The organism is Staphylococcus sp. 191, assembly GCF_011174885.1.
Taxonomy (GTDB): domain Bacteria; phylum Bacillota; class Bacilli; order Staphylococcales; family Staphylococcaceae; genus Staphylococcus; species Staphylococcus coagulans.
Window position 1 is genome coordinate 1 of record NZ_PNRJ01000023.1, and the last position, 41,044, is coordinate 41,044.

36 protein-coding genes, 11 tRNA genes and 1 rRNA gene are annotated in these 41,044 nt (G+C 34.1%); 39 read left to right on the forward strand and 9 right to left on the reverse strand.

Going from position 1 to position 41,044, the window contains the following annotated elements:
* Window positions 1-41 precede the first annotated feature (41 nt).
* From rrf to C1H58_RS11400, 22 genes are all read left to right on the forward strand, one after another.
* Window positions 42-156 (forward strand): 5S ribosomal RNA (gene rrf / locus C1H58_RS11295).
* 9 nt (window positions 157-165) lie between these two features.
* A tRNA-Val gene (locus C1H58_RS11300) sits at window positions 166-241 on the forward strand.
* 20 nt (window positions 242-261) lie between these two features.
* Window positions 262-345 (forward strand) — tRNA-Tyr (locus C1H58_RS11305).
* A gap of 7 nt (window positions 346-352) precedes the next feature.
* A tRNA-Trp gene (locus tag C1H58_RS11310) sits at window positions 353-426 on the forward strand.
* Window positions 427-428: 2 nt separating this feature from the next.
* Window positions 429-501: transfer RNA gene (locus tag C1H58_RS11315), tRNA-His, on the forward strand.
* Window positions 502-517: 16 nt separating this feature from the next.
* Window positions 518-589: transfer RNA gene (locus C1H58_RS11320), tRNA-Gln, on the forward strand.
* A gap of 8 nt (window positions 590-597) precedes the next feature.
* Window positions 598-672, forward strand: a tRNA-Cys gene (locus C1H58_RS11325).
* Window positions 673-686: 14 nt separating this feature from the next.
* Window positions 687-761 (forward strand) — tRNA-Gly (locus C1H58_RS11330).
* Window positions 762-788: 27 nt separating this feature from the next.
* Window positions 789-862, forward strand: a tRNA-Gly gene (locus tag C1H58_RS11335).
* A 27-nt stretch (window positions 863-889) separates the two neighbouring features.
* A tRNA-Gly gene (locus C1H58_RS11340) sits at window positions 890-963 on the forward strand.
* A 35-nt stretch (window positions 964-998) separates the two neighbouring features.
* Window positions 999-1,082: transfer RNA gene (locus C1H58_RS11345), tRNA-Leu, on the forward strand.
* 774 nt (window positions 1,083-1,856) lie between these two features.
* Window positions 1,857-2,918, forward strand: coding sequence for a PTS sugar transporter subunit IIC (locus C1H58_RS11350; protein WP_165546228.1), 1,062 nt, complete (start codon window positions 1,857-1,859; stop codon window positions 2,916-2,918).
* A gap of 325 nt (window positions 2,919-3,243) precedes the next feature.
* On the forward strand, window positions 3,244-4,704 hold the full coding sequence (locus C1H58_RS11355) for an ABC transporter substrate-binding protein/permease (protein WP_165546229.1): 1,461 nt from the start codon (window positions 3,244-3,246) through the stop codon (window positions 4,702-4,704).
* A complete protein-coding gene (locus tag C1H58_RS11360) occupies window positions 4,697-5,425 on the forward strand; it encodes an ATP-binding cassette domain-containing protein (RefSeq protein WP_165546230.1) in 729 nt (242 codons plus the stop codon). Before C1H58_RS11355 ends, C1H58_RS11360 begins: the two co-directional genes overlap by 8 nt.
* A 175-nt stretch (window positions 5,426-5,600) precedes the next feature.
* Entirely contained in the window at window positions 5,601-6,731 is a 1,131-nt protein-coding gene (gene queG, locus C1H58_RS11365) for a tRNA epoxyqueuosine(34) reductase QueG (protein ID WP_165546231.1), read from the forward strand.
* Complete coding sequence (gene trmL, locus C1H58_RS11370; RefSeq protein WP_165546232.1) at window positions 6,731-7,201, forward strand: tRNA (uridine(34)/cytosine(34)/5-carboxymethylaminomethyluridine(34)-2'-O)-methyltransferase TrmL; 471 nt, start codon at window positions 6,731-6,733, stop codon at window positions 7,199-7,201. The genes queG and trmL overlap by 1 nt, the downstream gene beginning before the upstream one ends.
* Window positions 7,202-7,380: 179 nt before the next feature.
* The gene (locus C1H58_RS11375) at window positions 7,381-7,980 is read left to right on the forward strand and encodes a 6-phosphogluconolactonase (protein ID WP_165546233.1); all 600 of its coding nucleotides are present in this window, start codon (window positions 7,381-7,383) and stop codon (window positions 7,978-7,980) included.
* A gap of 18 nt (window positions 7,981-7,998) precedes the next feature.
* The gene (locus tag C1H58_RS11380; protein ID WP_165546234.1) at window positions 7,999-8,151 is read left to right on the forward strand and encodes an SAS053 family DNA gyrase inhibitor; all 153 of its coding nucleotides are present in this window, start codon (window positions 7,999-8,001) and stop codon (window positions 8,149-8,151) included.
* 148 nt (window positions 8,152-8,299) lie between these two features.
* A complete protein-coding gene (locus tag C1H58_RS11385) occupies window positions 8,300-8,725 on the forward strand; it encodes a hypothetical protein (protein ID WP_165546235.1) in 426 nt (141 codons plus the stop codon).
* Between the two features lie 172 nt (window positions 8,726-8,897).
* On the forward strand, window positions 8,898-10,283 hold the full coding sequence (gene fumC, locus C1H58_RS11390; RefSeq protein WP_165546236.1) for a class II fumarate hydratase: 1,386 nt from the start codon (window positions 8,898-8,900) through the stop codon (window positions 10,281-10,283).
* 20 nt (window positions 10,284-10,303) lie between these two features.
* Window positions 10,304-11,830, forward strand: coding sequence for an exopolyphosphatase (ppx, locus tag C1H58_RS11395; protein ID WP_165546237.1), 1,527 nt, complete (start codon window positions 10,304-10,306; stop codon window positions 11,828-11,830).
* 83 nt (window positions 11,831-11,913) lie between these two features.
* Complete coding sequence (locus tag C1H58_RS11400) at window positions 11,914-14,076, forward strand: RNA degradosome polyphosphate kinase (protein WP_165546238.1); 2,163 nt, start codon at window positions 11,914-11,916, stop codon at window positions 14,074-14,076.
* A gap of 380 nt (window positions 14,077-14,456) precedes the next feature.
* Here the strand turns inward: C1H58_RS11400 and C1H58_RS11405 are convergent, their stop codons facing one another.
* Window positions 14,457-15,284: an RluA family pseudouridine synthase gene (locus C1H58_RS11405; protein ID WP_165546239.1), complete on the reverse strand. Its 828-nt coding sequence runs from the start codon at window positions 15,282-15,284 to the stop codon at window positions 14,457-14,459.
* A 151-nt stretch (window positions 15,285-15,435) separates the two neighbouring features.
* On the opposite strand from C1H58_RS11405, the gene C1H58_RS11410 reads away from it, so the two are divergent.
* Together C1H58_RS11410 and C1H58_RS11415 are read left to right on the forward strand one after the other, a co-directional pair.
* A complete protein-coding gene (locus C1H58_RS11410; RefSeq protein WP_050345449.1) occupies window positions 15,436-16,539 on the forward strand; it encodes a GAF domain-containing sensor histidine kinase in 1,104 nt (367 codons plus the stop codon).
* 20 nt (window positions 16,540-16,559) lie between these two features.
* Window positions 16,560-17,186: a response regulator transcription factor gene (locus C1H58_RS11415; RefSeq protein WP_050330584.1), complete on the forward strand. Its 627-nt coding sequence runs from the start codon at window positions 16,560-16,562 to the stop codon at window positions 17,184-17,186.
* Between the two features lie 165 nt (window positions 17,187-17,351).
* Here C1H58_RS11415 and C1H58_RS11420 read toward each other — a convergent pair whose 3' ends face one another.
* Window positions 17,352-18,221: a cation diffusion facilitator family transporter gene (locus C1H58_RS11420; protein ID WP_165546240.1), complete on the reverse strand. Its 870-nt coding sequence runs from the start codon at window positions 18,219-18,221 to the stop codon at window positions 17,352-17,354.
* Between the two features lie 180 nt (window positions 18,222-18,401).
* Between C1H58_RS11420 and C1H58_RS11425 the strand changes: the two genes are divergently transcribed.
* Window positions 18,402-19,688: a cation:dicarboxylate symporter family transporter gene (locus C1H58_RS11425; protein WP_165546253.1), complete on the forward strand. Its 1,287-nt coding sequence runs from the start codon at window positions 18,402-18,404 to the stop codon at window positions 19,686-19,688.
* Between the two features lie 233 nt (window positions 19,689-19,921).
* Here the strand turns inward: C1H58_RS11425 and C1H58_RS11430 are convergent, their stop codons facing one another.
* Window positions 19,922-20,359, reverse strand: a complete 438-nt coding sequence (locus tag C1H58_RS11430) for a hypothetical protein (RefSeq protein ID WP_165546241.1) — start codon at window positions 20,357-20,359, stop codon at window positions 19,922-19,924.
* A gap of 493 nt (window positions 20,360-20,852) precedes the next feature.
* On the opposite strand from C1H58_RS11430, the gene C1H58_RS12415 reads away from it, so the two are divergent.
* From C1H58_RS12415 to yhaM, 7 genes are all read left to right on the forward strand, one after another.
* Window positions 20,853-21,059, forward strand: coding sequence for a DUF6007 family protein (locus C1H58_RS12415; RefSeq protein WP_220468310.1), 207 nt, complete (start codon window positions 20,853-20,855; stop codon window positions 21,057-21,059).
* Between the two features lie 556 nt (window positions 21,060-21,615).
* Window positions 21,616-22,080, forward strand: a complete 465-nt coding sequence (gene xdrA, locus C1H58_RS11435; RefSeq protein ID WP_016425454.1) for an XRE family transcriptional regulator XdrA — start codon at window positions 21,616-21,618, stop codon at window positions 22,078-22,080.
* A gap of 285 nt (window positions 22,081-22,365) precedes the next feature.
* Complete coding sequence (locus C1H58_RS11440) at window positions 22,366-23,496, forward strand: DUF445 domain-containing protein (RefSeq protein WP_165546242.1); 1,131 nt, start codon at window positions 22,366-22,368, stop codon at window positions 23,494-23,496.
* Window positions 23,497-23,585: 89 nt separating this feature from the next.
* Window positions 23,586-23,930 (forward strand): YlbF/YmcA family competence regulator, encoded by a 345-nt coding sequence (locus C1H58_RS11445; protein WP_016425452.1) that lies wholly within the window; start codon window positions 23,586-23,588, stop codon window positions 23,928-23,930.
* Between the two features lie 291 nt (window positions 23,931-24,221).
* Window positions 24,222-25,409, forward strand: a complete 1,188-nt coding sequence (locus tag C1H58_RS11450) for a metallophosphoesterase family protein (protein WP_165546243.1) — start codon at window positions 24,222-24,224, stop codon at window positions 25,407-25,409.
* A 3-nt stretch (window positions 25,410-25,412) separates the two neighbouring features.
* The gene (locus C1H58_RS11455) at window positions 25,413-28,337 is read left to right on the forward strand and encodes an ATP-binding protein (RefSeq protein ID WP_165546244.1); all 2,925 of its coding nucleotides are present in this window, start codon (window positions 25,413-25,415) and stop codon (window positions 28,335-28,337) included.
* Between the two features lie 18 nt (window positions 28,338-28,355).
* A complete protein-coding gene (yhaM, locus tag C1H58_RS11460) occupies window positions 28,356-29,297 on the forward strand; it encodes a 3'-5' exoribonuclease YhaM (RefSeq protein ID WP_165546245.1) in 942 nt (313 codons plus the stop codon).
* A 168-nt stretch (window positions 29,298-29,465) separates the two neighbouring features.
* Here yhaM and prsA read toward each other — a convergent pair whose 3' ends face one another.
* The 5 genes from prsA to C1H58_RS11485 form a co-directional block, all read right to left on the reverse strand.
* Window positions 29,466-30,443, reverse strand: coding sequence for a peptidylprolyl isomerase PrsA (gene prsA / locus C1H58_RS11465; RefSeq protein ID WP_165546246.1), 978 nt, complete (start codon window positions 30,441-30,443; stop codon window positions 29,466-29,468).
* Between the two features lie 308 nt (window positions 30,444-30,751).
* Complete coding sequence (locus C1H58_RS11470) at window positions 30,752-31,300, reverse strand: DUF3267 domain-containing protein (protein WP_165546247.1); 549 nt, start codon at window positions 31,298-31,300, stop codon at window positions 30,752-30,754.
* 47 nt (window positions 31,301-31,347) lie between these two features.
* Window positions 31,348-31,878 (reverse strand): HTH-type transcriptional regulator Hpr, encoded by a 531-nt coding sequence (locus C1H58_RS11475; RefSeq protein WP_165546248.1) that lies wholly within the window; start codon window positions 31,876-31,878, stop codon window positions 31,348-31,350.
* A gap of 100 nt (window positions 31,879-31,978) precedes the next feature.
* The gene (locus C1H58_RS11480; RefSeq protein WP_016425444.1) at window positions 31,979-32,335 is read right to left on the reverse strand and encodes a YtxH domain-containing protein; all 357 of its coding nucleotides are present in this window, start codon (window positions 32,333-32,335) and stop codon (window positions 31,979-31,981) included.
* Between the two features lie 79 nt (window positions 32,336-32,414).
* Window positions 32,415-32,837, reverse strand: a complete 423-nt coding sequence (locus tag C1H58_RS11485; RefSeq protein ID WP_050345458.1) for an HIT family protein — start codon at window positions 32,835-32,837, stop codon at window positions 32,415-32,417.
* A gap of 137 nt (window positions 32,838-32,974) precedes the next feature.
* Between C1H58_RS11485 and ecsA the strand changes: the two genes are divergently transcribed.
* Both ecsA and ecsB read left to right on the forward strand, forming a co-directional pair.
* Window positions 32,975-33,709, forward strand: a complete 735-nt coding sequence (ecsA, locus tag C1H58_RS11490; protein ID WP_165546249.1) for an ABC transporter ATP-binding protein EcsA — start codon at window positions 32,975-32,977, stop codon at window positions 33,707-33,709.
* Complete coding sequence (gene ecsB / locus C1H58_RS11495) at window positions 33,706-34,923, forward strand: ABC transporter permease EcsB (RefSeq protein WP_481864912.1); 1,218 nt, start codon at window positions 33,706-33,708, stop codon at window positions 34,921-34,923. Before ecsA ends, ecsB begins: the two co-directional genes overlap by 4 nt.
* Before the next feature lie 55 nt (window positions 34,924-34,978).
* On the opposite strand, the gene C1H58_RS11500 is transcribed toward ecsB, so the two are convergent.
* Complete coding sequence (locus tag C1H58_RS11500) at window positions 34,979-35,500, reverse strand: antibiotic biosynthesis monooxygenase family protein (RefSeq protein WP_165546250.1); 522 nt, start codon at window positions 35,498-35,500, stop codon at window positions 34,979-34,981.
* A gap of 497 nt (window positions 35,501-35,997) precedes the next feature.
* On the opposite strand from C1H58_RS11500, the gene hemE reads away from it, so the two are divergent.
* The 5 genes from hemE (at window position 35,998) to C1H58_RS11525 (ending at window position 40,866) form a co-directional block, all read left to right on the forward strand.
* A complete protein-coding gene (hemE, locus tag C1H58_RS11505; protein ID WP_050330600.1) occupies window positions 35,998-37,035 on the forward strand; it encodes a uroporphyrinogen decarboxylase in 1,038 nt (345 codons plus the stop codon).
* A 30-nt stretch (window positions 37,036-37,065) separates the two neighbouring features.
* Window positions 37,066-37,998 carry a ferrochelatase gene (hemH, locus tag C1H58_RS11510; protein WP_050330601.1) on the forward strand — a complete coding sequence of 311 codons (933 nt, stop codon included), beginning with the start codon at window positions 37,066-37,068 and terminating at the stop codon, window positions 37,996-37,998.
* A 6-nt stretch (window positions 37,999-38,004) separates the two neighbouring features.
* Complete coding sequence (gene hemY / locus C1H58_RS11515) at window positions 38,005-39,411, forward strand: protoporphyrinogen oxidase (RefSeq protein ID WP_165546251.1); 1,407 nt, start codon at window positions 38,005-38,007, stop codon at window positions 39,409-39,411.
* Between the two features lie 318 nt (window positions 39,412-39,729).
* Complete coding sequence (locus C1H58_RS11520) at window positions 39,730-40,284, forward strand: RBBP9/YdeN family alpha/beta hydrolase (RefSeq protein ID WP_165546252.1); 555 nt, start codon at window positions 39,730-39,732, stop codon at window positions 40,282-40,284.
* A 510-nt stretch (window positions 40,285-40,794) separates the two neighbouring features.
* Window positions 40,795-40,866 (forward strand) — tRNA-Glu (locus C1H58_RS11525).
* Window positions 40,867-41,044: the final 178 nt, after the last annotated feature.

Consider the following 41,044-nt stretch of genomic DNA (forward strand, 5'->3'; position numbering starts at 1 on the left):
ATACTTACTATCTAGTTTTGAATGTATAACATTCAATTTAATCTGGTGCCAATGGCAAAGAGGTCACACCTGTTTCCATGCCGAACACAGAAGTTAAGCTCTTTAGCGCCGATGGTAGTCGGACTGACGTTCCGCGAGAGTAGGACGTTGCCAGGCAATGATAACGGAGAATTAGCTCAGCTGGGAGAGCATCTGCCTTACAAGCAGAGGGTCGGCGGTTCGAACCCGTCATTCTCCACCATTTTTTTCTTCATTACATATGGAGGGGTAGCGAAGTGGCTAAACGCGGCGGACTGTAAATCCGCTCCTTCGGGTTCGGCAGTTCGAATCTGCCCCCCTCCACCATATCAATAGGGGCATAGTTCAACGGTAGAATAGAGGTCTCCAAAACCTTTGATGTGGGTTCGATTCCTACTGCCCCTGCCATGGCGGTTGTGGCGAAGTGGTTAACGCATCGGATTGTGGTTCCGACACTCGTGGGTTCGATTCCCATCAACCGCCCTTTATTTAAAATTAATGGGCTATAGCCAAGCGGTAAGGCAACGGACTTTGACTCCGTCACGCGCTGGTTCGAATCCAGCTAGCCCAGTTACTTTTGGCGGCATAGCCAAGTGGTAAGGCCGAGGTCTGCAAAACCTCTATTCACCGGTTCAAATCCGGTTGCCGCCTCCATTGATATGACATATGCGGGAGTAGTTCAATTTTTAGAACACTTTCCTTCCCGGAAAGAGGTATAGGTGTAAGTCCTATCTTCCGCTCCATTATTTAAAATAACAATTGCATATCATGCGGGAGTAGTTCAATTCTAGAACACTTTCCTTCCCGGAAAGAGGTATAGGTGTAAGTCCTATCTTCCGCTCCATTATTTAAAATAACAATTGCATATCATGCGGGAGTAGTTCAATTCTAGAACACTTTCCTTCCCGGAAAGAGGTATAGGTGCAAGTCCTATCTTCCGCTCCATTTTCCAATAGTAGTATTGGATTTTTTTAGATTATGCCGGTGTGGCGGAATTGGCAGACGCGCGGGACTCAAAATCCCGTGTCTTCACAGACGTGTCGGTTCGACCCCGACCACCGGTATAGATTAAAGCCCTTAAACGTTGTATTTAGGGGCTTTTTATATTGCCTGTTTTTAACTGAGAATCCAGTTTAATATCAAACTGATGAAGCTCCTTTATTTGGCTCTCTTAAATAGGATTGATTATCGCAATATAGAGGTTAAGCAGCATCATGTTGCTTAATCTCTTTTTTGGGATGACTTACAGAAAGTTTCATACATAAAATGATGCGTCTGTGAATATATTAAAAGTTTGGTTCTACATTAAAGAAAAAGTTAAGTAAATGGATTTGCTTAACTTCTTTTTGATAACTCTAGTGTGTATCAATACAAAAGCACAGCTCTAAAATAAATCGAATTGAAGTTGAATTAGCTTCCTATTCTTTTTTCTTGTTTTTTATACGCTTATTGTAATCACGCTCAGACGATAAAATTAAATTGAATTTGTTTTAGTCTCATTCTCTACATATCTATTGTTAAAGGGAATAAAATAGAATTATACTAGAATTGTAATGATCATTTGAAAATCATTGAGGATAGTTAAATTCATAATGAAATGATTCAAACTATAAAGTTATTTTGAAAGGGCACAAATGTGCACTTCATTATGGGTACCGGGTTTATATAATGATAAATTTTAGTAGAGTATTAAACTTTATGAGCTTTATAGTTGATGATGAAATGACTTTTAGAAAATTTATAATACAAAAAATGATTTAAATTCTATGTTTACATATTGTTTCATTTTTTATCTTATATTATGATAAAGCTATTCTTAATAGAGGAGGACACAACAAGTGACTTCAAAAGAAAAAACAAGTAACAAGTCTTTCTTCAGTGTGATTTTAAATGCTGTTGCAGCAGGTGTGGTTATAGCATTATTACCAAATGCATTTTTAGGTGAATTGCTTAATTTTTTTAAAGAAGGTCAGCCCCTCCTTGAGCAACTCCATCAAATTGTGACCGTGATTCAGTCGTTTATGCCATTTATTATTGGTGCACTGGCTGCGCATGCGTTTAAATATTCTGGATCAGGTGTTGTATTTACTGGTACTTCAGCAATGATTGGCTCGGGTGTCATTCAATTTAAAGGGAGTCATTTTATTTTACAAGGTGTTGGGGACATTATTAATGTCATGTTGATCGTAATGCTCACTTGTTTCTTATTTAAAGTGTTAGACGGCAAATTTGGCTCACTCGATATGATTATTTTACCTATTATGATTCCTGTATTTTCAGGTATTGTCGGTCTATTAACACTGCCTTATATAAGCCGTATTACAGGTGCTTTAGGTAAAATGATTCAAACTTTTACGGAGCTAAACCCGCTTATAATGAGTATTCTTATTGCAGTAACCTTTGCGTTATTAATGGTGACGCCCATTTCTCTTGTTGCTATAGCGACGGCGGTATCGTTGAGTGGCTTAGCGAGTGGGGCAGGCAATATGGGCATTGTTGCTGCGAGTATGACATTTTTGGTTGGTTCATTGCGTGTGAATAAAGCAGGTGTTCTCGTTGTTCTTATTATTGGTGCTACAAAAATGATGATTCCTGTTTATTTCAAACATCCAATTATTATGATTCCTCTAACAATAAACGGCATCGTTTCAGGACTAATTACCTACCTTATTGGTATTAAAGGAACACCTATGTCTGCGGGATTTGGTTACTCTGGATTTGTAGGTCCGATTAATGCATTTAACCGTATGGATGGAGATCCAACAATGAATATGATTTTACTCCTATTTGGTTATTTTATTGTTCCATTTACGGTCGCGTGGTTTGTTCATCAAGTGTGTAAAAATTTTTTACCAGGTTATCGTGATGATATTTATCGTTTTGAGATTCCGAAACAATAAACACTATTCTTTATGGAATACATAAACAAATACATATAGTGCAATATAATTAGAGAGACTGAGTTGTCGTCATATAGGACGTAATCTCAGTCTTTTTTACTTTCTATTTTTCTTTACTTTCTTACTGCAATACGATAGTTTTTTTCATTTTTTATGAATTTCCCACAATTATCACCCAATTGACTTTTAATAATAAGACGGGAATGTATACAAAAATCACATAAGCTAGTGACCTCACTATAAACTGTGCGTTCTTAAAATTTGTTATTGCATAAATTTACGTAAATATGTATAATAATGAATAAATTTAAAAGGAGGTCCTGAGATGAAGTATTTGGGGAAGCTGATTACAGCACTATTTATAGTTGTGTTACTTATATGTCAATCGCCTCTTGTGCACGTATCAAAAGCTGCAAGCGAGGATCAATGGCAAGTCATTAAAAAAAGAGGTGTTTTGAAGGTTGGACTTTCAGCAGATTATGCACCAATGGAATTTGAAAGAACAGTTCATGGTGAGAGGGAATATGCAGGTATCGATATTGAACTTGCGAAAAAAATTGCCAAGGATAATGGTGTTAAATTGAAAATTGTGAATATGCAATTTGATAGTTTATTAGGGGCTATAAAAACAGGAAAAATCGACATGATTATTTCGGGTATGACGCCGACGGATGAGCGTAAAAAAGAAGTTGATTTTTCAGATAACTACATGACTGTTCAGCAAAAAGTAGTTATTCGTAAAAAAGATAAAGCACATTATCAAACTTTGGATGATTTAAAAGGGAAGAGAATTGGAGTCCAAAAACAAACGACGCAAGAAGAGTTAGCAAAAAATGAAATTGAAGATGCCGATATTCAATCTTTAACACGATTACCAGAAGTTATTTTATCATTAAAGAGTAATAAAGTAGATGCAATTGTTATGGACAGTGCTGTCAGCAAAGCTTATTTAACACAAAATGATGACCTTACTTTTTCTAACGCATCATTTGCGGATTCTGACAAACCTACAGCTATTGCGATACCTAAACATTCTCCGGAGTTAATGGATAAGGTTAATCAAACAATTGCAGATGTAAAAGATCAACATCTAATGCCAAAATACGAGAAAATAGCTGCGGATGCGATGCAAAATGATGGTAACTTTTTTTCTAAATACGGTACATTTTTTGTAACTGGTTTAAAAAGTACAATTTTGATTTCAATCATCGGTGTAATCTTAGGGGCAGTTTTAGGCGCAATCATTGCATTAATGAAAATTAGTTCAATCAAGCCATTAAAATGGATTGCTTCTTTTTACATTGAGTTTTTACGGGGAACCCCTTTACTTGTACAAGTATTTTTAGTGTTTTTCGGTACGACTGCAGTTTTGGGTCTCGATATTTCCGCTTTTATATGTGGTGCCGTAGCTTTAGTCATTAATTGTTCTGCTTATATTGCAGAAATTATACGTGCTGGTATTAATGCTGTTGATAAAGGTCAAACGGAGGCGGCGAGAAGTTTAGGTTTGAGTTACGCTCAAACGATGAAAACAGTGATTATGCCACAAGCGATTAAAAATATTCTACCTGCTTTAGGGAATGAATTTGTAACTGTAATCAAAGAATCATCAATCGTATCCGTTATTGGTGTTAGTGAAATTATGTTCAATGCACAAGTGGTACAAGGTGCCTCATTTGATCCTTTTACACCGTTACTCATTGCAGCTGTATTATATTTTGTATTAACGTTCACACTTTCACGTTTGATATATTTTGTTGAAGGGAGAATGAGAGTCAGTGATTAAAATTAAACAATTAAATAAAACGTTTGGAAACAATGAAGTTTTAGCACAGATCGATATGGAAGTTCAAAAGGGGGAAGTCGTTGCTATTATCGGGCCCTCTGGTAGTGGTAAAAGTACTTTATTACGCTGTATGAATTTATTAGAAGTTCCTACAAAAGGAAGTGTCATTTTTGAAGGAAGAGATTTAACGGAAAAAGGGACGAAAGTTGATGAACTACGTCAAAAAATGGGAATGGTTTTCCAAAATTTTAATTTATTCCCGCATAAGAAAGTAATTGATAATATTATTTTAGCCCCAAGTTTATTGAAAAAAAGCGACAAAGCATTTTTAAAGGCCCATGCGCTCGATTTATTAGACAAAGTTGGTCTTAAAGATAAAGCTGAGGCCTATCCGAATCAATTGTCTGGCGGACAGAAGCAAAGGGTTGCGATTGCGCGTGCACTTGCTATGAATCCTGATGTTTTATTGTTTGATGAACCTACATCAGCGCTTGATCCCGAAGTTGTCGGGGAAGTGTTGGCTGTAATGAAATCTTTAGCAAAAGAAGGGATGACTATGGTGGTTGTAACACACGAAATGGACTTTGCCAAAAACGTGAGTGATCGTGTGATATTCATGGCGGATGGCCATATTGTTGAAGATGGACCTTCTCATGAAGTTTTTGAAAATCCGCAACATCAACGGACGCAAAACTTTTTAAAACGTGTATTAGTTAAATAATGATGTATAAATAATTTGAATGGCGTAAGCAATGACAATAACCTAACAATGGGTGAGTATGCACGCCATTCTTTATTATTTTGTGCTTATTCGAATAAAAAGAACTTGAATGAATTACAACGCAGGTCTAGAAAGATATGTTAAAATAGTGCGGTGACTTTTAAGGGGTGAGTTTATGGATGTCTTACAATTAAAAGAAGAAATAATAGAATATGCCTACAGTATAGGTATTAATCGTATCGGTTTTACGACAGCTGATCCGTTTGATGAGTTGAAGCAAAAATTAGTGGATTACCATGCGAAAGGGTATGCATCTGGATTTGAAGAATCAGATATTGCTTTAAGAACAGAGCCTAAGTTATCATTACCCACAGCAAAATCTATTATTGCTATCTCAGTAGGATATCCAAACAAACTAAAAAATGCGCCTAAAAGTATTCGCGGAGACCGACGTGGTATGTTTGCGCGGGCCTCTTGGGGACAAGATTATCATACCATTATGCGAAAGCGTTTAGATAAGTTAGCCACATTTATCCAAGCTAAAGTGCCCGATGCAGAAATGATGTCTATGGTAGATACGGGTGTTTTATCTGATAGAGCTGTTGCTGAACGTGCAGGATTAGGATTTGTAGGTAGAAATGGTTTTGTGATTCATCCTGATTTAGGAACGTGGACCTATTTAGGTGAAATGTTAGTGAATATCCCATTTCCTCCTGATGATCCAATCATGGAGAGTTGTGGCGATTGTACAATATGTGTCGATCGTTGTCCAACTGGCGCACTTGTTGGTGATGGTCAATTAAACAGTCAAAAATGTATTAGTTTTTTAACACAAACGAAAGGCTATTTGCCCGATGAATATCGTTATAAAATTGGAAATCGTTTATACGGCTGTGACACTTGTCAGCAGGTTTGCCCTAAAAATAGAGGGATTAATATTGAGCAAGATGATATTATATTAGAACCAGAAATTTTAAAACCAAGATTAGTACCGTTATTGAAAATGAATAATAAAACATTTAAAAATACGTTTGGTCATCTTGCTGGTGCTTGGCGTGGCAAAAAACCTATCCAACGTAATGCCATTATAGCATTAGCACATTTTAAAGAAGAGGATGCGATTCCAGATTTAAAAGAGGTCGCAGAAAATGATCCGAGACCGCTTATTCGAGCAACTGCTTTTTGGGCGATTGGTCAAATTCAAGGCGATTTAGCCAAATCTTACATTATGGCACACTATGAAAATGAAGATGAAGAAGTACAAGTTGAAATGTTAAAAGGCTTAGAAATGAGGAGAGATGAATAATGTCAATTCATGTCGTATTATACCAACCAGAAATACCTGCAAATACAGGAAATATTGCACGTACATGTGCAGCAACAGATACAAAATTACACTTAATTCGACCATTAGGTTTTAGCACAGAGGACAAAATGTTAAAACGTGCAGGTTTAGATTATTGGAAATATGTTTCAATTACATATTATGATAATATTGAATCATTTTTCGAACAAACAGCGGGGCAGTATTTCTTACTCACTAAATTTGGTTCGAAAAATCATACCTCACAAGATTTTTCAGATCCTAATGAGGATTATTATTTCATATTTGGAAAAGAAACAACGGGCTTACCGGATTGGGTCAAAGAAAAATATGAAAGTACAGCTTTACGTATTCCGATGAATGAAAATGTCCGTGCACTGAATCTATCGAATACAGCTGCTATTTTAGTATATGAGGCATTGAGACAACAAAATTATCCGAATTTACAATAGTTCTGTCAATCAACATGATAAGACAGCTAGCACAAGAATTTAATTACTAAAAAGGTTATAATTGAAAGTGAACATGAGTCAGCATAATGCCTAATGAATGATGTTTTAATATATTGATAAAATGGGTATGTAGGTATTAATGTTATAGACTAGTAAGGACAATAGAGGAGTGTAAGATAATGGCAATGAATTTTAAAGTATTTAAAGATGCAGAAACAGTGGCAACATATACAGCAGATATCTTAAGAAAACAGCTTAATAATAATCCTACCTCAATTGTAGGTGTCCATTTAAATGAAGACCAAGCGCCAGTTTTAGATTATTTAAAACAAGATGTTGATCGTAATAGTGTCGACTTTAGTCAAATTCATATCTTGGACTATGATAAGCAAGCGTCATTTTTTAAATCATTAGGCGTACCAGAGAAACAAGTGCACGAAGTTCCAGATGATGACAATGTAGAATCATTTATTGCGCATCATGCTAAAACGAAAGATAATAAAGGGAAATTAACGTTACAAATATTAACTATTGATGAAAACGGACAAATTGGGTTACCAATGAATGATGCCGTAATGCCAGCGCGTGAAATCATTGTTGTAGTCACAGGCTCAAATAAAGCGGCACAAGTTCAAAAATTATATGAAGAAAATGGTAATACGAGCTTTATACCGTCAACATTAAAAACACATCGTATGGTGACTATTGTCCTTGATGAAGCGGCTGCACAAGGTTTACCAGATGATGTTAGAGCCTATTTTAATTCATTATATGCATAAATTAGAGGTGGCAATTTAATGAAAGAAGATCAAAAACAATATGAAAATGAAATGGTAGAAGGTTTTGATGATGTCGTTGAATTGGGCAAAGAGATGGAACAAATCTCAGAAAATAATGATCAAGATAAATTAAATCAAGATCATGATGCTGATATTCGATCAGATAAGTAATCTTTTAATCAAATTTACACATATTGTCTTTATAAGATGGAAAACAGGGCGAAAGTTGATTGTAAACTTTCGCCTTGTTTTGTCGTTGAGCTGTAATAAAATATGATAAAATAAGGGCGTCTATAGAAAAATTTGAAAGGTGACATACATGAAATTATATCGTAAATGGGGATTGCTACTCATATTATCAACAATCATTAATCTATTGTCTATTAAAGCATTTCCACTTGCTTTAGGAACTTTATATTTACCTGTGTTGTTCAAAGTTGTTCAACTCCAACTCAATCTATCCGATGGTCTTATTGATGACCGCGCTGCCAGTGCGCAAACTTTTGTAAGAGCAAATCAAAAAGGTATTGTTATTAGTGTGATTTGCTGTATTGCGATTACTGTGGCATTGACGCTATATCTTGCTGACTTTTATCAACAATTACAAGGTTTTTGGGGGCTATTAATCGACCTTAGTCCAATAACAATGGTGGTTGGATTGATTTTATATTTATTATCTGCAATTGCTATTGTTCAAGCTGTAAAAATTAAATTTCTTAATCATAATAAAGAAGACAAGGCATAAGCCTTACTTATTTCGTCATCCTTAAAAAAAGTAGTCTGTTACGCGTTAATTCTATTAAACGCTGCGCAAACTACTTTTTTGTTTTATCTCAGAAACAGAATTGAATGGGCATTTCAATTAATGCTATAATTTAATTGAAGAATAACATTCTAATTAAAGGGGAGCGAGATCAATGTCAGTAAGAATTGAACACGATACATTTGGTGAAATTGAAGTGCCAGCAGATAAATATTGGGGTGCGCAAACACAACGTAGTAAGCAAAATTTTCCAGTAGGTAAAGAGAAGATGCCTATCGAAGTGATATATGGTTTTGCACAATTAAAACGTGCAGCGGCACTTGCAAACCATGAATTAGGAAAACTCAGTGATGCTAAAAAAGATGCCATTATTTATGCTTGTGAACGTATATTAAAGGGTGAGTTAGATGAACATTTCCCATTAGTAGTATGGCAGACAGGAAGCGGCACGCAAAGCAATATGAATGTTAACGAAGTCGTAAGCCACGTTGCAAATGAATATTTAGCGTCTAAAGGCATCGATGAAAAAATACATCCTAATGATGATGTGAACAAATCTCAAAGTTCTAACGATACTTTTCCAACTGCCATGCATGTTGCTTTATATCATCAAGTAGAGACGCAATTAGAACCAGCAATAAAGCGCTTAAGAGATACTTTCTATCAAAAAGAACAAGCATATAAAGATATTATTAAAATCGGACGTACCCACTTACAAGATGCTACACCTATTACACTCGGTCAAGAAGTGAGTGGATGGCGCTATATGTTAGAGGTATGTGACAATTTATTAGCAGAATCTAAAAAACATATTCTCAATTTAGCGATTGGTGGTACTGCAGTCGGTACAGGTATTAATGCACATCCAGAATTCGGTAATAAAGTAGCCGCTTATATTTCAGAAAATACAGGCTATTCGTTTGTTTCTTCTGAAAATAAATTCCATGCTTTAACAGCACACGATGAAGTTGTTCAATTGCACGGTACACTTAAAGCCTTAGCTGCTGATTTAATGAAAATTGCCAACGACATTAGATGGTTAGCTTCAGGCCCACGTGCAGGATTAGCAGAGATTTCTATTCCTGAAAATGAACCAGGGTCTTCCATTATGCCGGGTAAAGTTAATCCAACACAATGTGAAATGTTGACTATGGTGGCTGTTCAAGTCATGGGTAATGATACTGTAGTAGGTATTTCAAGTTCACAAGGTAACTTTGAACTAAACGTTTTCAAACCTGTGATTTTGCATAATACATTACAATCTATTTATTTATTAGCAGATGGAATGAACACGTTTAATGATAATTGTGCAGTAGGAATTGAACCGATTGAATCACATATTGATGATTATCTTAACCGTTCATTAATGCTTGTAACTGCTTTAAATCCTCATATCGGTTATGAGAATGCAGCAGCCATTGCTAAGAAAGCACATAAAGAAGGTTTGACATTAAAAGAAGCAGCAATTCAATCCGGACATTTAACAGAAGCGCAATTTGATGAATGGATTAAACCCGAAAACATGGTTCATCCTAAATAGCTTGGAGGCATTTTTAAAGCATGGAACGAAACGGTTTAATAGATATTGGTTCGAATACGATTCGCTTGGTTATTTTTCAATATGATGAACGTACAGGGTTAAATGAAATTCAAAACATTAAAACACCTGCAAGGTTAAGTCAATATTTGGACGATAATCAGAATATGACACAAGAAGGTATTGATGTATTGACGACCGCACTGCGCAGTTTTAAAACAGTTGCAGATAAATTTAAAGTTAAACATTTATATCCTATCGCAACTGCAGCAATACGACAATCTAAAAATCAACCTCAAATTTTAAAATCAATTCAAAAAGAGCTGGGTATTAAAGTCATTGTCATTCCTGAAGAGGATGAGGCGTTTTATGGTGCATATGCTGTGACCCATACGACAAGTATTCTAAATGGGATCACAGTTGATATCGGTGGTGGATCTACTGAATTGACATTGTTCGAAGATAAAAATATTAAACAAGCCATCAGTTTTCCGTTTGGGGTTGTTACTTTAATCAGAATGTTTTTTGAAGGCAAGGAGCATAATGATAAAGATGCAATTAAAAAAATGGAGAAGTTTCTGAAAGGTGAATTTGAAAAAGTAGATTGGATTCAAAATAAAGAGGTTAAATTAATCGGTATTGGAGGATCGGCACGTAACTGTGCGCGTGTACATCAAGCAGGACATAATTATCCTATTGCTGGTGTTCATGGTTACACGATGGCACATGAAGATCTGAAAGAAGTTTATCAAAAACTGAAGAAATATACACGTGATGAATTATTAAATTTAGATGGGCTGAGCCGAGATCGTGTCGATATAATATTGCCGGCAGTTGCTGTATTTAACGTGCTTTTTGATATGATTCATGCAAAAGCATTTACTTTCTCTAGAAAAGGTATTCGTGAAGGCTTTATTATGAATCAAATTGCTAAAAAGCATAAAAATGAATTTAATAAAGCTAATGTGCTAAGTGATGCTTTGAGACACCTTGCGAACGAATACAAAATTGAAGAAACAGGTGCACAACAACGCGTTAAACTTGCACAATCATTACTTGATCAACTCTCAGAAGCCAAAAAATTGAACTTTGAGGTATCATCAAAACAAGCTTTTCTTGAAGCGGCATATATTTATTATCTCGGTAAATTTATTGATGCAGATTCAAGCTCACAACATACGTACTATATCATTGCCAATTCAAGTATTAATGGTTTATCTCACAAGGAGCGTGTACGTCTTGCGCTATTAGCAAGCTATAAAAATAAAACGTTGTTAAAAATATATAGTGATGAGACGAAATGGTTTAGTGATGATGAACTTTCTGAGATTCAAACATTGGGTGGTGTGATTAAGTTTACAAATGCTCTTAATATTTCGAATACAAATAGTGTGAGTCGCGTTGAGTTAAAACATAATAAAGACGCTTATGATTTAAATGTTTATTATAAAGGCGAACCCATCGCCGAGTCATACCAAGCCAATCGTCAGAAAAAGCATATTGAAAAAGTGCTTAAAACTAAAATTAATATTGTGTTTACAAAATCTTGAAAAATGACTTTAGATTTTTATGTTACGCTAAGAACATAAACGAAGTGATGTTTCGTAGAAGATTAATGGGGTGAACAAATAAAGTGACTATTGAAAAGGGAAGTTTTGATATTAATCATCCGGAGTATTATAACAATCGTGAAGTGAGCTGGTTAGACTTTAATTATAGAGTATTGCAAGAAGCCTGCGATCATCAGAACCCATTGATAGAGCAACTCAAATTTATTGCCATAGCAAGTTCTAACTTAGATGAATTTTTTATGGTTCGTGTTGCAGGTTTAAAAGATCAAGTTAAAATGGGCTTCGATAAACCTGAAAATAAAACACAGCTCACACCACAAGAGCAACTTAAGGAAATTGAAAAGAAAAATCGTCAGAATGTAAAATTCCAATATGAACGTTTTAATACGCTCGTAGAACAATTAAAAACACACAATATCTATTTTAGTAAACCTGAATCTTTGAGCGAATCGCTTAAAGAAAAATTAGAAAGCATCTTTTTATCAAACATATTGCCAACACTGACACCGTTGGGAATTGATGCTTATCGGCCGTTTCCAAAATTAAATAATAAAACACTCAATATATTTGTAGATATTGACACAGGTAATGAAATCAATGCAGCGATCGTTCAAATACCGACGCTTCTTAAACGATTTATTACAGTTAATGAAGGCAGCAAACAATATATTGTTTTAGTTGAAGATTTGATTTCTTTTTTCATGGGTCACCTCTTTAAAGGGTATGAAATACTGAATACCTATACTTTTAGAATTACAAGAAATGCGGATTTAACCATTCATGAAGATGGCGCAGAAGATTTACTTATAGAAATCGAGCGCTTTCTAAAAGAACGAAAAAGTGGTGCTGCGGTGAGATTGGAAATAGACAACCGTGAACCGTGTGATATGAATATGGACTGGTTAATCGATACGTTAGAGCTAGAACAGCAAGATGTCTATTACACAGACGGGCCACTCGATTTGACGTTTGTTTTTGAGTTGGTAGATCACTTATCACATAAATTAAAATCATTAACTTATCCGGCTTATACACCACAAATCCCGCAATCACTCGGACGTCATAATATTTATGAATTAGCAATGAAAAGAGATATTTTCTTCCATCATCCATATGAATCATTTGATCCAATTGTTGACTTTATTAAGGAAGCTTCAGAGGACCCTAACACGTTAGCGATTAAACAAACTTTGTATCGTGTAAGTAGTGATTCGCCTATTATCAAAGCGCTTAAACACGCTGCAGAAAATGGAAAGCAAGTGACCGTTCTGGTCGAGCTCAAGGCACGCTTTGATGAAGAAAACAATGTTCATTGGGCAAAAATGTTGGAAGAGGCAGGGTGTCACGTCATGTACGGGATGACGCACCTTAAAACGCATAGTAAAATCACACTTGTTGTCAAAAGAATTAATCATCAGTTAGTTCCGTTTGTTCATCTAGGAACAGGAAACTACAACGATAAAACCGCAGAATTATATACCGATATGGGTATCATTACAACTGATCCTGAAATTGGTGAGGATGCAATGAATTTCTTTAATTATTTAAGTGGTTATTCGGTGAAACCGGACTATCATAAGTTGATTGTGGCGCCTTATGAAATTAGAGATTCTTTTATTGAGCGTATCGATCAAGAAATAGAAAGTCATCGCCAATTTGGCAATGGTAAAATGATGATGAAAATGAACTCTCTAACTGATAAAGCGTTAATTAAAAAATTATTTGAAGCGTCTCAAGCAGGTGTAGAAGTCAAATTAATCATTCGTGGAATTTGTTGCTTGAAACCAGGGATACCTGGCGTTAGTGACAACATAGAAGTTGTCAGCATTGTTGGACGTCTTTTAGAACATTCTCGAATCTATTACTTCTATAATAATGGAGATGAAAAAATTTATCTGTCTTCAGCTGATATGATGACGCGCAATATGATTAAACGGGTTGAAATTTTATTCCCTATATTGAACAAACAAATTGCGAAGCGGTTAGTTGAATTTTTAAATCTTCAATTATCGGATAATCAAAAAGGACGTTATCAAGATGCGCAGGGTGTTTATCATTACATTGAAAATGATTTAGAACCATTGAACTCACAAGAGTATTTGATGCAAGAAGCAAAAGATTATGGCGTAAAACTTGCTGAATCAAATGTAATTAAAATGGGACAACCTGTAAAATCAAAACGAAATTGGATTAATCGTGTCAAAAATCATTTGAAGCGGAAATAATATACACAAAAGTGAATCTTTAACTTTTCAAAGAAGGGGACAGAAATCATCGTGATTAGGCTGTCCTCTTTTTGTTTACAATGTGCAAAGAAGCTAGGACATAAAATCTTTGGTAACCACACGTTTCGATAAATCGCTACTAAGAATCAAAATAGATGTTTGTAATCATCGTACCAGAAATATTGATAACGAGGCGCATGAGCATACATAACGAGATAAAGATTACAGGCTGTGTACCATTGGATAGGGAAATCATTTCATACGAGCTTTTATCATCAAAATAAAGCGCTAAGATGATTTTTAGTGAAATTCATCTTAGCGCAATTTGTTTTTAGGATTGATGTTCCAGTCTTTTAATGTTTATGTTATAAAATTGAGCGTTATTTAATATCATCCGTTGTGACAGAGATGAGTTGTTGAGTAAGTGGGTGTTGGAATTCAATTTGATAACTTTCTAATTGTAATTGTCTTAACTTAGAATCGCTGTACAACGGATCTCCTAAAACAGGATGACCTATTTCAGCAAGGTGAACACGAATTTGATGCGTACGACCAGTATCGAGTTTAAGTTTGACTTCACATACACCTTCTTTGATCATTTGTGATTCTAGAATATGTGTGACTGCACGTTGACCTGTATTCGAAATACGTCTTTTATTCGGATGGAATTTGTCTTTTCCAATCGGCATATCAATAGTTTGTGGTTTAATTGGTAATAAAGCCTTTACTTGGGCTTTATAAATGCGGTGAATTGTATTGTCTTCTAACATACGGTCGAGTATCTTTTTAACAATTGGATGTTTAGCAACGATTAATAGCCCCACTGTTTCTTGGTCAAGCCGATGAATAGGTTCTACGTAGTCACAATTTAAAGTATAGATGATATGATTCATCAAGGTGTTACTTTCTTTCAAGTCATTGGGATGTGTTTTCACACCTTTAGGTTTATATACAATCGCTAAATATTCATCTTCGTAAACAATTTGTGCATAGCGATAACTAGGTAAATATTGACTCTTCACAGGCTCGTCTGGGATTGAGACGACATCTCCCGATGAAACGGTTTGCTGAAATTGTGCGGGTTGACCATTAACAGTAATGGCTTTAGACATATTCAACAAATGGAGTTCTTTTTTAGGTAGTTTTAATGATTTAAAAATGTCTCGGATAGACATTTGATCAAACGATTCAGCAACTGAAAATTTCATAGTATCCTCCTTAATTGTTTCTATCATACCATAAATCAGTATAGTGTTGATGGTTTTTAAAGGGAAAGGGGTATGTGTATAATAAAACTAAATACATATTTTTCGCTCTTATATTTTAAATTTTAAAAAGTGGAAGAGAGGTGTGCACGAAGTGGAAAAGCCAACTCGATTAGCATTATTAAAAGAAATCGCTGAATTTCTCAATGAAGAAACAGAATTACAATCGATGCTTGATGGCGCTTTAGATTTTTTGGTGAAGGGGAGTGATTTCACAACGGGATGGATATTTTTTATTGATGCGGAAGGCTATCATACATTAGAAGCACAACGCTCGCTACCACCAGCACTTACGCATCATCATTGTAAATATATGACAGAAGGTTCATGTTGGTGTGTTCAATCTTATCATAATCAAAAATTGACGAAAGCCTCTAACATTATTAACTGTTCTCGTATTAACTTAGCCAGTCGTGAATTTAGTACAGAAACGGATAATATAACGCATCACGCGACAGTTCCGTTAAGGTCAGGCAATGAGCAATTTGGTTTATTAAATGTTGCGACACCTTTTACAACACATTACAGTGATGAAGATCTAGAACTTTTAGAATCAGTCGCTTTTCAAATTGGTTCAGCGATTAAAAGAATTGACTTGAATAACCAAGAAAAAGAGGCCGCACGTATTAATGAACGTAATCGATTGGCTCGAGATTTACATGACTCAGTGAATCAAATGTTGTTTTCTTTAAAATTAACTGCACATGCAGCAGGGCAAATGTCTGAAGAAGAAACATCTCAACGTGCTTTTGCCCAAATTGAACAGACAAGTCAAAATGCGGTTAATGAGATGAGAGCTTTAATTTGGCAATTAAAACCAGTGGGGTTAGAGCAAGGGATTGTCCACGCACTTAAAAATTATGCGAAATTAATCGATTTAGAAATCGACATTACTGTTCATGGTTTGATTGACTTAGAAAACAAAATTGAGACACATATTTATCGCGTCATTCAAGAAGCAATGAACAATACGAAAAAGCACGCCAATACATCAAAAATTACGGTAGTCCTTAATCAATCTGATGATATGCTAACCGTTGATATTTCGGACGAAGGAAAGGGGTTTGACGTTGCGCGTATCGATGTTTACGATAAGCATGGATTATCGAATATGAGGCAACGTATTAAAATGATAAAAGGAACGATGCATATTGACAGTCGTCAAGGGACATCGATTAAAATTAAGATACCACTTTAACATCAAAGGGAGGCTTTTTTATGCCTAAAATTGCATTAGTTGATGACCATTTTATTGTGCGTCAAGGCTTAGAATTTTTACTATCAACACAAAATGAAATAGAAGTGACCGGTAGTTTTGGAAATGGTCAATCATTATTGGATGCATTAAATGAAAAACAAATTGAGCCCGATCTGGTATTAGTTGATTTAGTCATGCCTGAGATGAATGGGATTACGTTAATACAACATATTAAAGAAGGGTTTCCGCGCATTAAGATTTTGGTTTTAACGAGTTATGTTGATGAAGAGCATGTTATGTCTGCAATGCGTGTTGGCGCTGATGGATATGAAATGAAGGATGTTGAACCCGAAGCATTAATGACGTCAATTACACGTGTTTTAAATGGTGAGAAAGTGATTCATGAAGATGCACAACATGTGATGGATGTTGTTATCACAAAGCCTCATATCCTTAATAAATTATCGAAACGAGAAACGGAAGTTTTAAAAGAAATGGCTAAAGGTAAGACGAATAAAGAAATTGCTGAGACATTATTTGTATCTGAAAAAACGATTAAAACACATGTCAGTCATATTTTTTCTAAATTACAAGTCAATGACCGCACGCAAGCAGCCATTTATGCTATGGAAAACAACCTCATTTAAACCGATTGAGTAACATTTGAAGAAATAACTATATTTTTGTGTTAATCGATGGTCATAGCGACTATTTTTTCACAAAATTAACGTCACAATGTATGCATTCCAAAAATTGTCTTTTGGTACATATATTGTGACGTTATTTAATGTATAGATTTAAATCTGATATATTTAGTGCAAATACGGCTCAATATGCACAATTGTTTCGACTTCGCCTAATTGTTGTTGTAACTTAGTTTCAATATGATCTGATATTTGATGACTTTCAATGACATTTAGTTCGGGTTCCACGGCAATGGTCACATCAATGAATGACATCACTCCGTGACTACGAGCTTTAATATCTCTAATTTCTTTAATTCCAGGGATAGACGAAATGATTTGCTCGATATGCTCGAGTTCATCGACGTCGTACCCGTCTGTTAAGGTTATGGCTGTTTCTTTAAAGATGTCGATACTTGTCTTCATGATTAATAATCCAATAACGATTGCAGCCAGTGTATCTAACATGGGAATTCCGATATAGACACCTAGAATCCCTATAACAGTCCCTATTGAAACTAAAGCATCTGATAAATTATCATAACTCGCTGCTTTAAGGGCATTGCTTTTGACTTTTTTTGCTAAGTTACGATTATAGAGGAAAACAGCAAACATAAGGAAACTTGAAACTACACCTACAATCAAAGCTGATTGACTCGGCTGATGAAATTGGCCTTGATAAAAATGCTTTACGCCAGTAATAATCACTTGAATACTCACAGCAAACATAATAAAGGATGCGATTAAAGAAGCGATAAATTCTGATCGATAATGCCCATAAGGATGGTTTTTATCTACTGGTTTCATAGATATATGCAGAGCGATAAGGATGGCAATTGAACTAATGACATCTGTTGCGTTATTTATCCCATCCGCTGTTAAACCGCGACTATCTGCGAGCCAACCGTATGTGACTTTTAATAAAGTTAATATAGTATATGTGACGATGCTTAAGGTTGCGCCTTTTTTTGCTTGGGAAATCCTGTTTTCTACTTGCAACAACAACACCTCTATTAAAATTGTCATCAATGAATTAATATTGAATCATAATAAAAATCATTCTCAATGTTTCTATTATCCTATGAATAGTAAGATAAATCTAGTCATTTAAAAAATGATTGCTATATTGCCAATTTTCAGATTATAATATTGTAAAAAGTAATAAGGGTGATGGCTATTATAAAATTTAAAGGGCTTACAGTCAAGATTATTGTTGCATTAGTATTAGGGATTACGATAGGCTCAATTTTTAATTTTTACGAAGGGGCAAAATTTGTATCTTTTACAGATCAATATATTTTTAATGTAATTGGTCAAGTGTTTTTAAACTTAATTTTTATGCTTGTTGTACCGGTTGTTTTTGTTTCGATTGTGCTCGGTGTCATTGGTGTAGGGGATCCAAAATTGTTAGGCGGTATTGGTTTGAAAACACTCGCATTTTTCTTAACGACGACTGCACTCGCAATCACTTTAGCAATGTGTTTAGCACTTATAGTTAAGCCAGGTGCAGGACATTCAGATTTGTTGAAAAGTAAAGAAGTAACAGCTTATCAGAAAAAGTTAGAAGGTCAAAAATCTGCTGCGGATTCTCCAGTGAATCAAACATTCGATCAAACGGTCATTAATTTCTTCCCTAAAAATCCGTTAGAAGCGATGAGTGGTGGAAATATGCTTCAAATTATCACTTTTGCAATCTTTATTGGTATCGGTATTATGATGGTAGGCGAAAAAGGACGAATCGTACATCAATTTTTTGAGCAATTTAATAATGTGCTGATGTATATTATTACAATGATTATGAATGTATTTGCGCCAATCGGGACGTTTGGCTTAGTTGCACATGCATTTACAGGTGCAGGTTTTGGCGCGATTAAACAATTAGGTCTTTATTTTATTGTTGTATTAGGTGCCTTAGTCATCCATTTCTTTGTCGTTTATGGTGGTGCAGTGAAATTTTTAGCAAAACGGAGTCCCATTGCGTTTTTTAAAGGTTTCTTTCCAGCTATTACTGTCGGATTTGGAGGTTCGAGTTCGAATGCTGCACTTCCAGTTTCTATGGAATGTACGAAAAAAATGGGAGTTCGACCTGAAATTGCTTCTTTTGTTCAGCCTTTAGGGGCAACAATAAATATGGACGGTACTGCAATCATGCAAGGGGTAGCAACGATTTTTATCGCACAATTAATGGGGGCGGATTTAACATTGTTACAATTAATTACAGTCGTAGCAGTCGCTGTTATCGCTTCGATAGGTACAGCAGGGGTACCGGGTGTTGGATTGATTATGTTGGCGATGGTGTTAACAGCAGTTGGTTTAAATCCAGCAGCCATTGGTATTATTTTAGGCATCGATCGTTTACTCGATATGTCTCGTACGGCTGTTAACATTACAGGTGATGCAGCTTGTGCTTTAATATTATCTGAAAGAGAAGGTAAAAAGTTGAAAGGGCATATGCATGTCGAGTAATTCAATACTCTCAGAACGCATATAAATAATGAAGAAGGGCACGTGTTCTATCAAAACGGTTAGTGAAAAAGCACTAACCGTTGCTTTTATAATAGAGCATTATGATATACACTGTTTTTAAATGTCCCAATTTTTAGCGATAAGCAAAGCTGGTAAACAGGATTAAAGCGTAACAAATAGAGATGATATTGAAAGAAATATATTACTTGCGTGCGTGACCAAATGAGCTAAGACTAACCATTCAAATATGATGTGTGTGATTCGATTGATGCTATTTCATTGATGAACTGCTTAAATGATGATTGCGCTACATTGAGCCTTACGGATATGCCTGATTCAGTCGCAATATTATGCATTCTTAAACCGGAATCTAAGTTGACGTATACACAAAATTCGTCCTTTTCAACTTCTATGACTGTCAATGAAATATCCGGCTCTAAGAAATAGAGTTTAGTTATAGGCGGTGTAAATTCTAGGCCTTTCAAATGTTGAATTTCATCATTGAAAATGGCTAATTCTGTTTCGATTTGTTGATTTTCAAACTGGGTCATGACCTCAAAGTAATAAATTTTGAGCTCTTCATCCATGCGTATGTTTTTTAATGTAAATGTTATAGATACGTTACTTTCTTCATAAGCATCGTCTTTTAAAATGATAACTTTAGAATTCATTTTTTTACCTCTTTTTTAGTAGTATTTATGATTTTGTGTGCCATAACCTTAATAGATTAGGCAATGCACGAACTAAAATAACCAGTGCCTAATATTTCTTTATTGTATTAAAAATTGAAGATAATAGGAATGGACGAATGAAAATTTGACAGGTCAAAGGTATTAAAATCTTGTATCTTTAATGAGATGCTGTCTGAAGTAAAAAAGGAAGCTATAACAAGCACACCGATACGGTCAATTAAGTTTCAATTGATGCTGATATTGTTGTAATTACCACTCATACAGCTAAACAAGTTCCAAAAACTCAGTAGTATTATCGACTTTTTATTGGTAGCCTCTCTCTTTTTAACATATGATACAATGTGTATAATCCATTGAAAACAGTTGCATTCCTGAATAATCCGATATTGTTCTTTATATGAAATCAAAATTAATATACGTTTGTATAAAAAATGTAAGTTTATTATAAAATGTCGAAAGGAAGGTAAATATTTTGAATCATTTAGACGAAGCTTTAAAAGAATTAGGTTGGTTAGATCTTATTTTTGTTATTCCTATGTTTTTTCTGTTTTCGTATTTACCTAGTGACCATCTTTGGCAACTTACCGTAAACATAATCATTATTACATTTTTTAGTATAGGCCTTTCGATTGTATTTCATTCATTGTTTCATAAATGGATTAAAAAAGATAAATCATAATTTCGAAATACAAGAAAAAACATGATTCATGCATAAAGAGTGATTTATTGTAAGTTGATTTAAACACAAAAGCATTATTTATTTGAGTTCGTAACACTATTAATCTGTGTTATAATAAAATTCTTAAACACATATTTTCGACATAAGATAAGCAGAGTTAGAGAAATAAAACGGCTGACATTGTATGTTAAATAAAGGTAGTAAAGATACATAGGTATTGAGCGTCATCAAGCCTAAATCCATAGCAGTACAAAATAAATTAATAGAAAGAATGCATTTCCAGTAGCATATAAGAAACAAGTTACGCAAGTGTGTATAGTACTAAACAGTATAGATATCAATGTATTCATTTTACCTGAAATAAATGTTATTAAGTTAAAATATATTCGCGATTTGCGTTAATTATGTCATTTTTATGACTTTCAATGTTTTCTAAAAAGATGCTTTTCATTTATCTTATTTTGTATTAATATGTAATTTGTGTTTCAAGAATTGTGTAGAATTGCAATGCTTGTGTGCGGATAAATTTTTATTTAAGAGAGGTAGTAATATAAATATGGATAGACAAAGTTTTACTGATTTAATTCAAACCAAATTTAAGATGGTACGTATCGAAGCGGGGTATACACAAGATACAATGGCTCAAACAATTGGCTTGTCAAAAAAGACACTTGTTCAAATTGAAAAAGAGCGTGTATTACCTAACTGGACGACATGTGTATCCATTTGTGCATTATTTAGAGATTCAGAAGTTTTAAATAGTACTTTCGGTTGTGACCCATTAGAAATTGTTCAAACAATTTCAAGAAACCAAGCTGCATATCCAAAATATTCAACAATTAGCGATATTTATTGGGATACAATTGATACTAAAGGTGGTTTCATCCTTCAATCTAATAAAGTGAGTGAACTTTATCGCGTACTAGATACAGATAAACAACCTGTTTTTGCGACGCCTAAATTGAGAGAAGCTGAGACATACTTCCAACGTAATGTTAAAGAAGATCTTATTCGCGCATAAGATTGAAAATAAATTATAATAATAGAATAAATCATCATTGAATATCTTCCTTCAAAGTATGGACTGAATAGGCATGCTTTGAAGGAATTATTTTTATCCAATATAGGTATTGAAAGGCGTCACTATCATCTCATTAAAAAAGTGTTTGAACTTATAATGATTGAGGATTATGTGTATAATAGCAACTATTAAAGCTTTGACTGCTATATTTCATATTTTATAGATTTTAAAGTTTTAAACGTTCAATAAAAACTATAGATGATGATTAATTAAGGAGAGATGAATATGCAACCGATTTTAGTTGTTGTATTTATGATAATCATAGGTGCGGTGATTGGTGGCGTAACGAATATGATTGCAGTTAAAATGCTTTTTCATCCTTTTCGTGCATATTATATTTTTGGTAAGCGCATTCCTTTTACACCAGGTTTAATCCCAAAAAGAAGAGGAGAAATTGCCGAAAAAATTGGTCAAGTCATAGAAGATCATTTATTAACTGAGGCATTAATTCAAGAGAAATTGGCTACGCCTGAGATAAAAGAAACAATGAACCAAACGGTAAAAGATCAGATTCGCCTTTTGGAAAAGGACCATGTGACATTACAACGTTTAGCTGAGCGCTTTGATATTGATATCGTCTCTTCAGGAGAAAGACAGTTAAAACGTATCGTTTATAAATCGTTAAATGAAAAGTATTTAAGTCATCAAAATCAAGGAATGAATCAATGGCTTCCAGACAAGATTCTGCAACAACTAGATAAAAAAGTTGACTCATTAGATGAATTTTTATTAACGAAAGCTAGAGATTACCTTGAATCTGAAAAGGGTTATCACGACATTACTGATATGTTAGAAACATTTTTTGTTGAGAAGGGGAAAATCGTTGGTCTACTCCAAATGTTTATGACACAAGAAGCAATTGCTGAGCGAATACAAAAAGAGTTAATTCGATTAACATATCATCCGAAAGCCAAAAACATATTGGCACAACAATTGAAGATTGAGTATGAGCGTATAAAGGTGTTACCTTTAAAAGAAATCATTCAACCGGAAGCAATGGAGCAGATTCAAATTCAATTGGCTGACTATGTCTTAAAACAAGCAAATATAACAAAACGTGCACATCAGCCACTCAATACACTTGCGCCTGAATTATTTGAAATGTTACATGAAAAAGGTGCAGAACGTATTACAGACATGATAATAGATACATTGTCACGTCGTTTGTCTCAAATTATGAAAAAAGTTAATATACGGGGACTTATTGAAGAGCAAATTAATCGTTTTGATTTAGACTATATTGAACAGCTGATATTTGAAATTGCGAATAAAGAGCTTAAATTAATCATGCTGCTAGGCTTCATTTTAGGTGGAATTATTGGATTTTTCCAAGGTTTAATTGCAATCTTTGTATAACTGTATAAAATGTGGTATCGTAAGCAAGGAAAGAGATTGGAAGAGATAGAATTCAATCTTAAATTACACAACTCAAGGAGCGAATAGAAATGGCTGTAAATTTATATGATTACGCGAACAAATTAGAACAAGCATTACGCGAAAGTGATGAGTATAAAGCGATTAAAGATGCTTATGCTAAAGTTGAAGCTGATGAAAACTCTAAAAAATTGTTTGATGAGTTTCGTGAAACACAATTAAACTTCCAACAAAAACAAATGCAAGGTGAAGAAATTGGTGAGGAAGACTTGCAAAAAGCGCAAGAACAAGCGCAACAAATTGAAAAAGACAGCAACATTTCTGAATTAATGAATGCTGAACAAAAAATGAGCCAAGTTTTCCAAGAAATCAACCAAATCATTGTTAAACCATTGGATGAAATTTACGCAAACTAATTTTTCATCGGCTACATTCTTATCAACCCATAGTGTGGGAGAGGAATTAAATGAAACATTGAACTAAGGTTTCATTCGATGAGACGGTTCGAATTGATTAGAGCAGATTTAGAAATCTAAAGCATAATGATTAGATTTCTGAATTGCTCTTTTTTTATGCCAGGAAGATGATAAAGTTCTTACAGAATGCGCTTTTGGTTCACACTTATATAACTAAAATATGATAAAATAAATGAATACATAGTCTATTAAACAGAGATGAAATTAGAAAGTAAAAAGGAGAATGCTTAAATGGTTAAATTTTTGCATTGTGCAGATTTACATCTAGATAGCCCTTTTGCCTCAAAACGCTATTTAAATCCTACAATATTGAAAGATGTCGAAAATAGCGCTTATGAAAGCTTTAAAAAAATTATAGATCTCGCATTACGAGAAGAAGTTGATTTTATGGTGATAAGTGGAGACTTATTTGATCAGCACAACCGTACATTAAAAGCTGAAATGTTTTTGAAAGGACAATTTGAACGTTTGCAAAAAGAACAGATTTTTGTCTATATTGCACATGGAAATCATGATCCACTCTCTAATCAAATCACATCAAAATGGCCTGAAAATGTCACTGTATTTTCTAAAGATGTTGAAACTTATCAAGCGATTACAAAATCCGGTGAAAATGTACATTTACATGGCTTTAGTTATGAAAAGAGCGAAAGCTATGAAAATAAAATCGATCTTTATCCAACGAATAAGGATCGCCAAATAGTACATATCGGTGTGCTTCACGGTACTTATAGTAAAGCAGAGACTGCACATCGCTACACTGAATTTCGTCTAGAAGATTTAAATGCAAAACTGTATCACTATTGGGCGCTTGGCCACATCCATAAAAGACAGCAATTAAGTGATCTGCCAGAAATTCACTATGCCGGTAATATACAGGGGCGTCATTTTAAAGAACAAGGGGAAAAAGGTTGCCTTATCGTTGAGGGAGACCATGTAGCATTGAAAACACGCTTTGTTCCGACGCAGTTTATACGTTTTGAAAGTGCGACGATTGAAATTGATTCTGTATCTCAGCAGACTTTATTTGAAAGTATTCAGGAATTTAAAGAAAGTGTACGCCATCAAGGTAGAGCATTCTACCGGTTGCAAATTAATGTTCACGGTGATGAGCGTATTGACGCACAAGTTTTAGAGCAAGTAAAAACTTTAGTTACAGAATATGAAGAAAATGAACGCCATTTTGTGATGATTGATGAATGGTTAATTAACTATTTAGAAATCCCTCAAACAAGTATCGCGAATGAGTTTTCTGAAGATCTATTAGCACAAGATGATGTCTACGAACGTGCTTTATCTGAGTTATATATGAATCCTAAGGCCTCAAAATATTTAGATCACTATCAAAAACATGATCGAAAAGCACTGATTGAACGTGCTGAAGCAATTATAGAAGCTGAACTAAAGGAGGGCAACTAAGCCATGAAGATAAAATCAGTTGAAATTTATGGTTATGGTCAATTTGTCCAACGTAAAGTTGAATTTAATCCGTTCTTCACAGAAATTTTTGGTGAAAATGAAGCAGGTAAATCAACTTTACAAGCATTCATCCATTCAATTTTATTTGGGTTTCCAACTAAAAAAGAAAATGAGCCTAGATTAGAACCTCGAATGGGGAACCATTACGGTGGGCGTGTTACATTGATTATGGATGACGGTTCAGAAGTAGATGTTGAGCGTGTTAAAGGAAGTGCTGTAGGAGACGTCAAAGTTTTCATGCCTAATGGTGCAATTAAAGACGAAAACTGGTTAAAGCAGCAACTTAATTATATTAATAAGCGCACGTATCAAGAAATATTCTCCTTTAGTGTTTTAGGATTACAAGATATCCATAAACATATGAGTGAGCAACAATTGCAAAATTTCTTAATGCAGGCGGGCGCACTGGGTTCAACTGAGTTTATTGGCATGCGTGAATTAATTCATCAGAAAAAGCAAGACCTATATAAAAAGTCAGGACAAAATCCAGAAATTAATCAGCAATTAGAGCAAATTAGAAAATTAGAGTTTGATATTAGAGAAGAATCAGCGAAGTTGGAAACGTATCAGCGTCTTACTGAAGAACATGATAAAGCATTAAGACGTTTAAAAGCTTTAAAAGAAAACTTGAGTCAACTTACGGCGCTGTTTGAAGAAAAACAAAAAGAAGTTGCATTAATTGATCAGGTCCAGGAATGGAAAGGGTTAGAAGCGGACTTAAATATTGAACCGTTAGAATTTCCAGAGCAAGGGATTGATCGCTATGAAGCAGCGAAAATTCAAGTTCAACATCTTGAAAGAGATATCGGTTTAAGAGATGAAAAGAAAAGTCAACTTGAAAAAGAAAACGATAAATTATTCGTGCCCGAACAAGATTTATATCAAAATTTTGAATGGGTAGCAAAACAAGAAGATACGATTAAGCAGAAAGCGCTTGATTTGAAACAAACCGAACGTGAAATTAATAATCATCGAATGGATATGTCTGGTCTGCAGTCCAACATAGGTTGGCAAGAAATGCATGAGAATATCGACACTTCAGAAGCACAGAAAAGCTACACTAGTGAAGTGTTACGAAATAAAAGAGACCAAAGTCAATTGTTACAACAGTTAAAAAGTAATATTGATGAAAATCAAATCGAACATCAGTCATATGAAAATGAAATTGAACAACTAGAAGAGCAGCTTGTGAGTGATGAAAATTTTGAAAAGAAAAAGATTTATGATTATCGCCTGTTAGAATTAAATGAAAAACATAATTTATTTTCGAAGATGAAAGAAGCATTCGAAATCGAACAACAACAAAAAGATAAAAAACAAAAAAAATTGAGTATTGCATCTATGATCCTTGCACTGATTTCTATAGGATTTGCAATTTTTATGTTTTTATCTCAAGCACTCGTACCGGCTGTAGTTTTAGCAGTACTAGGTGTCATATTTATCGTTGCAATTTTTATGTTCCGTACTAAACCTGTCGGTCATAATGAAAAGTTTTCACAGGAAATTACACAATTAGAACAAGAAGTACAACAACTAGAAGATAATTATGAATTAGATTTCGATTTGTCGACACAGTATCAATTACGTGATCAAATTACTCAAAGAAAGCAACAACTCGCAATTCTAAAAACGAAAAAAGATCATTTGAATATTCAAAATGAACAAGCACAAACTGATTATGAACAATCATCTCAAAGCATTTCAGAACTGAAAACCCATTTACATGTGTCTCAAAATTTATCTGATGATTTATTATTAAATGCGATTGAAACAATTCAAAAATTGAAAGAACATGCACAGCATTTAAGTACGTTGTCAGCCACAAAAACACAATTACATGATGAATTAGAGGCGTTTTATGATGAAGCAAAAACAAAAATTGGGCTAGCTTTAACACAATTTGACCGTCAGACTTTATTTCATGATGTCCGAGAATGGTTGAAAAATGCGAATCAAGATATGACAAGACATGCACATAATTTAGAACAAATTTCGCTCATCGATAACGAAATTAAACATTTGAATCAGCGCTTAAAAGATAATCAAAGTGTCATTCATAATTTGTTTGGCGCAATTGGTGCATTAGATGAAGAAAGTTATTACAGACATCATGATCGTTATCAAACTTATCATAAACGATTATCCCGCTTTAATGACTTAACCCATTTTCTTGAAAATCAAGATTATAGTTATGAAAAAAGTTCTAAATTAAGCGAAAAAACGACAGCACAACTTGATGCTGAATATCAAAAATTATCTGAGCAAATTGATGACTACAATGAGAGATATCTCACTATACAAAGTGAAGTGAGTGATTTATCTGCACAAATCAACCATATGGAAACAGATGATACATTGCGTCATTTACGCCATCAATACGAGCTCTCGAAAAATCAACTTAATGCTGCGGCTGATGATTGGGCAGCGTTAAGTTATCTTGAAGCACTTGTTGATGAACATATTAAACAAATTAAAGATAAACGATTACCACAAGTTGTTCAGGTGGCAACGAATATTTATTCAGAACTAACAGACGGCCAATATGTTCAAGTCACATATGAAAATGAACAAGTTATGGTGCGTCATCGAGATGGCCAAATGTACCATCCAATTGAGTTAAGTCAATCTACTAAAGAGTTGTTATATATAGCACTTCGACTTAGTCTGATTAAAATATTAAAACCTTATTATTCATTGCCGATTATTATTGACGATGCGTTTGTACATTTTGATGCAGAGCGTCGTTCAAGAATGATGAAATATTTAAGAGGCATGTCTGAAGAATTCCAAATTCTCTATTTTACATGTTTACGTGACTCAAATATACCAACTAAACAACTTGTAACATTAAAAAAGATAGAAACATAGAATGGGAAGGCGTTAAATATGAGAAATGTTGAAACACTACAACCTGGAGATACGGTCGATCACTTCTTTTTGATTCGCCGTGCAACTCAAGGGGTTACAGCACAAGGAAAAGATTATATGACGCTTCACTTACAAGATAAAAGTGGAGAAATAGAAGCGAAATTATGGACGGTGTCTAAAGAGGACATTCCATTACTTCAACCTGAACGTATCATTCACGTTAAAGGTGATATCATCAATTATCGTGGACGTAAACAAATGAAGGTAAATCAATTTCGTTTAGCTACTGAGCAAGATGGCATGCGTACGCAAGATTTCATAGATGGAGCCCCAATGTCTCCAGATGAAATCAAAGATGCGATGCAAGAATATATTTTTGAAATAGAAAATGCACCACTTCAAAGGGTAACAAGATATTTGTTAAACAAATATGAAGATCGTTATTTTGTATACCCAGCAGCAAGTTCACACCATCATAATTTTGTCAGTGGACTAAGTTACCATGTATTAACGATGCTTAAAATTGCTAGAGGTTTATGCGATATTTATCCTGAACTAAATCGCAGTTTGTTGTATAGCGGCATTATTTTACATGATATGGGTAAAGTAAGAGAATTATCTGGTCCTGTTGCTACTTCATATACTCTAGAAGGAAATTTACTCGGTCATATCTCTATAGCAAGTGATGATGTGGCGGATGCAGCAAGAGAGCTGAATGTGGATGGTGAAGAAATATTATTATTACGCCATTTAATTTTAGCGCATCACGGTAAATTAGAATATGGTTCTCCTAAGTTACCACAAGTAAAAGAAGCTGAAATTCTTAATTATATTGATAACATTGATGCACGAATGAATATGTTCGATAAAGCTTTTAAAAAGGTAAATAAAGGACAGTTCACAGAGCGTATTTTTGGATTGGAGAATCGTCAATTTTATAAGCCTGAAAAATTGGATTAATATGAGGTAAGCTGAAGATTGAGGTTGGGAATCATTTCCTAGCCTCTTTTTCTTTGCTCAGTATGAAGAGGGGATAACAAATTGGTGTAAATAAAAAAGACAACGTCAGCATTGTGATGTACTGACGTTGTTTTGTATTATTATGAGGCTAAATCAACCGCATATATATTACATAGCTAATTGTTGTCCTTGTCCTTGCATACCTTGTTGTTGAGAAGATTGTTCTTTTAATGCTTCAGGATTTAAAATATTGTCTTCGATTGCTTTTTTGATGTCGCGATCTTTGTAATCAACATCGTATTCTTTTAATAAATCTTTATAAGCATTTGTTAAAATTTCTGGATCTTTTTGTAGTTTATTTTGAATTAATTTTTCTTTAAGTTTAGATTTTTCTTTGTTAAAATCAGTCGGTTTATCTGCACGAATGATATGGTAACCATAGTCCGTTTTAACGATGTCAGAAATTTCGCCGTCTTTTAATTTAAATAAGGCTTTTTCAAAAGGCTTCACAGTTTGACCTTTAACAACATAACCTAGACTACCATTTTTATCTTTGCTTGAGTCCATAGATTCTTTTTTCGCTAGATCATCGAATGATTTTGGATTTTTATCAATTTCTTTTTTAATTTCTTCAATTTTCTTCTTAGCATCTTTGTCTGATAAACCTTCTTTATCGTCTTTATCTTGTTTTACTTTTATTAAGATATGTGATGCTTTTTTGGTATTATCTTTTATTTCTTTATCAGAAATTTTTACTTTGTCATTAAGTAATTCTTTTTGATAAGCAATCATTTTACGTTGCTTTTTATATTCATCCAAAGACATACCTTGTTGTTTTAATAAGTTTTTAAATTGGTCTTTACCGCCATATTTTTCGATTTCTTCATCGGTTTCTTTATCGATTTGTTTATCATTGACTTTTTTACCATATTTTTCTTCTAATATTTTATTAAGTAATACTTTAAAAGAGTCACTTGCAATTTGTTCGTTACCAATTTCTTTTAAAACGTCTTGAACTTTAACGTCACCTGCTTTAGATGAGATTAAAGTTTCTCCTTTTGAAGTAGGGGCATCATTTCCACATGCTCCGAGTAATAATGCACTTGCTGTAACAGGAATAATTAATTTTTGTATGCCTTTCTTCATCTTATGAGCTCCTTTATTTTTAAAATTAACACAAATAATATACCATAATGTCAGGCTCAGACCAACGATGAAGGGTAAATATCAGACTAAAAGATGAGAAAAAACAAAATATAATGATTTTTTTATTATAGAATAGAGAAGAATAGTGTGAAAATGTCGTTTTTGGCGTTAATGATTCAGTTGCTCAAATGATTCAATTGAAGGCGCTCATTTTACAAAATGCTTAAAAAACAAAGTCAAAGCCATCAAATCGATTAACAATTTGATGGCTTTGATGTTCAGAATGATTGTTTTTAAACTCTCGTTAATTATGAATGATAATTATGTTCTAATAGTACAAAACCGTTACTATGTTCCTCGACATAATGACCTTGATGCGAAAATAATATCACTTTGAGGTAAAGAATATCCATTACAGAATAGCCAGCGTTAAGTGCCAGTAAAAACATAAAGTAATGGCCATATTCTGGAAATGCGCGTGCAATTAAGATACAGCTTATAGTAATAACGATAAGCGGCATCAATAAGCAAATACAAAAATAGAATTTACGTACCGGTTTATCTAAAAAGATATTATATAAAGGTATCCATGATTTACGAATTAACTTATAAGTTTTTAGGTGCTTGAAATAGGGTAACACCGTCACAATATGAATCAGTTTATGAAGTGGGTATATAAGTAACATTAAGACAATAAACACTATAAAATTTTGATCTGTAAAAGGTACATTTGAATAATAATGAAACACTTCAAAACTTATAAAAAAAGTGATAACCACTGTTACAAAACTTATGAAGGCAATTCTAGGTAAACCAAATCTAGAATGTATATCAATTGAACGCAAACAGTTTAACATTTGGATACTCCTCTGCATCAGTAATATAAGGTATTATCTACCTGAATTTACTGTTCGTCAAGCAAATTTTTCCGTAAATTTTCTTGACACAAATTAACGTCATCTATGAATTCTTTGCCTTGCAATTTAGATACAAGGTAATGGGCATCGCTAAAGTTTGGAAGGTGAAACATTTCATCCTTATATTGTTTGGAAACATTATAAATATGATTTTTACTTTCATCATATTGATCAAATATCTCTTCAACAAGTTGCTTTCCCTTTTCTGTTAATACTATAAAAGTATTTCTTTTGTCACTTGTATCTTTTTTAAGTGAAAGTAATTCTTGTTGTTCTAAACGCTTAGCAAAGTTGAATGCTGTTGAAACATGCATCACGCCATATTTAGATATGTCAGAAATTGTAGCACGTTCAAAGGCATATATTGTCAAAAGAATTAAGTGTTCATTCATAGTGATGTCTGACTTTCTCAACCATGCTTGCCAATCGCTTTCTGCATTTTTCCAAAGCACTTTAGAAAGCATAGCGATTTTATGTGTGTAAAGCATCCCTTCAATTTGTTGTTGTTTGTGTTTCATGATGAGTTGCTCCTTTCTCAGACTGTAAAAAAGCATGATACCTTAAAGTATCATGCTTAAAAATATTATATCGAATAATGCACAATCACACACTAAAAATTTATTTTTTTGTTGGAAAATTTGTAATTTCTTGTCCACGATTTTGTAAATTTTCGATATGTGTTTGGATGCGTTTCACATTAGGATCAATATCCGCTTGGAATTCGCCAATCATCGTTTTTACTTCGTCTCCAATAGAAGAAGCAAAACTTTGACTTTCAGTTTTTATTTGTGTCACATAGTTTACGATATCATTGACACTTTGTTTTATTGTATCCACTTCTTGCTCTAATTCAGTTTTAGGGCGTTCAGGTCTAGGATTCGCAATACGTGTTTGACCATCTTTTTTAATCAATGCAACGCCTAATCCTGTTGCGACTCCGGCTACAACACCGAGTGTGATTCGAACGGCTTTCATAGTTTTCCTCCTCGAATGTTTTTCTTATATCTATACCCAATTCTAATGAAATTAAGCGATAGAACGCAAAATATTCATATTAAATGTGGGCGGCAATTTCTTTAGCTAATGCTGCTTTTTGAGTATCATCTATTGTGTCTTCGTGTGTATCCCACTGATAACCAAAGCCATCAATATCATTTTCATAACGAGGTATCAAATGGAAATGAAGGTGGAAAACAGACTGTGAAGCGTATTCACCGTTATTTTGAATAATATTTAAACCATCTGGACTGAATGCTGCTTTAATTGCATTGGCTACAATAGGCAATGCCTCACCAATATGCTTCATCGTTTCAGCATCTGTTTCGTAGATATTAGGAGATGGCTTTTTAGGAACAAGTAAAGTATGACCTTTAGTGACTTGAGAAATGTCTAAAAAAGCATAAACATAGTCATTTTCATACACTTTAAAACTTGGGATCTCCCCATCGATGATTTGAGAAAAAATTGTTTTTGTCATATTGTGTACCCCCGTTTCTTCATTTAATTATTATTATAGCATGTGTATCTTTTGATGTAACGATTTTATACAACGACGATTAAATAGCAATTATAACGCTGTTTTTGATACAATAAAAAATACGGAGGTGCAAGTTGATGACTGTGCATATAAAACATTTAACAGGTGGTTATGGTAAGAAGCCTGTGATTAAAAATATAAATTTTGAATTAAAAGATGGAGAAATTATTGGTTTAATTGGATTAAACGGTGCTGGTAAAAGTACAACGATTAAACATATGTTAGGATTGTTAACACCGACAGAAGGGGAGATGTCCATTTCTGGCATTGATATTAAAGAAGACATTAATGCATATAGACAACACCTTTCTTATATTCCAGAAGCGCCAGTGATTTATGATGCTTTGACGCTAAAAGAGCATATTGAAATGACAGCAATGGCTTATGGCATCGATTATGATGAGGCAATGAAACGTGCAGAGCCACTATTAAAGACTTTTCGCTTGCAAGATCAGTTATCTGTTTTCCCAAGTCATTTCTCTAAAGGAATGAAGCAAAAGGTCATGATTATTTGTGCGTTTATTGTAGAACCAGATTTATATATTATTGATGAGCCTTTCTTAGGACTGGATCCATTAGGAATTCAATCTATGCTTGATTTAATGGAATCTAAGAAAAAAGAGGGACGTACCGTATTGATGAGTACACATATTTTAGCGACTGCTGAACGTTATTGTGATCGCTTCATTATATTAGATCATGGAGAAATCGTTGCAATGGGTGACTTAGATGAATTACGTCAGCAAACCGACATGCCCGGGGCGACTTTAGATGATATTTATATACATGTAACAAAAGGGGCTGTTTCATGATGACAGCTGCAAAAGAACTGTTTCAAAAAAGACATAAAGCGCTTAGAGCTGAAAAAAATTACTATAATCGCTTCATCTTTAATGGTCATTTCAGTGTATTTCTACTCATTTTGTTTGGTGCATTTCTACTCGGCTATGGTCAGTGGTTAAAACATGTACCAAAAGATGTCAATTACGCACTTATAATCGGAATCGTATTATCAATTACGTCTTTATTTCCTTTAAAAACATTACTTAAAGATGCAGACCGTTTATTTTTACTCCCTTTTGAAAAGCAAATGCGTGTATATATAAAGGAGAGTATCCAATACAGCTATCTGGCACGTTTACCGTTACAAATCGTTCTGCTTATCATTGCATATCCATTAGTTCACACGGTATACCCAGACCGTATGCACGCTTTTATACTTGTGGTTCTAATGGCTTTTATATTTCCTCTATTAGGGTTAATCATCAAATGGCAATGGTACCGATATCGACTTGAGAATTGGTCAGTGCAATTTATACTATTTTTAATCTATCTCTCAGGTTACTATTTAATTCTGGGGCCTTTTGATATTAAAGGGGTAGGCAGTATTGTTATTTTACTTGCATTGATATTGTTATTTAACCGTTTAAATCAAAAAAGTCATTTCCCATGGGAATTTATGATTAAACAAGCCCATCAACATCAAATTAATTATTATAAATTTGTAAATATGTTTACCGATGTCAAAGGGATACAAGAGCAAGCTGTTCGAAGACGTTATTTAGATTTTCTTTTGAAAACGCCAAAGCCATTTAATGACAAACAAATGTATCCATTTCTATTTAAAAGAAACTTTTTAAGAGGGCGAGATGCATTTAATTTAACTTTACGCTTAGTGATTATCGCTATTGCGTTAATGATATGGTTAAGTCATCCAATTGTGAGTGCTATCATTGGCGGTTTATCTATGTATATTATTGTTTTACAAATGTCACAATTTTACAAGCAAGAAGCGTATAGTTTATGGCCACAAGTTTGGCCGGTTTCAGAGATGCATGTGATTGAAGGTTATCGAAAATTCCTGCAACACACAGTTTTAGTTATTGGTATTATACTAAGCATCGTTTATATCATTTTGAATGTAAGCTATTTCTACTTATTCATACTCTTTTTTATAGTAGGGTACTTAACTGTCAACGCGACAATCAAGAAGCTGAAATATCAAGAAAGTTTATTAAAAGATTAAAAAAGTCATTTGATGACATGGATGAAATGATTCATGCATCAAATGACTTTTCTTTTTATGATTCTTCAGTTGTATCCTCTTCACTAATTGGATAGAAATATTGTTCCAAATATGAAGCATGCGCACTTGAAGATCCTGCAAGGGGTCTAACACCTTCTTTTGAAAAGTGTTCACGAAATGCCGAAGATTTTTTGAAATCTTCATAAGCTTGACGTGATGTAAAACCAAAGAAAACTTTATAAATATTACTGTGAATAGGTTTTAGTAATCTAAAGCTATTAAAACCCTCACTTGAATCTAATCTTGGTACATAATTTTCAAGTTTATTTTCTAATTGATATTTATGATCCTCTGTTGTAGGGATAGAAATAAGCGCATGAAAGTTATCAGCTGATAGTGTACCTAATCTTGTTAATACGCGATAAGATTTAGGTTGTTGAAATACGGTCTCATTTTCTGTTTCATCAATCATAACGGATTGATCGTCACCTGAGAAAATAAGCAATTGATGTGATTGATTGTTAAGTTGGATTTGGTGTAAATATCCGTAAGTTCCGTATGTGATATAGAATTTCATGGTGATCGCCTCCTTATTGCATTTATTATAAGCCGTTCTCATTGAAATAACCACTATTTTATGCATGGTTAAAAAACTATTAAAGATTAGTGGAAAAAGTGTTATTTCGCGCAAAAAAGCAATGACTAAAAGCATTACAACATCAATGCTTTATTAAAAACTCGAGCCCCTTACACAAATGAAACATACACGTTTAAAATACATCTCTAGACTTTATTGATGAAGCTTCAATAATATTGAATCAATTTCCCACTCAACGAGTTTATCTCATCTTAAATCATTTTTCAATTTATAATGAATATTGAGTTTTGTTATATTGCAATTCACATCCATTTGACGTTTGAGATGCGCACGATTTGATGAGGAATGTAAATCCTCGAAAAGATTTCAAATGAAATGTAGTTTTAAATTTTTTATGACATTTGAGCCAGTTGGTAAAGTAATTAAGTCGTAATGTGATATATTAGTGAAGAATGACGTTGTTTAAGGAGGAACATATGAGTACGACGAAAAATGATACAATTTTACGCGCAATTAAGGGGGACGCCGTTCAGCATACACCTGTATGGTTTATGAGGCAAGCTGGGCGATCTCAACCAGAATATCGAAAGTTAAAAGAAAAATATTCACTGTTTGAGATTACACATCAACCTGAACTTTGTGCATATGTGACAGCACTTCCTGTTGAGCAATATCAAACAGATGCAGCTGTTTTATATAAAGATATCATGACACCTTTAAAAGGAATGGGTGTGGATGTAGATATTAAATCTGGTATTGGCCCTGTGATTGCCAACCCAATCCGAAAGATGTCTGATGTAGAAGCCTTGGGAAAGGTTGATCCTAAACGAGATGTTCCTTACGTATTAGACACTATTAAATTATTAACAGAAGAAAAATTAAATGTTCCACTGATTGGCTTTACAGGTGCACCATTCACATTGGCAAGTTATATGATAGAAGGCGGACCTTCTAAAAATTATAATTTGACTAAGGCATTAATGTATAGCGATGAGGCAACTTGGTTTAAATTGATGGATGTATTAACAGAAATGTCTATTACTTATGTAGGTGCACAGATTCAAGCTGGGGCACAACTCATTCAAGTTTTTGATTCTTGGGTAGGGGCCTTGAATCAAGCAGATTATGATTATTACATTAAGCCTTGCATGGATAAATTGCTAAAAGGGATTAAAGCCTACAATGTACCAGTGATTATGTTTGGAGTGGGTGCGAGTCATCTTATTGAGTCTTGGCATTCATTACCAATTGATGTATTGGGCTTAGACTGGCGAATCACTATCAATGAGGCGAAAAATCGAGGTGTGACTAAGGCAGTACAAGGTAATTTAGATCCTAGCATCTTACTTGCACCATGGCCTGTCATTGAATCTCGATTGAAGCCGATTTTAGATCAAGGGATGGCTCATGGGCGCCATATATTTAATTTAGGGCATGGTGTTTTTCCTGAAGTGAAACCTGACACATTGCGTCGTGTATCGCAGTTTGTTCACGATTATACGAAGCAAAATTAAGAGAATCGAGTATATAAAGGACGGATTAAGATGAAAAAGGAAATAGGTTTATTAGTGATGGCTTATGGGACACCTTATCAAAAAAGTGATATTGAACCCTATTACACTGATATCAGACATGGTAGAAAGCCGTCAGATGAAGAGTTGGAAGATTTGATTTCACGTTATGAGGCGATTGGGGGATTATCGCCGTTAGCAGGTACAACTGAACGACAAGCAGAAGCATTGCTAGAAGCTTTAAACAACAGCTATGATGATATTTCATTTAAGTTATATATCGGTTTAAAACACATTCATCCTTATATTGAAGATGCCATTGACAAAATGCACAATGATGGTATTAAAGAAGCAGTAACGGTCGTATTAGCGCCGCATTTTTCAAATTTTTCTATTGCTTCTTATAATCGCCGTGCACAAGAGAAAGCAGACCAATATGGCATTCAATTACAACATGTAAATCATTATTATGCGCAACCGAAATTTATTGATTATTGGACAATGCGCGTGAATGAAACTTTAGAAAATATTCCTAAAGAAGCACATGATCAAACCGTGCTTATCGTTTCTGCGCACAGCTTACCTGAAAAAATGATTGTAGAAAATAACGATCCATATCCATTTGAATTAAATGAAACAGCGAAACTGATTAAAGCGCAATCTTTGATTCAAAATGTTGCAGTTGGATGGCAATCAGAAGGTAAAACGGGGACGCCTTGGCTTGGGCCTGATGTACAAGACTTAACAAGAAGTCTTTATGAAAAAAATCATTATCAACACTTTATTTATACACCAGTAGGGTTTGTAGCTGAGCATTTAGAAGTATTATACGATAATGATTATGAATGCAAGGTCGTATGTGACGATGTCGGAGCCACATATCACCGCCCACCTATGCCAGACACACATCCTCTATTTATTGGAGCAATTGTGGATGAAATTTCAAATATCTTTTCGAAAGCGTGATGAAAAATGACAAAAGTTGCAATCGTTGGCGCGGGTATTACTGGATTAGCGAGTGCATATTTTATTAAAACGCAATATCCTCAAGTCGAGATTACTGTTTATGAAGCAACGAATCGCGCAGGGGGCAAAGTTAAAACAGTGCAACGTGATGGCTATACCATTGAACTTGGGCCAGAGTCATATTTGGGACGCAAAACCATTATGACTGAAGTAGCAAAATCAATCGGTATGTCAGATGAAGATATTGTCACTAATGAGACAGGTCAATCTTATATTTATGCGCATAATCAACTATATCCCATACCTGGAGGCTCTATTTTAGGTGTTCCAACGGACTTAAAGCCTTTTATGCTGACAAAGTTAATTTCATTTAAAGGAAAACTTCGTGCGTTGAAAGATCTTTCTTTAAAACCAATCGCAATGGAAGATGAAAATGATATTTCAGTTGGCCACTTTTTTAGAGCAAGATTAGGGGATGAAATGCTTGAAAACTTAATTGAACCGCTTTTAAGTGGTATTTATGGAACAGATATTGATCAGTTAAGTTTAATGAGTACATTTCCTAATTTTAAAGCTTTAGAAGAAAAGCATGGAAGTATTATTAAAGGTATGCAACAAGTTAAAAAGGAAAGACAACAACTTGCGCATCATAATCAAAAAGGACCACAAGGCCAGTTCAAACAATTTAAAAAGGGTCTCAATGATTTTATTAATCAACTAGAAAACTGGTTAGTTAATCAAGATGTGAATTTTGAGTATGAAACAAAAGTTCATGATTTAGTGGCAACCCAAAAGGGTTACTTTGTTGAACTAGCGCAAGAGGAACGTGTATTTTATGATGGCGTTATTGTAACAACACCACATCAATCGTTTAGAGATTGGTTTAGTAGTGATCCGAAATTTGATTATTTTTATCAACTTCAAGCATCTTCAGTGGCAACTATAGTCTTTGCTTTTGATGAAAAAAATATTAAAAACACATACAATGGTACGGGTTTTGTTATTGCAAGAACCAGTCAAACAGATATTACGGCATGTACTTGGACGACAAAAAAATGGCCCCACACAACACCAGAAGGTAAAGTATTGATTCGTGCTTATATTGGTAAACCAGGTGACAACATTGTTAATGAGAAATCGGATGAAGAACTTGTTGCTATAGCTAAAAAAGATTTATCACAAATGATGACATTTTATGGCGAACCCGATTTTACTATTGCTAATAAAATGCCTTATGCGAGTCCTCAATACCTTGTGGGCCATATCGGTAAAATCAAAGAAATACAGCAACATATTTATGAGAATTATCCACATTTACAAATTACGGGTGCACCTTTTGAAGCGGTAGGATTACCTGACTGTATTCAACAAGCAAAAGATGTGGTTTCTAAATTATTACCGAGATTGGTTTAAAGATTGTTTTTAAATTTAGGGGATTGTTTTAATATGCCTAATAGCTGTCCTGTGATTAATTTTAATTGATCAATTTTTAATGAGAGGTGTTTATCATTTTCTAGTGATTTACACCTATTTTTATTTGCAAAGCGTCATTTTATAGTGATCAAATGACAAAAATCGTTTGAAATGTATGCTGTGAGCGTCAAAGTAACTATACCAGAATTCATCAACGGCGCATCTACCATTTTACTTACCCAACCGTTGAGACGTGAATATATCGTATCCGCATGGTAAGATATTTATTATTGGCGCAGTAAAAAAGGAGTTTTGAAAATGACAAAAGTTTATATTGTTCATGGGTATCAAGCAGATTCCACCAAACATTGGTTTCCTTGGTTAAAGCAATCTTTGGAGTTGGAAGGTCATGAAGTAGAAATTTTGAATTTACCTGATTCAAGCCATCCTAAAGTTGATGTATGGTTAGATTATATGAACGAAAATGTAACAGAAGTGAATAGTGATACAATTTTCGTCACACACAGTTTGGGTGCTATTACAACGCTTAAATTTCTCAATGATTTAGATGTTAATCATATTGGAAGTCTAGCTATTGTATCTGGTTTTAAAGATGGTATTTCTGACATGCCTGAACTCGAACCTTTTGTCCAACAAGATGTAGACTTTGAAAATTTACAAAACAAAATACTACATAGATTCGGTATCGCTGCTAAAAATGACACAGTGGTACCTTATGAAGCAACGAAGCGCTTATGTGATGCGCTAGATGCCAAATTTTACTTACAGGAAGAGGGCGGACATTTTTGTGAGCAAGACGGCTTTGACTCTTTCTTATTTTTAAAGAAAAAAATATTAACAAATTTTGATTAATAGATTAAAATTTGTACAAATTCTGAAAATAAAGGGTTATCGCTTGAATTATTAGGTTAACCTAAATATAATGTTAGGTGTAGAATTCATTTTATTTCTACATAATGTTTGTATTCTCCTAATCATGTTTAAGATTCCATTTACTCTCAAGGCACTCTTATTCGCCTTGAGAGTCTTTATTTTATGAAAAAGGGGGACATGCATTTCATTCTTAAGGGATGCATTCAGTATTAAAGTTTTAGTTGATCCAAGATTAAAATGAGCACCAAAATAAAGCATTTAGCGATCAGGATTGGATGAAGTGTTATTTTTATAGTTCTAGATTTGTAAAAAATCCTAAAAATGATACACTGAATAGTAAAATTAAATCGTTTTGACTGTGTTACTTCCTCCCTTTACTTATTGATTTACTTAAAAGGGTTGATATTACACAAATTTTTGTAAGAAAGCCGTTGACGTTTTTAAGCGTAAACTATATACTTAAAAAGTCGTTAATATTTCTATTCTTTTGGCTCCTTGGTCAAGCGGTTAAGACACCGCCCTTTCACGGCGGTAACACGGGTTCGAGTCCCGTAGGAGTCATTAATTCCAATTATTTTAAATCAACAATTTTTTAAAAAAATTAAAAAATTGTTGACATTAAATTAACAATTTGGTATGATAAATAAGTAAGTTGTTTTGAAATAATATTAGCGCGGGATGGAGCAGTTCGGTAGCTCGTCGGGCTCATAACCCGAAGGTCGGTGGTTCAAATCCGCCT

Bases quoted from the DNA above. Each gene is read 5' to 3' on its own strand.
- C1H58_RS11475 (WP_165546248.1), bottom strand. From the start codon at position 31,878: ATGAAACACAAACAACAACAAATTGAAGGGATGCTTTACACACATAAA.
- C1H58_RS11455 (WP_165546244.1), top strand. From the start codon at position 25,413: ATGAAGATAAAATCAGTTGAAATTTATGGTTATGGTCAATTTGTCCAA.
- ecsA (WP_165546249.1), top strand. From the start codon at position 32,975: ATGACTGTGCATATAAAACATTTAACAGGTGGTTATGGTAAGAAGCCT.
- C1H58_RS11415 (WP_050330584.1), top strand. From the start codon at position 16,560: ATGCCTAAAATTGCATTAGTTGATGACCATTTTATTGTGCGTCAAGGC.
- C1H58_RS11380 (WP_165546234.1), top strand. From the start codon at position 7,999: ATGAAAGAAGATCAAAAACAATATGAAAATGAAATGGTAGAAGGTTTT.
- C1H58_RS11470 (WP_165546247.1), bottom strand. From the start codon at position 31,300: ATGTTAAACTGTTTGCGTTCAATTGATATACATTCTAGATTTGGTTTA.
- yhaM (WP_165546245.1), top strand. From the start codon at position 28,356: ATGAGAAATGTTGAAACACTACAACCTGGAGATACGGTCGATCACTTC.
- C1H58_RS11385 (WP_165546235.1), top strand. From the start codon at position 8,300: ATGAAATTATATCGTAAATGGGGATTGCTACTCATATTATCAACAATC.
- hemY (WP_165546251.1), top strand. From the start codon at position 38,005: ATGACAAAAGTTGCAATCGTTGGCGCGGGTATTACTGGATTAGCGAGT.
- ppx (WP_165546237.1), top strand. From the start codon at position 10,304: ATGGAACGAAACGGTTTAATAGATATTGGTTCGAATACGATTCGCTTG.
- prsA (WP_165546246.1), bottom strand. From the start codon at position 30,443: ATGAAGAAAGGCATACAAAAATTAATTATTCCTGTTACAGCAAGTGCA.
- C1H58_RS11445 (WP_016425452.1), top strand. From the start codon at position 23,586: ATGGCTGTAAATTTATATGATTACGCGAACAAATTAGAACAAGCATTA.
- C1H58_RS11355 (WP_165546229.1), top strand. From the start codon at position 3,244: ATGAAGTATTTGGGGAAGCTGATTACAGCACTATTTATAGTTGTGTTA.
- C1H58_RS11480 (WP_016425444.1), bottom strand. From the start codon at position 32,335: ATGAAAGCCGTTCGAATCACACTCGGTGTTGTAGCCGGAGTCGCAACA.
- C1H58_RS11450 (WP_165546243.1), top strand. From the start codon at position 24,222: ATGGTTAAATTTTTGCATTGTGCAGATTTACATCTAGATAGCCCTTTT.
- C1H58_RS11430 (WP_165546241.1), bottom strand. From the start codon at position 20,359: ATGAATTCTAAAGTTATCATTTTAAAAGACGATGCTTATGAAGAAAGT.
- hemE (WP_050330600.1), top strand. From the start codon at position 35,998: ATGAGTACGACGAAAAATGATACAATTTTACGCGCAATTAAGGGGGAC.
- ecsB (WP_481864912.1), top strand. From the start codon at position 33,706: ATGATGACAGCTGCAAAAGAACTGTTTCAAAAAAGACATAAAGCGCTT.
- xdrA (WP_016425454.1), top strand. From the start codon at position 21,616: ATGGATAGACAAAGTTTTACTGATTTAATTCAAACCAAATTTAAGATG.
- C1H58_RS11500 (WP_165546250.1), bottom strand. From the start codon at position 35,500: ATGAAATTCTATATCACATACGGAACTTACGGATATTTACACCAAATC.
- C1H58_RS11375 (WP_165546233.1), top strand. From the start codon at position 7,381: ATGGCAATGAATTTTAAAGTATTTAAAGATGCAGAAACAGTGGCAACA.
- queG (WP_165546231.1), top strand. From the start codon at position 5,601: ATGGATGTCTTACAATTAAAAGAAGAAATAATAGAATATGCCTACAGT.
- C1H58_RS11520 (WP_165546252.1), top strand. From the start codon at position 39,730: ATGACAAAAGTTTATATTGTTCATGGGTATCAAGCAGATTCCACCAAA.
- trmL (WP_165546232.1), top strand. From the start codon at position 6,731: ATGTCAATTCATGTCGTATTATACCAACCAGAAATACCTGCAAATACA.
- C1H58_RS11405 (WP_165546239.1), bottom strand. From the start codon at position 15,284: ATGAAATTTTCAGTTGCTGAATCGTTTGATCAAATGTCTATCCGAGAC.
- hemH (WP_050330601.1), top strand. From the start codon at position 37,066: ATGAAAAAGGAAATAGGTTTATTAGTGATGGCTTATGGGACACCTTAT.
- fumC (WP_165546236.1), top strand. From the start codon at position 8,898: ATGTCAGTAAGAATTGAACACGATACATTTGGTGAAATTGAAGTGCCA.
- C1H58_RS11440 (WP_165546242.1), top strand. From the start codon at position 22,366: ATGCAACCGATTTTAGTTGTTGTATTTATGATAATCATAGGTGCGGTG.
- C1H58_RS11485 (WP_050345458.1), bottom strand. From the start codon at position 32,837: ATGACAAAAACAATTTTTTCTCAAATCATCGATGGGGAGATCCCAAGT.